General features: G+C 59.6%; 53 protein-coding genes, 2 tRNA genes and 2 pseudogenes (1 of these 57 only partly in view). 27 read left to right on the forward strand and 30 right to left on the reverse strand.

Features of this window, described 5'->3' with window-relative positions:
• Positions 1-77 precede the first annotated feature (77 nt).
• From KW841_RS10155 to rfbC, 4 genes are all read right to left on the reverse strand, one after another.
• Positions 78-533 carry a thioesterase domain-containing protein gene (locus tag KW841_RS10155; RefSeq protein WP_007972829.1) on the reverse strand — a complete coding sequence of 152 codons (456 nt, stop codon included), beginning with the start codon at positions 531-533 and terminating at the stop codon, positions 78-80.
• A 41-nt stretch (positions 534-574) separates the two neighbouring features.
• On the reverse strand, positions 575-1,969 hold the full coding sequence (locus tag KW841_RS10160) for a sigma-54 dependent transcriptional regulator (RefSeq protein ID WP_218475699.1): 1,395 nt from the start codon (positions 1,967-1,969) through the stop codon (positions 575-577).
• The gene (locus KW841_RS10165; protein WP_218475702.1) at positions 1,966-3,774 is read right to left on the reverse strand and encodes an ATP-binding protein; all 1,809 of its coding nucleotides are present in this window, start codon (positions 3,772-3,774) and stop codon (positions 1,966-1,968) included. The genes KW841_RS10160 and KW841_RS10165 overlap by 4 nt, the downstream gene beginning before the upstream one ends.
• Positions 3,775-3,867: 93 nt before the next feature.
• The gene (rfbC, locus tag KW841_RS10170; protein ID WP_218475704.1) at positions 3,868-4,413 is read right to left on the reverse strand and encodes a dTDP-4-dehydrorhamnose 3,5-epimerase; all 546 of its coding nucleotides are present in this window, start codon (positions 4,411-4,413) and stop codon (positions 3,868-3,870) included.
• Between the two features lie 257 nt (positions 4,414-4,670).
• On the opposite strand from rfbC, the gene KW841_RS10175 reads away from it, so the two are divergent.
• The 3 genes from KW841_RS10175 to KW841_RS10185 all read left to right on the forward strand — a co-directional run bounded on the left by KW841_RS10175 (position 4,671) and on the right by KW841_RS10185 (position 9,412).
• A complete protein-coding gene (locus KW841_RS10175; protein ID WP_218475707.1) occupies positions 4,671-7,583 on the forward strand; it encodes an aminotransferase in 2,913 nt (970 codons plus the stop codon).
• Between the two features lie 275 nt (positions 7,584-7,858).
• On the forward strand, positions 7,859-8,965 hold the full coding sequence (gene aguA, locus KW841_RS10180; RefSeq protein ID WP_116580862.1) for an agmatine deiminase: 1,107 nt from the start codon (positions 7,859-7,861) through the stop codon (positions 8,963-8,965).
• Between the two features lie 234 nt (positions 8,966-9,199).
• On the forward strand, positions 9,200-9,412 hold the full coding sequence (locus KW841_RS10185; protein ID WP_007972820.1) for a hypothetical protein: 213 nt from the start codon (positions 9,200-9,202) through the stop codon (positions 9,410-9,412).
• A 177-nt stretch (positions 9,413-9,589) separates the two neighbouring features.
• On the opposite strand, the gene KW841_RS10190 is transcribed toward KW841_RS10185, so the two are convergent.
• A complete protein-coding gene (locus tag KW841_RS10190) occupies positions 9,590-11,683 on the reverse strand; it encodes a TonB-dependent siderophore receptor (protein ID WP_218475709.1) in 2,094 nt (697 codons plus the stop codon).
• Between the two features lie 262 nt (positions 11,684-11,945).
• On the opposite strand from KW841_RS10190, the gene KW841_RS10195 reads away from it, so the two are divergent.
• The 15 genes from KW841_RS10195 (at position 11,946) to rffA (ending at position 24,184) form a co-directional block, all read left to right on the forward strand.
• Positions 11,946-12,617: a DsbA family protein gene (locus KW841_RS10195; protein ID WP_218475712.1), complete on the forward strand. Its 672-nt coding sequence runs from the start codon at positions 11,946-11,948 to the stop codon at positions 12,615-12,617.
• A gap of 259 nt (positions 12,618-12,876) precedes the next feature.
• Positions 12,877-14,163 (forward strand): OprD family porin, encoded by a 1,287-nt coding sequence (locus tag KW841_RS10200; RefSeq protein WP_095964535.1) that lies wholly within the window; start codon positions 12,877-12,879, stop codon positions 14,161-14,163.
• Positions 14,164-14,329: 166 nt separating this feature from the next.
• Positions 14,330-14,644 (forward strand): type II toxin-antitoxin system RelE/ParE family toxin, encoded by a 315-nt coding sequence (locus KW841_RS10205; protein ID WP_218475716.1) that lies wholly within the window; start codon positions 14,330-14,332, stop codon positions 14,642-14,644.
• Positions 14,644-14,934, forward strand: a complete 291-nt coding sequence (locus KW841_RS10210; protein ID WP_218475718.1) for a DNA-binding transcriptional regulator — start codon at positions 14,644-14,646, stop codon at positions 14,932-14,934. Before KW841_RS10205 ends, KW841_RS10210 begins: the two co-directional genes overlap by 1 nt.
• A 264-nt stretch (positions 14,935-15,198) precedes the next feature.
• Positions 15,199-15,420, forward strand: a complete 222-nt coding sequence (locus tag KW841_RS10215; protein ID WP_007972813.1) for a 4-oxalocrotonate tautomerase family protein — start codon at positions 15,199-15,201, stop codon at positions 15,418-15,420.
• Positions 15,417-16,073: a DsbA family oxidoreductase gene (locus tag KW841_RS10220; protein ID WP_218475721.1), complete on the forward strand. Its 657-nt coding sequence runs from the start codon at positions 15,417-15,419 to the stop codon at positions 16,071-16,073. Before KW841_RS10215 ends, KW841_RS10220 begins: the two co-directional genes overlap by 4 nt.
• A gap of 44 nt (positions 16,074-16,117) precedes the next feature.
• Positions 16,118-16,828 (forward strand): SDR family NAD(P)-dependent oxidoreductase, encoded by a 711-nt coding sequence (locus KW841_RS10225; protein ID WP_218475723.1) that lies wholly within the window; start codon positions 16,118-16,120, stop codon positions 16,826-16,828.
• Between the two features lie 396 nt (positions 16,829-17,224).
• On the forward strand, positions 17,225-18,448 hold the full coding sequence (locus tag KW841_RS10230; protein WP_218475725.1) for a hypothetical protein: 1,224 nt from the start codon (positions 17,225-17,227) through the stop codon (positions 18,446-18,448).
• Positions 18,445-19,137 (forward strand): WbqC family protein, encoded by a 693-nt coding sequence (locus KW841_RS10235; RefSeq protein WP_104451184.1) that lies wholly within the window; start codon positions 18,445-18,447, stop codon positions 19,135-19,137. The genes KW841_RS10230 and KW841_RS10235 overlap by 4 nt, the downstream gene beginning before the upstream one ends.
• Positions 19,134-20,075, forward strand: a complete 942-nt coding sequence (locus KW841_RS10240; protein ID WP_218475727.1) for a glycosyltransferase family 2 protein — start codon at positions 19,134-19,136, stop codon at positions 20,073-20,075. Before KW841_RS10235 ends, KW841_RS10240 begins: the two co-directional genes overlap by 4 nt.
• Entirely contained in the window at positions 20,072-20,734 is a 663-nt protein-coding gene (locus KW841_RS10245; protein ID WP_104451182.1) for an acetyltransferase, read from the forward strand. The genes KW841_RS10240 and KW841_RS10245 overlap by 4 nt, the downstream gene beginning before the upstream one ends.
• A 30-nt stretch (positions 20,735-20,764) precedes the next feature.
• Entirely contained in the window at positions 20,765-21,685 is a 921-nt protein-coding gene (locus tag KW841_RS10250; protein WP_218475729.1) for a hypothetical protein, read from the forward strand.
• Positions 21,686-21,708: 23 nt separating this feature from the next.
• Positions 21,709-22,101, forward strand: a complete 393-nt coding sequence (locus KW841_RS10255; protein WP_240629032.1) for a GtrA family protein — start codon at positions 21,709-21,711, stop codon at positions 22,099-22,101.
• A gap of 68 nt (positions 22,102-22,169) precedes the next feature.
• Positions 22,170-22,988: a trans-aconitate 2-methyltransferase gene (locus KW841_RS10260; protein ID WP_371319503.1), complete on the forward strand. Its 819-nt coding sequence runs from the start codon at positions 22,170-22,172 to the stop codon at positions 22,986-22,988.
• A 50-nt stretch (positions 22,989-23,038) separates the two neighbouring features.
• Entirely contained in the window at positions 23,039-24,184 is a 1,146-nt protein-coding gene (gene rffA, locus KW841_RS10265) for a dTDP-4-amino-4,6-dideoxygalactose transaminase (protein WP_256357771.1), read from the forward strand.
• 321 nt (positions 24,185-24,505) lie between these two features.
• On the opposite strand, the gene KW841_RS10270 is transcribed toward rffA, so the two are convergent.
• The 8 genes from KW841_RS10270 to KW841_RS10305 all read right to left on the reverse strand — a co-directional run bounded on the left by KW841_RS10270 (position 24,506) and on the right by KW841_RS10305 (position 31,338).
• Positions 24,506-25,495 carry an Abi family protein gene (locus KW841_RS10270; RefSeq protein ID WP_218475731.1) on the reverse strand — a complete coding sequence of 330 codons (990 nt, stop codon included), beginning with the start codon at positions 25,493-25,495 and terminating at the stop codon, positions 24,506-24,508.
• A gap of 320 nt (positions 25,496-25,815) precedes the next feature.
• Positions 25,816-25,891 (reverse strand) — tRNA-Thr (locus KW841_RS10275).
• Between the two features lie 78 nt (positions 25,892-25,969).
• Positions 25,970-26,794: an FkbM family methyltransferase gene (locus tag KW841_RS10280; RefSeq protein ID WP_218475733.1), complete on the reverse strand. Its 825-nt coding sequence runs from the start codon at positions 26,792-26,794 to the stop codon at positions 25,970-25,972.
• A gap of 343 nt (positions 26,795-27,137) precedes the next feature.
• Positions 27,138-28,367 (reverse strand): methyltransferase, encoded by a 1,230-nt coding sequence (locus KW841_RS10285; protein ID WP_218475735.1) that lies wholly within the window; start codon positions 28,365-28,367, stop codon positions 27,138-27,140.
• Complete coding sequence (locus KW841_RS10290; RefSeq protein ID WP_104451168.1) at positions 28,348-29,037, reverse strand: ABC transporter permease; 690 nt, start codon at positions 29,035-29,037, stop codon at positions 28,348-28,350. Before KW841_RS10290 ends, KW841_RS10285 begins: the two co-directional genes overlap by 20 nt.
• Positions 29,034-29,729, reverse strand: coding sequence for an ABC transporter permease (locus KW841_RS10295; RefSeq protein WP_218475737.1), 696 nt, complete (start codon positions 29,727-29,729; stop codon positions 29,034-29,036). Before KW841_RS10295 ends, KW841_RS10290 begins: the two co-directional genes overlap by 4 nt.
• Positions 29,730-29,801: 72 nt before the next feature.
• Positions 29,802-30,551 (reverse strand): ABC transporter substrate-binding protein, encoded by a 750-nt coding sequence (locus KW841_RS10300; protein WP_007972785.1) that lies wholly within the window; start codon positions 30,549-30,551, stop codon positions 29,802-29,804.
• 13 nt (positions 30,552-30,564) lie between these two features.
• Positions 30,565-31,338, reverse strand: a complete 774-nt coding sequence (locus tag KW841_RS10305; RefSeq protein WP_007972784.1) for an ABC transporter ATP-binding protein — start codon at positions 31,336-31,338, stop codon at positions 30,565-30,567.
• Between the two features lie 564 nt (positions 31,339-31,902).
• On the opposite strand from KW841_RS10305, the gene gabP reads away from it, so the two are divergent.
• Positions 31,903-33,294, forward strand: a complete 1,392-nt coding sequence (gene gabP, locus KW841_RS10310; protein ID WP_102673925.1) for a GABA permease — start codon at positions 31,903-31,905, stop codon at positions 33,292-33,294.
• An 82-nt stretch (positions 33,295-33,376) separates the two neighbouring features.
• Here the strand turns inward: gabP and KW841_RS10315 are convergent, their stop codons facing one another.
• The 5 genes from KW841_RS10315 to KW841_RS10335 form a co-directional block, all read right to left on the reverse strand.
• Positions 33,377-33,583 (reverse strand): hypothetical protein, encoded by a 207-nt coding sequence (locus KW841_RS10315; RefSeq protein WP_007972782.1) that lies wholly within the window; start codon positions 33,581-33,583, stop codon positions 33,377-33,379.
• The gene (locus KW841_RS10320; RefSeq protein WP_007972781.1) at positions 33,580-34,080 is read right to left on the reverse strand and encodes a hypothetical protein; all 501 of its coding nucleotides are present in this window, start codon (positions 34,078-34,080) and stop codon (positions 33,580-33,582) included. The genes KW841_RS10315 and KW841_RS10320 overlap by 4 nt, the downstream gene beginning before the upstream one ends.
• Positions 34,081-34,086: 6 nt before the next feature.
• Positions 34,087-34,503, reverse strand: a complete 417-nt coding sequence (locus tag KW841_RS10325) for a hypothetical protein (RefSeq protein ID WP_008018998.1) — start codon at positions 34,501-34,503, stop codon at positions 34,087-34,089.
• 36 nt (positions 34,504-34,539) lie between these two features.
• Complete coding sequence (locus KW841_RS10330) at positions 34,540-35,514, reverse strand: alpha/beta fold hydrolase (protein ID WP_218475740.1); 975 nt, start codon at positions 35,512-35,514, stop codon at positions 34,540-34,542.
• A gap of 68 nt (positions 35,515-35,582) precedes the next feature.
• Positions 35,583-36,641 carry a YhcG family protein gene (locus KW841_RS10335; RefSeq protein ID WP_218476198.1) on the reverse strand — a complete coding sequence of 353 codons (1,059 nt, stop codon included), beginning with the start codon at positions 36,639-36,641 and terminating at the stop codon, positions 35,583-35,585.
• A 255-nt stretch (positions 36,642-36,896) separates the two neighbouring features.
• Here KW841_RS10335 and KW841_RS10340 point away from each other — a divergent pair, with 255 nt between their 5' ends.
• Positions 36,897-37,346 carry a carboxypeptidase regulatory-like domain-containing protein gene (locus KW841_RS10340; protein ID WP_218475742.1) on the forward strand — a complete coding sequence of 150 codons (450 nt, stop codon included), beginning with the start codon at positions 36,897-36,899 and terminating at the stop codon, positions 37,344-37,346.
• Positions 37,347-37,376: 30 nt separating this feature from the next.
• Here KW841_RS10340 and KW841_RS10345 read toward each other — a convergent pair whose 3' ends face one another.
• The 8 genes and pseudogenes from KW841_RS10345 to panM form a co-directional block, all read right to left on the reverse strand.
• Complete coding sequence (locus KW841_RS10345; protein WP_218475744.1) at positions 37,377-38,183, reverse strand: TSUP family transporter; 807 nt, start codon at positions 38,181-38,183, stop codon at positions 37,377-37,379.
• 529 nt (positions 38,184-38,712) lie between these two features.
• Positions 38,713-39,615 (reverse strand): annotated as a pseudogene (locus KW841_RS30015) (type I secretion C-terminal target domain-containing protein); the annotation flags it as partial.
• A 378-nt stretch (positions 39,616-39,993) separates the two neighbouring features.
• Positions 39,994-41,346 (reverse strand): annotated as a pseudogene (locus KW841_RS30020) (hypothetical protein); the annotation flags it as partial.
• Between the two features lie 213 nt (positions 41,347-41,559).
• Positions 41,560-41,635 (reverse strand) — tRNA-Phe (locus KW841_RS10355).
• Between the two features lie 103 nt (positions 41,636-41,738).
• Positions 41,739-42,011: an oxidative damage protection protein gene (locus KW841_RS10360; protein ID WP_007972770.1), complete on the reverse strand. Its 273-nt coding sequence runs from the start codon at positions 42,009-42,011 to the stop codon at positions 41,739-41,741.
• Positions 42,008-43,075, reverse strand: coding sequence for an A/G-specific adenine glycosylase (mutY, locus tag KW841_RS10365; protein ID WP_218475746.1), 1,068 nt, complete (start codon positions 43,073-43,075; stop codon positions 42,008-42,010). Before mutY ends, KW841_RS10360 begins: the two co-directional genes overlap by 4 nt.
• The gene (locus KW841_RS10370) at positions 43,072-45,303 is read right to left on the reverse strand and encodes an AsmA family protein (RefSeq protein WP_218475748.1); all 2,232 of its coding nucleotides are present in this window, start codon (positions 45,301-45,303) and stop codon (positions 43,072-43,074) included. The genes mutY and KW841_RS10370 overlap by 4 nt, the downstream gene beginning before the upstream one ends.
• Before the next feature lie 78 nt (positions 45,304-45,381).
• Positions 45,382-45,786 carry an aspartate 1-decarboxylase autocleavage activator PanM gene (gene panM, locus KW841_RS10375; protein ID WP_218475750.1) on the reverse strand — a complete coding sequence of 135 codons (405 nt, stop codon included), beginning with the start codon at positions 45,784-45,786 and terminating at the stop codon, positions 45,382-45,384.
• 225 nt (positions 45,787-46,011) lie between these two features.
• Between panM and KW841_RS10380 the strand changes: the two genes are divergently transcribed.
• From KW841_RS10380 to KW841_RS10410, 7 genes are all read left to right on the forward strand, one after another.
• A complete protein-coding gene (locus KW841_RS10380) occupies positions 46,012-47,676 on the forward strand; it encodes an OFA family MFS transporter (protein WP_218475752.1) in 1,665 nt (554 codons plus the stop codon).
• A gap of 269 nt (positions 47,677-47,945) precedes the next feature.
• Positions 47,946-48,539 (forward strand): imidazoleglycerol-phosphate dehydratase HisB, encoded by a 594-nt coding sequence (hisB, locus tag KW841_RS10385; RefSeq protein ID WP_003186751.1) that lies wholly within the window; start codon positions 47,946-47,948, stop codon positions 48,537-48,539.
• Complete coding sequence (gene hisH, locus KW841_RS10390) at positions 48,539-49,177, forward strand: imidazole glycerol phosphate synthase subunit HisH (protein ID WP_116580824.1); 639 nt, start codon at positions 48,539-48,541, stop codon at positions 49,175-49,177. Before hisB ends, hisH begins: the two co-directional genes overlap by 1 nt.
• The gene (locus KW841_RS10395; protein WP_007989200.1) at positions 49,178-49,435 is read left to right on the forward strand and encodes a DUF2164 domain-containing protein; all 258 of its coding nucleotides are present in this window, start codon (positions 49,178-49,180) and stop codon (positions 49,433-49,435) included.
• 42 nt (positions 49,436-49,477) lie between these two features.
• Entirely contained in the window at positions 49,478-50,215 is a 738-nt protein-coding gene (gene hisA, locus KW841_RS10400; protein ID WP_007972753.1) for a 1-(5-phosphoribosyl)-5-[(5-phosphoribosylamino)methylideneamino]imidazole-4-carboxamide isomerase, read from the forward strand.
• 9 nt (positions 50,216-50,224) lie between these two features.
• Complete coding sequence (gene hisF / locus KW841_RS10405) at positions 50,225-50,995, forward strand: imidazole glycerol phosphate synthase subunit HisF (protein ID WP_007972752.1); 771 nt, start codon at positions 50,225-50,227, stop codon at positions 50,993-50,995.
• A 78-nt stretch (positions 50,996-51,073) separates the two neighbouring features.
• Positions 51,074-51,829 (forward strand): ABC transporter substrate-binding protein, encoded by a 756-nt coding sequence (locus KW841_RS10410; protein WP_218475754.1) that lies wholly within the window; start codon positions 51,074-51,076, stop codon positions 51,827-51,829.
• 143 nt (positions 51,830-51,972) lie between these two features.
• Here the strand turns inward: KW841_RS10410 and KW841_RS10415 are convergent, their stop codons facing one another.
• The 4 genes from KW841_RS10415 to gpmI all read right to left on the reverse strand — a co-directional run.
• Positions 51,973-52,749, reverse strand: a complete 777-nt coding sequence (locus tag KW841_RS10415) for a divergent polysaccharide deacetylase family protein (RefSeq protein ID WP_218475756.1) — start codon at positions 52,747-52,749, stop codon at positions 51,973-51,975.
• A 2-nt stretch (positions 52,750-52,751) separates the two neighbouring features.
• Positions 52,752-54,068 carry a S41 family peptidase gene (locus KW841_RS10420; RefSeq protein ID WP_007972748.1) on the reverse strand — a complete coding sequence of 439 codons (1,317 nt, stop codon included), beginning with the start codon at positions 54,066-54,068 and terminating at the stop codon, positions 52,752-52,754.
• 34 nt (positions 54,069-54,102) lie between these two features.
• The gene (locus KW841_RS10425) at positions 54,103-55,398 is read right to left on the reverse strand and encodes a murein hydrolase activator EnvC (RefSeq protein ID WP_104451155.1); all 1,296 of its coding nucleotides are present in this window, start codon (positions 55,396-55,398) and stop codon (positions 54,103-54,105) included.
• A gap of 252 nt (positions 55,399-55,650) precedes the next feature.
• Positions 55,651-56,980, reverse strand: the 3' portion of a protein-coding gene (gene gpmI / locus KW841_RS10430) for a 2,3-bisphosphoglycerate-independent phosphoglycerate mutase (protein WP_218475758.1). Its footprint extends 200 nt past the window's final position; 1,330 of the gene's 1,530 nt are visible here — the last part of the coding sequence; its start codon lies off the right edge, out of view; the stop codon is at positions 55,651-55,653.

Consider the following 56,980-nt stretch of genomic DNA (forward strand, 5'->3'; position numbering starts at 1 on the left):
TCAGGCAACTACAATGTGGGCCTGGACCACCCCATCGCGAGCAAGCTCGCTCCCACAGGTTTTGTGGTGGTCCCGATTTAGCGGTGCAACACGTACTGCCCGACAAACCTCACCGCATCCTCATCACGGCCTTCATTGACGACCCGCGTATGCAGCGTCAACCGCGCTCGGCTGTATCGCTGGAACGTGGTCAAAAATTTCTTCCAGATCACCGGATCCGGCGCCTGGCAAATGGCGTGGGCATCGCCCGTCACCGGCAGCGGATAGCTGATCTGCCCTTCCTGAATCACGATGTGCCCGTCCGTGATGCCTTCTTCCTTGAGGCGCAGATGCAACCAGCCCCAACCGGCCAGGACCGCGCCGCAATACAGGCTGCCGCCGAACATGGTGCTCTTGTGGTTGACGTTGGCGTCCAGCGGCAAGTGCAGGCGCAGTTGCTGGTCATGCCAGTCGAGCACTTTGAGGCCCATGTCCCGGGTGAGGGGAATGTCGTGATGGAGGACTGATTCCAGTTGTCGACTGTCGCGGCTCATTCAGGGGGCCTCTTGTTTGAAGTGGATGATTGGACAGTAGCTCAGTCGAGGTCGTCAGGGTGGGCCGAAGCGCCACTGTCCGAGAAGCTCAAACCGTGCTTGCGCAGTTTGTCGTGCAGGGTCTTGCGCGGAATGCCGAGGGCTTCGGCGACGCTGCGCACGGAGCTGTGCGAGCGTGCCAGTTCGGCGGCGATGAGGGTTTTTTCGAAGTTCTCCACTTGCTCGCTCAAACCGCCGCTGACCACTTCGACCGTATTGCCAGCGCCGCCTTCCGGCGTGCTGTTGTCGAGGGCCAGTTCCAGCCCGAGGGCAAAACGCTCGGCCGCATTTTGCAATTCGCGCACGTTGCCGGGCCAGGTGTGGCGCAGCAGCAAGGCACGTTGTCCCGGTTGCAGTTCATGGGGCGGCAAGCCGTGGCGGGCGCTGGCTTCATCGGCAAAATGCTGGAACAGCATCAGGGCGTCTTCGCCCCGTTCGCGCAGGGGTGGAATCCGCAGCGGCGCGACGTTCAGGCGGTAATACAAGTCGGCACGGAAGCGCCCTTGATCGGCTGCCTGGCGCAGGTCTTCCTTGGTCGCGGCGATGATGCGGATGTCCAGCGGGATCAGTTGATTGCCGCCCAGGCGTTCGACCACACGCTCCTGCAGCAAGCGCAGCAATTTGACCTGCACATCCAGGCTCATGCTTTCGATTTCATCGAGGAACAAGGTGCCGCCATTGGCGAATTCGAACTTGCCGATGCGGCGTTTCTGCGCGCCAGTGAAGGCACCGGGTTCGTGGCCGAACAGCTCGCTTTCGACCACTGATTCGGCCAGGGCACCGGCATTGATCGCCACGAACGGACCGTTGCGACGGCCCGATAGATCGTGCAGCGCCCGGGCCACGACTTCTTTGCCGGCGCCGGTTTCGCCGAGGATCAGCACGTCGGCCCTGGTCGCCGCCAGGGCGCCGATCTGCTCGCGCAGGCGCAGCATCGAAGGTGAGTGGCCCACCAAGCGGGCGCTCAGCTCGTTGCGGTCGCTCAAGGCCAACCGCAGGCTGCGGTTGTCCAGCACCAAGCGGCGCAGGGCCAACGCACGGCGCACACTGTCGAGCAGGGCGTCGCTGGCGAACGGCTTCTCAAGAAAGTCATAGGCCCCGGCGCGCATGGCCTGCACCGCCAGTGGCACATCGCCGTGGCCGGTGATCAGCAGCACCGGCAACTCAGGGTCCTGGGCGTGCAGTTCGGTCAGCAGTTCCAGACCGTCCATGCCGGGCATGCGGATGTCGCTGACCACCACACCCGGCCAGTCGCGCTCCAGTTGCCCGGCCAGGCCCTTGGCTTCGGCCAGCGGCAGGATCTTCAGGCCGGCCAGGTCCAGCGTCTGGCTCAAGGCCTGGCGCAAGTGGGGATCGTCGTCGATCAACACGACCTGAATGCGGTTGTCGATGGTCATGCACTTCGGTCCTCGGACGGTTGCAGGCTCACGCCTGGTGCGCCTGCGCGCAGCTTCAGGGTAATCAGGGCGCCGCCTTCCTTGTGGTTGGCGAACGACAGTTCACCACCGAAGGCGCGCATCAGCGTTTCGCAAATCGCCAGCCCCAAGCCCAGGCCCTGGGTTCGGGTCTTGGTGGTGTAGAACGGCTCGCTGGCGCGTCCAAGAGCCTCCATGCAAAAGCCCGGGCCGTTGTCGCGAATGTACAGGTTGACGCCTTCGGCCGTGGATTGGGCACTCAGCCAGAGTTTACGTGGCGGGCCTTTTTCCGTCAGGGCGTCCAGGGCGTTGGCCAGAAGATTGCCGAGTACCTGGCGCAAGCGGGTTTCCCCAGCCTCGACCCACAGGGTGGCGGCGGGCAGATCACGGATCAGCTCGACGTCCATGCTGCGTCGGCGCTTGGCCAGCAAAGCCAGGGCATCATCCAACGCCGGTTGCAGGGCCACGCTTTCCGGGGCATGCCGGTCGCGCCGGGCAAAGGCGCGCAGGTGGGCGATGATCGAGGCCATGCGACCGGTCAGTTCGCTGATCAGCTTGAGATTGCCGCGGGCATCGTCGGTGCGCTGGTGGTCGAGCAATATCTCGGCGTTTTCCGCATAACTGCGAATGGCTGCCAGCGGCTGATTGAGTTCATGACTGATACTCGCCGACATGGTGCCCAGTGCCGACAGTTTGCCGGCCTGCACCAGATCGTCCTGGGCGCGTACCAGCTCCTGCTGGGCCTGCTCGCGTTCCAGTACTTCCTGTTTCAGGCGCCGGTTCAGGCCTTCGAGATCGCTGGTGCGCTCGGCAACCCGGCCCTCCAGTTCGCGGCGGGCCTTGGCTTCGAAAGCAATGCGTTCGAGGTAATGGCGGCGGCGCTGCATCATCAGGCCCAGCAACAGCATCAACACCAGCAGCGTTGCACCGCCGATGGCCACCACCGTGCGCACCGGGCGGTCGATCAAGGTGCGCGGGGCGAGGATGCTGACATTCCAGCCAGTTTCGGCGATCTGCTGGGTCTGGGTCAGCCAGGCATTGGGGTTGAGCTCCAGTGGTTTTGGCTCGCGGGTTGGATAGGGTTGGATCGCGGTGATGGCCTTGCTTTCGGCCTCGCTCAGCGGGCGGGTCGAGCGGAATCGCCACTCCGGTCGCGAGGTGAGAATGACCACGCCGTTGTGGTCGGTCAGCAGCAGTTGTTCCGGGGTTTTGCCCCAGAGACTTTCGGTGTGGTCGAGGTCGACCTTGACCACCAGCACACCGACGATTTTTTCGCCGTCGCGCACGCCGGCGGCGAAAAAGTAGCCGCGTTTGGCGGAGGTGGTACCCAAACCAAAGAAGCGCCCGAGCCGCCCGGCCATGGCTTCGCTGAAATACGGCCGGAAGGAAAAATTACGCCCGACGAAACTGTCGTGTTTGTCCCAGTTGGAGGCGGCCAGCGTCTTGCCCGTGGCGTCCATCAGGTACATGACTTCGGCGCCGGTCTGGGTGGCGATATTTTTCAGCAGGCGGTTGGCATTGCCTTGGGTGACGCCATCGTCCGGCGCGCCGACAACAGCGCGCAAGGCCGGTAGGTCGCCGAGGATTTGCGGCAACACTTCATAGCGGTGCAGGGTGCCCAACAGGTTGGCGACATAGAGGTCGAGGGTCTGACGATTCTGGCTGGCCAGTTCGCTGCGGTAATAGCGCTCGGCCAGGTGCTCCAGCGGCCACAGCAACGGCGCCAGGCACAGTGCCAGCAGGGCCAGGCTGCGCCAACGGGGTCTGGGGGGGAGAGTCGGTTTCATGAGCAGCATGCGCCTGTGGGTACAGGCGCATTATGCCTAGGCTTGCCCGCCTTGGGTCAGCGGCATCTTGATAGTCGAGCTTGCGCCGGCCTTTCAGGCAAAGACGTCGGCGTCCTTGAAAAACACGCCGGCCTGATCTTTGGCCGACAGTTGCGGCGTGCCTTCGAGTTGCCAGTCGATGGCCAGGTCCGGGTCGTCCCAGCGAATGCTGCGTTCGGCCGATGGCGTGTAGTAGTCCGTGGTTTTGTACAGGAACTCGGCAAAGTCGCTCAGTACGACGAACCCGTGGGCAAAACCTTCCGGGACCCAGAGCTGCCGATGATTGGCGGAGGACAGCCGCACGGCGACCCATTTGCCGAAGTGCGGCGAGCTGCGACGGATGTCCACAGCGACGTCCAGCACTTCACCGACTGTGACGCGGACCAGTTTGCCCTGGGTATTTTCCAGCTGGTAATGCAGGCCGCGCAGCACACCCTTCTGCGAACGGGAGTGATTGTCTTGAACGAATTCGGTGTCCAGCCCGGTGGCCTCTTTGAAGGCCCTGGCGTTGAAACTCTCGTAGAAGAAACCACGCTCGTCACCAAAGACCTTGGGTTCGAGGATCAGAACACCGGGCAGGTCGGTGGTCACTACGTTCATGGAGGCTCTCCAGTTGCATGCGTTTAATGGCCGCCATTCTTGCGCAAAGTGCGATTCGAGGCGAGTGCCAGAACCAAAACCTGTGGGAGCGGGCTTGCTCGCGAAGAGGGCGTGTCAGTCACATTCAGGCTGCCTGTCACCCCGCCTTCGCGAGCAAGCCCGCTCCCACAATTGCCCTCATACCGGCTTGCGGGGGGTTGCGTATCGCCCGAAGCAGTGGCGATATAGGCGCCTAATAAAATTTCAGGGGTTGTTGTATGCCGCTCGCCACGTTGATTCATCGCGCCAGTTTGCCCAGCCCGCAGGTGTCTGCGGAGCAAGCGCTAGAGCTGCTGGAAGAACATTACGGGTTCAGCGGCAGACTGCAGCCCCTCGGCAGCCAGCAAGACCTGAACTACCGCGTCGACAGCGAGCGGGGACGTTTCGTCCTGAAAATCTGCCGTGGCGACTACTCGGTCGTTGAGCTTCAGGCACAGCATGCCGGGCTCAAGCACTTGGGCGAGCACCCCGATGTCCATGTGCCGCGTGTTATCGCAGCAAAAAACGGTGCAGACCTGCTGTCTCTGGACGTGGGTGGCCAGGCGGTGCACGTTCGCCTGCTCGACTATATCGAAGGTCAGCCGCTGACGAGCCTTGGCCATTTCAACCCGACAGTGGTGTCCGGCTTTGGTCGCCTGTGCGGTGAAATGGACCTGGCCCTGGCGGATTTCGACCATCCGGGCCTGGTGCGAACCCTGCAATGGGACGCCCGCCACGCTCACGCCCTGATCGCGCACTTGCTGCCGGTGATCAAGGATGAAGCCCAGCGCAAACTGATCGTCGACGCGTGCGCACAAGCGGAGCGGCATTTGCAGCCGCTGGAAGCCAAACTGCCGGTGCAGGCCATTCATATGGACATCACCGACGACAACGTGGTGTGGCAGCGCGATGCGCAACGCCATTGGCAACTGCAAGGCGTGATCGACTTCGGTGACCTGGTGCGTACCTGGCGTATTACCGATCTGTCGGTGACCTGCGCCGCGCTGCTGCATCATGGCGAGGGCGATCCGTTCTGCATTTTGCCGGCAATCCAGGCGTACCACGCGGTCAACCCCTTGCAACACGAAGAGCTGCTGGCGCTGTGGCCGCTGATCGTCGCCCGTGCGGCGGTGCTGGTGCTCAGTGGCGAACAGCAGGTCAGCATCGATCCGGGCAATGCCTACAGTCGCGATAACCTGGTCCATGAATGGGAAATCTTCCGGGTGGCCACGTCGGTGCCGTTGGCCTTGATGGAAGCGGCGATCCTCACTGCCGTCGGTCAGAACCTGCCCACCATCGGCAGTGAAAGCTTTGCACCGCTGTTGCCAAGCCTGGTGGGGCGAGAGTTCGCCTTGATCGACCTGGGGGTGCTCAGCCCGCATTTCGAGGCCGGGAACTGGGAGCAGGAGGGAGTCGATCAGCGCCTGCTGGATGAGGCGGCTGCGGCTCATGGCCTGGCGGCCAGTCGCTATGGACAGTACCGTCTGTCCCACACCCGCCCGGACAGCGCCACTGAACCGGACACTTGCCCTTTGCACGTTGAACTGCGTGTCCCTCAGGGCACGACGGTCGAAGCACCGTTTGCCGGTGTGGTGCACCACCCGTCGGCGGGCGTGCTGCAACTGGACGGCCCGCAATTGAGTGTGCGGCTTTGGGGCGTCACGCCGTCGCTGCACAGTGGAGCGGCGCTGGTCAAAGGCCAGGTGCTGGGGTCGGTCAGCGGGCCGTTGATCGTGCAGTTGAGCCGTGGCGCGTCGATCGATGCCCCCTTGTTCTGCACGCCATCGCGCGCCGCTGCCTGGCAGGCACTGTGCCCATCACCCGCGGCACTGCTGGGGCTGGCCTGTGATGCCGAAGCAGAACTCGACGGCGCGACCTTGCTGGCCCGGCGTGACGCCAGTTTCGCCCGTACGCAAAAACACTATTACGTTGACCCGCCGCGCATCGAGCGTGGCTGGCGCAACCATTTGATCGACATGCAGGGGCGCTCCTACCTCGACATGCTCAACAACGTCGCGGTATTGGGCCACGGTCATCCGCGCATGGCGGCGGTCGCCAGCCGCCAGTGGTCGTTGCTCAACACCAACTCGCGTTTCAACTACGCGGCCGTGGCCGAGTTCTCCGAACGCTTGCTGAAACTGTCCCCTGAGGGCATGGACCGCGTGTTCCTGGTCAACAGCGGGAGCGAGGCAAACGATCTGGCGATTCGCCTGGCGTGGGCCTATAGCGGCGGCCGCGACATGCTTAGCGTGCTGGAGGCCTATCACGGCTGGACGGTCGGCGCAGACTCGGTGTCGACCTCGATTGCCGACAACCCCAAGGCCTTGAGCAGCCGCCCGGACTGGGTACACCCGGTGACCGCGCCAAACACCTATCGCGGTGAATTCCGTGGCCCCGCCAGTGCACCGGATTATGTGCGCAGCGTCGAGCACAACCTGGCGAAAATCGCCGAGCAGAAACGCCAACTGGCCGGCTTCATCTGCGAACCGGTGTACGGCAATGCCGGCGGTATCTCGCTGCCACCGGGCTATTTGAAGCAAGTCTATGGCATGGTCCGGGCCCAGGGCGGCGTGTGCATTGCCGACGAAGTGCAGGTCGGCTACGGACGCATGGGCGATTTCTTCTGGGGCTTCGAAGAGCAAGGCGTGGTGCCGGATATCATCACCATGGCCAAAGGCATGGGCAACGGCCAGCCACTGGGCGCGGTCATCACCCGTCGGGAAATCGCCGAGGCACTGGAGGCCGAGGGTTACTTCTTCTCCTCCGCCGGTGGCAGCCCGGTCAGTTGCCAGGTCGGCATGGCCGTGCTGGACGTGATGGAAGAGGAAAAACTCTGGGAGAACGCCCAGGTCGTTGGCGGCCACTTCAAGCGGCGCCTCGAAGCGTTGATCGATATTCATCCGTTAGTGGGCGCGGTGCACGGTTCCGGTTTCTACCTGGGCGTCGAGTTGATCCGCAACCGCGACACACTGGAGCCGGCCACTGAAGAAACCACCGCACTGTGTGATCGTTTGCGCGAGCTGGGGATCTTCATGCAGCCGACCGGCGATTACCTGAACATCCTCAAGATCAAGCCGCCGATGGTTACTTCGCGCCAGAGCGTGGATTTCTTCGTGGACATGCTGTCGAAGGTGCTGGCAGAAGGGTTGTAGACACAATCCCCCTGTGGGAGCGAGCTTGCTCGCGATAGCGGTCTTTCAGTCGAAAAATCTGTGACTGGAATGGCCTCATCGCGAGCAAGCTCGCTCCCACAGAGGTGGTGGTGTTAATTCGATTGATATCGGCTTTTTGTCGGTTATTTTTGTAACTGCGGATTGATCGTGCTTTAAAAGCCGATATTTATCGGATATAAAGTGGCCAGTCCACGGCGTGTACCCATGCGCTTTCTTTTCTGTCAGGCATCAACGCCACTCCGGAGTCCTGAGTCATGACCACGTTGAACAGCACCCCTCGCGCCGACGGCTTCTACATGCCAGCCGAATGGGCACCCCAAACCCAAACCTGGATGATCTGGCCCGAGCGCCCGGACAACTGGCGCCTGGGTGGCAAACCGGCACAGGCCGCACACGTGGCGGTGGCCAAGGCCATCGCCCGTTTCGAACCGGTCACCGTGGCGGTATCCGCGGGCCAGTACGAAAACGCCCGTGCCCGTCTGGATGTGCCGAATATTCGCGTAGTGGAAATGTCCAGTGACGACGCCTGGGTCCGCGACTCCGGTCCGACTTTCGTCATCAATAACAGTGGCGAAGTCCGTGGCGTGAACTGGGACTTCAATGCCTGGGGCGGTTTTGACGGGGGCCTGTATTCGCCGTGGAATCGTGACTCGCAGGTCGGCGGCAAGATCCTCGAGATCGAGCGCAGCCCGCGTTACCGCACCGAAGGCTTCGTACTTGAAGGCGGTTCGATTCACGTCGACGGCGAAGGCACGCTGATCACCACCGAAGAGTGCCTGCTCAACCGCAATCGCAACCCGCACCTGAACCGCGAAGAAATCGAAGCGGTCCTGAGTGCGAACCTGGCTGTGGATAAAATCATCTGGCTGCCGGATGGCTTGTTCAACGACGAAACCGACGGCCATGTGGATAACTTCTGCTGCTACGTGCGTCCGGGTGAAGTGTTGCTGGCCTGGACCGATGATCCGCAGGACCCGAACTACCCGCGCTGCCAGGCGGCGATGAACGTGCTGCAAAGCAGCACCGATGCCAAGGGTCGCCCGTTCACGGTGCACAAAATGCCGATCCCGGGCCCGCTGTTTGCGACCGAGGAAGAGTGCGCCGGCGTCGATCCGGTGGATGGTACTCAGGAACGTAACCCGACTGTGCGTCTGGCCGGTTCCTACGTGAACTTCCTGATCGTCAACGGCGGCATCATTGCGCCGTGCTTTGACGACCCGCAGGATGGCCCGGCAAAGGAAATCCTGCAGAACCTGTTCCCACAGCATGAAGTGGTGATGGTGCCTGGTCGCGAACTGTTACTGGGGGGCGGCAATATTCACTGCCTTACCCAGCAGCAACCCGCGCCGCACAAGGAGTGAGTGAGGTTGTAACATCTTGAGTTGATTGCGAAATTTCTCAAGCGGCTCCCGCCATGCACAGAGCCCGCAGCCCTTCAGGGTTGCGGGCTTTTTTGTATCTGCAAGGCCACACTTCAGACACCTTGGCACAGCTCTTGTATCTCTGTTGTGGTAACTCGGGGAGGGGAGGACTTCGATGTTCTGTCATAAACCTTGGATAAGTTAGCCGCTCACAAACCGGGAGAGAGCGCTGAAATGAACGCCGAAGTGAACGTAGTGAGCGACAAGGCGTTGCATCCCCTGGCCGTAAACAGCGAATCGCTCCAGATTCTGGCGCACTGGTTCAAGTCCAATGGAATGCGTCAGATCAGTGAAACTGATCCGCGCCGGACAATGATCGAGCGTTACCCTGCTGGTTTATTCAGCGAAGCGGAACTGGATGCGTTGTGGGATGTAATGGAAGGATAAGAAGAACAACAACGGATTGATCAAGAAAAAGCGCTGCCGGGATGGCAGCGCTTTTTTTTTCAGCACACTGAACCCTGTGGGAGCGGGCTTGCTCGCGAAAGCGGTGTGTCAGCAACGTTGCCATTGGCTGACACGACGCCTTCGCGAGCAAGCCCGCTCCCACAGTTTTTGTGGTGTCTAGAAGCTGTAGGTGCCCGTCACCACCAGGCTACGCGGTGCCCCCGGCTGGATCTGGAATGCACTGGTCGCCGACGAGTAATACGTCTTGTCGCTGATATTGTTCAGCGCTGCGCGCAAATCCCAATCCTTCTGACGGAAGCCCGCCAAGGCGTCCCAACGGCCATAACCCGGCAACACGACGGTGTTGAGGTTGTCGGCATAGCGGTCGCCAACCAGGGTCAGGCCGGTTTCGGCGTACCAGCCCATTTCCGGTTTCCAGGTCAGGAACAGGCTGCCGTTGTGCTTGGCCACGTTGTTGATGCGCTTGCCTTCCAGGCCGTTGTTGTCCTTTTCGATGGTTGCGTCCTGCAGACCTACGCCACCGCGCACGTACCAGTTGCCGGTAATCCTGCCGGCGGCAGTCAGCTCGATGCCGCGAGAACGTTGTAGTCCGGAGAGCAGGGTAATGGTCGGGTTGTTAGGATCGCTGGTGCGGCGGTTGTAGAGTTCCAGCTCGTAGATGGCCAGCGTTGTGCTCAGGCGGTCATCGAGCCAGTCACTCTTGACCCCGATTTCCTTCTGTTTGGTCAGCTCGGGGCTCAGGTCATTGCTGTTGCCCGCCGCGCCCGGGGTGATGCCGATCAAGCCTCCGCCGACCGGTGAGAACGTCTTGCTCCAGGACGCGTAGAAGGAGTGATTTTGCAGCGGCGTCCAGACCACGCCAACGCGAGGGCTGGTGCTATGGCTGTCACGGTCTTCGGAAAGGTTGCGCACCTTGTTGGTCGACTCGATATCGAACGTGTCGTAACGCAGGCCGGCGAGCAATTGCCATTGATCGTTCAGGCGCAGTTGATCCTGTACATACACCGCGCGGCTCTCGACCTCGGTATGGGTGTTGCTCGACACCACCATGCGCCCGGTATGACGCAAATTGCGGTCGGGGGCGTACAGGTCCAGCGCCGGCACCGGGGAGCTGCCCGGCCCGGAAGTGGCGGCGGTGTACAGCAGCGGGTCGCGGCGCTGGCTGCCGATCTCGATGCCGGTGAGCAAGCGGTGCTCCAGGCCGAAAGTATCGAAGCCACCTTCCAGCTCGACGTTGTTGTAGACATTGCGGGTGTTCAGGTCCTGCTGCCAGTGCTGGCGCGTGACCTTGTTGGTGGCCGGGACATAGCCGCTCAAGTAAGTATTGTCGAAATCGCTGTCGAGCTTGAACACGCCCAGGGTCTGGCGCAGCTGCCAGTTGTCGCTCAGTTCATAGGTGAGTTTCGAACGCAGGGATTGCGCCTTGTCGTCGATGAAATCGTTTTCACTGCCGTAGGTGGTATCGCGTCCTACGTCGGCCGGGCGACCATCTACACCGGGGATGCCACGATCCGGCGTGCGGTTGTAACGGCTGTATTCGTACTGCACCAACCAGTTCAGGTCGGGTGTCAGCTGCCAGCTCATCGAGGGTGCGAACAGCTGGCGATTGCCACTCACGCCATCGCGGAAGCTGTTCTCGTCCATGTTGCCCATGTTCAGGCGCAGGCTGATGTTCTCGGAAGGATCGGCACTGAGGTCGGCATACAGGCTGCGCAAGTCCTCGCTACCGCCCTGGGCTTCAAGGGTCGAGCGGCGACCGAACTCGGGCAGTTTGCTCACCCGGTTGACGATGCCGCCCTGGCTGCCACGGCCATACAGCACGGCGGCAGGGCCTTTCAGGACGTCGATGCGTTCGATGTTGTGCAAGTCGCGCACGTACTGACTGTCGTCGCGGATGCCATCGAGATAGAAATCGTTGCTGGCGTCGAAACCGCGGATGCGCAGGCTGTCGAAGCGTGTGTCGGCGCCGCTGCTGACGTTGGGGATGCCACTGAGCGCCGTGCCCAGATCGTTGGTGCCGTAATCCATCACGTTCGAGGTTTTGATCGAGTCGATGGCTTGTGGCACGTAGCGCACCGGGGTGGCGGTCCGGGTCGCCGTGTTGGTTTGTGTCACGCGCGGGTCGTCGGCTTCAGCTTCTGCGCTGATCGATGTGGCAGGCAGGGTGGTCGGTGCAGCGTAGGAAAAACCGGCAGACAACAAGGCAGAGAGCCCAAGGCTGCAGGGCGCAAGGCGAAAAGGGGCAGGCATTGAAGAGCGCATCCGTAGGATTTTGAGGTTGAAGCATCTGGAGGGTGCGAATAGTAATGCTTGTCATTTACTGCTGTTAGTTGTTATTGAGAACTTATCTCATTTGATTGTTTCGAATTATTTCTTAGTCGATACAAAGGGTTTACGCATTATTCGACCGATTCAAGCAACAGACTGAAAGCAGATCTGGCGTTTTTCCGGGGCTGCGGCGGTACTAATCTGCCGATATCGAATTTTCCTGAATTTCTGTCGGAGCTTTCCCATGATCCTGCATTACATCTACGACCCGTTGTGCGGTTGGTGCTACGGCGCCAAACCACTGGTGCAAGCCGCCCAGGCTGTGCTGCCCGTGCTTGCCCACGGCGGGGGCATGATGACGGGGGCCAATCGGCAAAAGGTTTCGCCACAACTGCGCAGTTACGTCATGCCCCATGACCGGCGTATTGCCGAATACAGCGGGCAGCCGTTCGGTGAAGCTTATTTCGAAGGTTTGCTGCGTGATCACAGCGCCGTGTTCGACTCGGCTCCTCCCATCGCTGCAGTGCTGGCTGCCGAGCAAATGGCAGGTCGCGGGCTGGAGTTGCTGGGGCGTTTGCAAAGTGCTCACTACGTGGAAGGGCGCCGCATCGCCGACGAATCTGTGCTGTTTGAACTGGCCCACGGTATGGGGTTGGACCCTCAAGCCTTCGAAAGAGCCTTCAAGGCAGCCGACACCGAAGGCCATATCAAGGACAGCCGGGCTTTGCTGGCCAAGGTGGGCGGGCAGGGGTTTCCGACCCTGGTACTTGAAAACAATGGCCAATTCACCCTGATCGATATCGGGCCTTGGCTGGGCAAACCCCAGGCATTTGCGCAGTGGCTGGGACAGTCGCTGCCGGAGCAGCCCTCATCGCATTCCGTAGCAGCTTGTGGCCTGGAAGGCTGTATCGATTGAATATTCCTGCCGCGTAAAGCAGTTTCTTAGACGTTTTTCGCCTATTTCTAGAAGATTCATGAAATTGACACGTCGTTAAGGGCGCCGCTACGATTCGGCCCAACGCCTGTGGCCGACCGCCACGACTCAAAAACAATAAAAGGCCCGCCGCGAGAAATCGTGGGCGGGCCTTTTTGTTTTCGCCTCGAAATAAGAGCGCATTAGCGCCGTTTCGGCCGTTCGACACAGCGCGTATCAACCGCATCAAGGAAAAAACAAAATGTTGAACAAGCGAATCAGCCTGATTGCTCTGGGGATGTTGAGCGCTACACAGGCCATGGCGAACGACCAGGCCGAATCCAAGGGTTTCGTTGAAGACAGCAGCCTCAAAGTGCTGCTGCGCAACGCCTACATCAACCGTGACTACAAAGACGGCAACCCGGATAAATCCGAGTGGGGCCAGGCGGCCATCGGCACGTTCTCGTCCGGCTTCACCCAAGGCACCGTGGGTGTGGGCGTCGACGCTTTTGGCCTGTACGCATTGAACCTGGAGCGCAGCGAAGACCGTAGCGGCGCACAAGGCATCGATTTCTTCAAAAAGGGCGACAGCGGCCAGCCGGCGGACGACCTGTCCAAGGGCGGCGCAGCGATCAAGTTCCGCCTGTCCAGCACCACCCTGACCTACGGCGACCAGATGCCGGCCTTGCCGGTGCTGAGCTACGACAACTCGCGTCTGCTGCCGGAAAGCTACACCGGTACCCTGATCACCTCCAGGGAGATCAAAGGCCTGCAACTGGACGCCGGGCGCTTCACCGCCGAATCGCGTAAAAGCGCTGAAGGCCGTGACAGCGGTGGCTTGAAGTCGATCAACGTATTGGGCGGTAGCTACCAATTCACCGAACAGTTCAAGGCCGCGCTGTACGCCTCCGACGTCGAAGACGTGCTGAAGAAGCAATACGTGAACGCCAACTACGTGTTCCCGATCGACAAGGATCAGTCCCTGACCCTGGACTTCAACGGCTATCGCACAAAGTTGGACGATTCCTACGTCCGCGAAAACGCTATCACCGGCGATGACAACAAAATCTGGAGCCTGGCGGCCACCTTCATCACCGGCCCGCACTCGTTCACTCTCGCGCACCAGCGCAGCACTGGCGACAGCAACCTGGGCTACGCCTACGGCGGCTACCAGAAAGACCAGGGTCGCATCGGCGACGGTGGCAACACCATCTACCTGGCGAACTCCTACTGGTCCGACTTCAACGCGGAAGACGAACGAAGCTGGCAACTGGGCTACGGCCTGGACTTCAGTACCTTCGGTGTACCGGGCCTGAGCTACAACTTCGCCTACGTACGCGGTGACAACATCACCACCTCCACCAGCGAAGGCGGCACCGAACGCGAGATCTTCAACCAGATCAAATACGTCGTCCAGAGCGGCCCGGCCAAAGACCTCAGCGTGAAACTGCGCAGCTCGGTCCTGCGCGTGTCGCAGAAGTCCAGCGAGTACAACGTCAGCGGCAATGAAGTGCGTGTGTTTGTGGATTACCCGATCAACATCTTCTGATGATGGGGGGTGGTAGCGAGGCCTGATCAGAGGCTGAGAAAGAAAAAGCCCCGACTGGTTCGGGGCTTTTTTTGAATAAAAACGCTGAAATGAAAGACCAATTGCCCTTAACTATCCTGACACCTAGAATTCATGCTATACGCCATTGACGCATAGCAGGGACTGCATGATCTTCATCGAGACGCCGATTTTTACCGCTGACCTTCCAGGTCATCTGAGCGATCACGAATATGGAGAATTTCAGCAGTATCTCGCCGAACATCCCAGCGCTGGCGCTTTGATCGAGGGCACTGGCGGGCTTAGAAAAATTCGCTGGGCCGCGCATGGCAGGGGCAAGAGTGGTGGCGTAAGGGTGATCTACTATCACGTAACCTCTGCTTTTCAGATACGTTTGCTACTGATTTACCGGAAAGGGATTCAAGACACCCTTTCGGATAGAGAAAAAGCAGTTCTTTGTGCCATCAATAAAGGATGGAAATAATGGAAAAAAATCTCTTCGATCGTCTTGTTGAAAGCATGACGCAGATGGATGAGATCGACCGAGGTGAGCGAGAGCCATCGCGCGAATTCCATGTCGATGCTGCACAGGTCAAAAAAATTCGCCTCGCCACGGGACTTTCCCAAGCCGCGTTTGCCAAGCGAATTGATGTTCCCGTGGGAACGTTACGCAATTGGGAGCAAGGGCGGCGTGATCCTGAGGGGCCTGCCCGTGCGTTGTTGCGAGCGATTCATAACGACCCGGAACATGTACTTGCAGCGTTGGGTCACTGATCAGTCAATCTCAGTTTAATGATTGCGGCGTTTCCAGCCTCCGTCACAAAAAACGCAGCCTACCAAGGCTGCGTTTTTTGTTGGGCGCGGGTCGCCTTGACCCGGATGAGTCTTGCAGTCATGCATTTTCGGTATGCCATACTCATTACACCACGTAACGAATGAAGTTCCCGCCCCCACCTTTATCCCCTCCCGCCAACCCCATACATTCATCTCCAACGCCTCTCCCATCATCCCGACGGGAAGGACACTGGAGTTGCCCTCATGCCTTTCGTAACCGTACGCATCACTCGCGATGGCGTTACCACTGAGCAGAAAGCTCAGGTGATCGCCGAAATCACTGAAACACTGGAACGCGTCCTCAACAAGCGCCCTGACCTGACCCACATCGTGATCGAGGAAGTCGACACCGATAACTGGGGTTACGCCGGTATCACCACCACCCAGTACCGCAAGCAACTGGCCGAGGCGGAGGGCAAGTCATGACGTCCTCCGTCACCATCGATTTCATCTCCGATGTGGTGTGCCCCTGGTGCGCGCTGGGGGCGACGGCGCTGGAGCAGGCGATCGAGAACGTGGCCGGGGAAGTCTCGGTCGAGCTGACCTACAAGCCGTTCGAATTGAACCCGACCATGCCGGCCGAAGGTGAACCAGCGGTCGAGCACTTGATGCGCAAATACGGGCGCACTGCTGAGGACGTCGCCGCCGGCAAGGCCATGCAGATCGCTCGCGGCGAGGCCATCGGCTTCAAATTCGATCTGGAGAAGCGCACGCACTTCTACAACACCTTTGATGCGCACCGTTTGTTGCTGTGGGCGTTGCAGGAAGGGCGGCAAGTCGAGCTGAAGAAGGTGCTGCTGCAGGGCTATTTCAGTGAAGGCCAGAACCCGAGCGATCACCAGGCGCTGGTGAGTCTGGCGACTGAAGCGGGGCTGGACAGGGCCACTGCACAAGAGGTGCTGGCGTCCGGTGCGTTCGCCGCTGAGGTGCGGGAGCTTGAAGCGTACTACCAGCAGCGCGGCATCAACTCGGTCCCGGCCATGGTGCTGAACGGTCGCCACCTGGTGTCCGGCTCGCAATCGGTCGAGTACTACGAACAGATGTTGAGAGAAATGGCCAAGGCACCGGCCGACGCCTGATCACAGATTTTTACCCCCACGTTTAATTGTCAGAGGTCTTCATCATGAGCATTTCGAAAAAAGTCATCGTAATCACCGGCGCATCCCAAGGTCTCGGCGACGGTATGGTCAAAGCCTTCCGTGAACTCGGTTACCGGATCGTCGCCACTTCGCGCTCGATCAAGCCATCCACCGATCCGGACATTCTCACCGTGGCCGGTGACATTGGCGAGCCGGAAACCGCCCGGCGCGTCATCCGCGAAGCGATGTCCCGTTTCGGTCGCATCGATACCTTGGTCAACAACGCCGGGATCTTCATCGCCAAGCCGTTCACCGCATACACGGCAGAAGACTACGCCAATGTGTTGTCGGTGAACGTCAATGGCTTCTTCTACATCACCCAACTCGCCATCGCCGAGATGGAAAAGCAAGGCAGCGGTCACGTCGTCAACATCACCACCAGCCTGGTGGACCACGCCATCGACGGTGTGCCATCGGTCTTGGCTTCGCTGACCAAGGGCGGCCTCAACGCGGCAACCAAATCCCTGGCCATCGAATACGCCAAGCGCGGGATTCGGGTGAACGCGGTCAGCCCGGGCATCATCAAGACCCCGATGCACGGCGCAGAAACCCATGAAGCACTGGGCAATCTGCACCCGGTCGGGCACATGGGCGAGATAGACGATATTGCGCAGGCGGTCGTGTATCTGGACAGCGCCAAGTTTGTTACTGGCGAAATTCTGCACGTGGATGGTGGGCAGAGTGCAGGTCACTGAGACCTGATTTCCTGGACGACAGAAACAACAAAGCCCTCGTATTTCTACGAGGGCTTTGTTTTGTAGGGTGCCGGCATCAGGAATCGAACCTGGAACTACTGATTACAAGTGGCTTGTCCCGGCGTTTTTCCATGATTCACAACACGATGAATCAATTCGCCATTCTCCAGGAGGAGCGCTTCACCAGACCGTACATCTAGATTATGATCGCGCTGCCGCCTGACCGTAATCCTCTATAACTACGGGCCATTCCCCCGATCGCTACCCGATTCTACCTCGTTTGGCAGCAAATGCCGCGTTGGGCCTCCCGCACTGGCACCAATTATCCCAAGCGTATTGCGAATATTAGAAAAGATGATCTTTATAAAAAATAATAAGCTTTTCTCCTGTTTATACTTGTTGGCAATCGTCATAACCATCGGCGTGGTGTACTCACTGGGCTTCCGGGAAGCGGCAAGCCAGATTGCGATGGCGCCCGAGCGCCTGAGAAACTTCACGTTCCCCATCTGGGAGCAACACGCTTTTTCGCAGCACGGTTTCCTCGTCTTCTATTCGATGGAGGACTACGCAAAAAAGATCGCGTATTCCAACCACTCCACGGCTTATCTGTTCTACATGTACGCCCTTTATAAAGTGGAAATGTATGTGTCGGCATTACCGATGAGAGTGACAGGGGCTTTCCTGAACATTATTTCGCTGGCAGGCGTTACGTTCTTTTTTCTGTCCCGTCTGGTGGAAAAGCGCCTGACATTCGGTCAGGGGCTGCTGATTCTGTTATCGGTCGTATTCATGGTGTCGATGCCGGGATTCTGGATTTCTTCGGCCAGATTCAACGTCGACAATACGTTCCCGTTGATATTTGCGTTTCAGGCGCTGGCTGCGTTCTTGATCTGGAAAAACCCGGAACGGTCCGCAGCGGTCATGACAGTGATCGTATTGTTTGCAGTGTTTTCTCCGATCTCGGCAGCGTTGCTGGGCCTCGCCCTGATGGTTTGGGCATGCCGCAGCGACGGTCTCGACAGACGGATGTGTCGCCTGGCATTGGTGGCCCTCGTTGCGGCCGTTGCCTTCTATCTGCCGTCCCCACTGATATCGAAGGCACTGGGTTTCACCTCGTCCAACAGCGGCTGGCTGTTTCGCGCTGGCCTGGATGGCGACACCACTTATTTCACCAATATCCTGAAGTCGGTACTTGTTCCGCAGTTCCCGCGGCCATTTGCGACCATTGCCGTGCCGATCTTGTTCCTGGTAGCACAGTTGGCCTGTTTGCGCATGATCAAACGGCGTGAACCTGCCGGCGTTGCGGCACCGACGGGGACCTCCCCGTTGGCCGGCATCGGCATGTTCTACTTCCTGCTTTTTTCGCAATACGTGATGACCAGCCTGCTGTGGCCGCAGGCCGTTGCCATTCATCCGTACCTGTATGACTACCTGCTGATGGCACCGGTTTTCGTCGCGATTGTTCTGAATTTTGCGTTCAAACCTTCACCGGCTGCGTTGCGTTTCTGGGCACTGGCGCTGTTGTTCTGCATTTCCTTCAATCTCCAGCAGGTCGCGCAGGCAAAATGCCAAGGGTGTTACTTCCCGGGCGCCTGGGACGCGAGCGTCAAGCAGCCATGAAGACCGTCGCCATTCTTCAGTCGAACTACATACCCTGGAAGGGCTATTTCGACATGATCGCTGCGGTCGATGAGTTCATCCTCTACGACGACATGCAGTTCACCAAGAACGACTGGCGCAATCGCAATCAGATCAAGACGCCGCAAGGCGTCCAGTGGCTCAGCGTGCCTGTCGGGCAAGGCATCAGCCGCCGCATTCGCGATGTCGAGCTGGCCCCTGCCTGGCAGGTCAAGCACTGGAAAACGCTGCAGAGCAACTATCGGCGCGCGCCTTTCTTCGATGAGGTCGCCCAGTGGCTCGAGCCGCTCTATCTGGCGGAGACCCACACGGGCCTGTCGTCGATGAACCGCAAGTTCATGGAAGCGATTTGCCGATACATCGGTATTGAAACCCGCATTACCAATTGCTGGGACTATATGTCTGCCGGCGACAAAACCCGGACCGCCCGCCTGGTGGACCTTTGTCAGCAGGCCGGTGCGACGCAGTACCTGTCGGGGCCGGCGGCAAAGGACTACATCGAGGCGCCACTGTTCGACGACGCGGGCATTGCGCTGCAATGGTTCGATTACGCCGGCTTCCCCGAGTATCCGCAACTCTGGGGGGAATTCACCCATGGCGTCACCGTCCTGGATCTGCTGTTCAATTGCGGCAAGGACGCGCGCCGTTACATGAGGCATGTCAAAGCATGAAGCTTTCCATCGTCGCCACGCTTTACCGCTCGGCCAAGTTCATCGAGGAGTTCCATCTCCGTGCAAGCCAGGCGGCACAACAACTGGTCGGAGACGATTACGAGATCGTACTGGTCAACGACGGCTCGCCCGATTCAAGCCTGGAACTGGCCGTCCAGTTGAGCGAAGCCGATCACCACGTGGTGGTCGTCGATCTCTCGCGCAACTTCGGCCATCACAAGGCCATGATGACGGGCTTGCGACATGCCCGCGGTGAACGTGTCTTCCTGCTCGATAGCGACCTGGAGGAAGATCCGGCATGGTTGCTCTCGTTCAGCGAGCAGATGGAGCGCGAAAAGGTCGATGTGGTCTACGGTGTCCAGCAGCAGCGAAAAGGCAGGCACTTCGAGCGCTGGACCGGGCAGGTGTTCTACAAACTCTTCCGTTTCCTCAGCGGGCTGGATATGCCCGACAATATCGTCGTCGCCAGGCTGATGTCGCGCCGCTATGTGGACGCGCTGATTCAGCACGACGAACGCGAGTTGTTCATGGCGGGTCTGTGGGTCATCACCGGCTTCGATCAGCGTGCGCAGACCATCGACAAGCGCAGTCGTGACGAGACGACCTACACGCTGGGCAAGAAAGTGGCGCAACTGGTCAATTCGATTACTGCCTTCAGCAGTGCACCGCTGGTGGGAATCTTCGTGGTGGGCTGCGCGATCTTCCTGCTGTCGGCCACCTACACGAGCTTTCTCGTCGTCAATTGGCTGCTCCTGGCGAACCCACCCAGCGGCTATACGTCGCTGATGGCTTCGATCTGGCTGCTCGGCGGCCTGATCATCGCATTCGTCGGCGTGGTCGGGATATATCTCGCCAAGATCTATTCCGAAGTCAAACAGAGACCCTACACTATCGTCCGGAACGTCTACCGTCAGGCTGAGACGCGGAGCATCGAATGAAAAAACTCATTATTTTTGGTCTCACCGACGCCGCCGAGCTCGCACTCTATTATTTTTCCAACGACTCCGACTATCAGGTCGAGGCGTTTGCCGTCGATCCCGCCTACATGCCAGCCGACAAGAGCTTCATGGGATTTCCGGTGGTGGCATTCGATGAAGTCACCCAGATCTACCCGCCAGACCGGTATGTCTTTTTCGTCGCGCTCGGCTATTCCAAGCTCAACCAGATCCGCAAGGAAAAATATCTGGCAGTCAAGGCGCTGGGCTACGAAATGGTCAGCTACATCAGTTCGCGAGCCTCGGTGCTGACACAGGACATCGGCGAGAACTGCTTCATCCTGGAAGACAATACCGTTCAGCCCTTCGTGCGCATCGGCAACAACGTAACCCTGTGGAGCGGTAATCACGTCGGACATCATTCGCGTATCGAGGACCACTGTTTCCTGGCCTCGCACATCGTCGTATCCGGCCGTGTGACGATCGGGGAAAGCTGTTTTCTCGGCGTCAACGCAACCCTTCGCGATCACGTCACCATCGGCGAGAAATGCATCATCGGCGCCGGCGCCCTGATTCTTGGAGATGCCGCTGCCGAAGGCGTGTACGTTGGACAAGCCACCGAACGGTCGCGCGTGCCGAGTACCCGCGTCAGGAATATCTGAAGACCCTCATCATTGGCGTGAAGACATCCCATGTGGAAAAAATTAGGCAAGATATTCTGCGCAGAAGGGCAGAGCGATTGGTTGCATTCTCACGCGATGATTCCCATTGCTGAGCAAGTGGACGGCGACCTGTATCGCATCTATTTCTCATCGCGTGACAAGCATAATCGCGGACACGGCGGCTTCCTCGAGATCGACATGCAGGACCCGACCAAGGTCTTGCGCGTCCATTCGGATCCGGTCCTCGAACCGGGCGACCTCGGATGTTTCGACGACAGTGGCGCCTTGCCCAATTCGATCGTCAACGTCGGTGGCCGCAAGCTGCTGTACTACACCGGGATCAACCTGGGCGTAACGGTGAAGATCCGCAACTCCATCGGCCTGGCCGAATGGAACGAGGCCACCCAGCGCTTCGAGAGGCTGTTCCGCGGCCCCGTCATCGACCGCACCCGCGATCTTCCTCACTTCGTCGCCACCCCCGAGGTGCAGTTCGAGGCCGGACGATTCAGGGCCTGGTTCACCTCCTGTGTGCGATGGGAGCAAGGCCCTTCGGAAGCGAAGCACTTCTATCATCTCGAGTATGCCGAGTCCGCCGACGGGATTGAGTGGGAGCGCGACGGTACGGTTGCCATCGAGTTCCGTGACGAACACGAGTACGCCCTGGGTGTGCCGCGCGTGCTCAAGGATGCGGACATGTATCGGATGTGGTTCTGCTCCCGAGCCACGCAGGACTGCTCCACCTACCGGATCCGCTACGCGACCTCGTCCGATGGCGTGCAATGGACGCGACACGATGAGCAGGTGGGAATCGACGTATCGGAATCGGGTTGGGATTCGGAGATGATCTGTTACCCGTTCGTCTTCGATCATGGCGGTCGACGCTACATGCTTTATAACGGCAACGGCTATGGCAAGACGGGTTTCGGGATTGCCGTCTGGGGAGATGAGTGATTCTCATGCAGCGCTGGCGGCCCATGATCAGGCCCATTCTGCGTTACGCTGTTGTCGGCGTCGCCTGCAATGCCATCGGTTATGCGGCCTACCTGGCATTGACGTGGCTGGGCATCCCCTTCAAGCTGGCCATGAGCTTCCTGTACGTTCTTGGCATCTGCATCAGCTTCCTGGGCAACCGCAACTGGGCGTTCGAGCATCGCGGCAACGTCGTGGGGACGGCCTGGCGCTTCGGCCTGGCGCACGCAGCCGGCTATGTGCTCAACCTGGCCTTGCTGACGGTGTTCGTCGACAAGCTGGGATATCCTCATCAGTGGGTCCAGGCCGCTGCCATTTTCGTTGTAGGAGGTTTCTTGTTCGTCCTCTTCAAGCTATTCGTCTTTCGTCATAACCAACCGGATGGGAACCAGGCGTGAAGATCTGTTCTGAATGCGAGACGCCGTACGCCTCGGAGCAATGGACATGCGTCCAGTGTGGACATCAGGTGGCTCGAAAGAACGGTTTTGCCGCGTTTGCGCCAGAACTCGAGGACAAGCAGGAGGGCTTCAAGGCCGACTTCTACGAGACCTACGCGCATCTTGAAAGCGACCATTTCTGGTTCCGGGCGCGTGGCAGGTTGATTACATGGGCGCTGACGAAATATGCGCCGCGCATGCGTTCATTTCTGGAAATCGGGTGCGGTACCGGCTTCATTCTGAGTCGGGTCGCCGTGGCGTTTCCGAAGGCCAGGTTGCTTGGCAGCGAGATGTTCTCGACCGGGCTGAAGTTTGCCTCCTCTCGCTTGCCTGGTGCCGAGTTCGTGCAGATGGATGCGCGCGATATCCCTTATATCGACGAGTTCGAAGCGATTGGCGCGTTCGATGTCATCGAGCACATCGAGGCGGATACCGTGGTGCTCCAGCAGATGTACCGTGCCCTGAAGCCCGGGGGAATCATGCTGTTGACCGTGCCCCAGCATCAGTGGCTGTGGAGCCAGGTGGATGAATATTCCTGCCATGTGCGGCGCTACGATGCCGCCGACCTGCATCGCAAGGTGGAGGAGGCGGGATTTTCTGTCGTGCGCAGCACATCGTTCGTCTCGTTACTGCTGCCGGCAATGATGATTTCACGCGGTGCCAAGAAGCAACAGCGGGGCGATACGAGCGAGACCGCCGAATTAGCGGTACCCAAGGCGCTTAATGTGCTGTTTGGTTTCGTGATGTGGCTGGAGTGTTTGCTCATCAAGGTGGGAGTGAGTTTTCCGGTCGGTGCTTCCAGGCTGCTTGTCGCCCGGAAAAAGAGTGGATCTCCCCACTTGGCATAACGACGTGATGTCTAGTTCGACCCGACTAAAATCTGCGTGCGAAGGCCCAAATGGTGGAAGACAAAAAGATCCAGTTCAATCGCCCCTACATGACGGGGAAAGAACTTTATTACATCGCTGAAGCCAAGTTCGGCAACATCCTCGCCGGCGATGGCCCGTTCACCAAACGGTGCCATGAGTGGTTGACCGAACGTACCGGTTCGAGCAAGGCCTTGCTGACCCACTCGTGCACGGCAGCGCTGGAAATGTCCGCGTTGTTGTTGGACATCCAGCCGGGTGACGAGGTCATCATGCCCTCGTTCACGTTCGTCTCCACGGCCAATGCCTTCGTGTTGCGCGGCGGCGTTCCCGTGTTCGTCGATATCCGTCCGGATACCTTGAACCTGGATGAGACGCTGATCGAGACGGCCATCACGCCGCGAACCAAGGCAATCGTGCCGGTTCATTATGCGGGCGTGAGTTGCGAGATGGATACGATCATGGAGATCGCCCGGCGTTACAACCTGAAGGTGGTCGAGGATGCGGCGCAGGGGGTCATGGCCGCTTACAAGGGCCGGGCTCTGGGCAGTATCGGTGACTTCGGTGCCTTCAGCTTCCATGAGACCAAGAACGTCATTTCGGGCGAGGGCGGCGCATTGCTGGTCAATGATCCTGCCTATGTGTTGCGCGCAGAAATCATCCGCGAAAAAGGCACTGACCGTAGTCGTTTCTTCCGCGGCGAGGTCGACAAATACACTTGGCAGGAAGTCGGGTCGTCATTCCTTCCAGGGGACGTGACTGCCGCGTTTCTCTGGGCGCAGTTGGAAGAGGCCGAACACATCACGCAGTCGCGGCTTGCCATCTGGCAGCGGTATCACGAATTGCTGGCACCGCTGGAGACCAGCGGGGCACTGCGCCGCCCTATCGTGCCTGCCGACTGCCAGCACAACGCGCACATGTACTACGTGCTGCTGCCCGCAGACGTACCGCGACAGCCGGTGCTCGATGGCCTCAAGCGAGAGGGCATCAATTCGGTCTTCCATTACGTGCCCCTGCACTCCTCGCCGGCTGGCCAGCGTTACGGCCGTGTCCATGGCGCCATGGACAACACGGTGAACCTCTCGGAACGCTTGCTGCGACTGCCGCTGTGGGTAGGTATGTCGGAGGAACAGCAGGAACGCGTGGTGGACGTCTTGCGGGACCAACTGTGCCGCTGATTCGACAAGCACGCTTGCCGGAGCTTGGCACGATCCCGAGTCCGAGTTTTATCGCAGCAGCTTTCGGCTCGGCGCGTTCTCTATAGCCCAGGAAGGCCAAGCACTCAGCCAGTGTGCGTGGTCTGAAGCGAGTTTCTGCTTCGTTGCACTATCTGGGGAGTCCTTTCGGCGTAAAACCAGCGCGGGAGCCCACCGAGCAGTGCAGCGAGGTTGTTGATCTATATGGTGCCGGCACCAGACGAACGGTATGTTTCGGGGGGCGCGGACTTCGAAGGAGTGGCCGGGAGATAGTGCAGACGATGCTTGAAGTTTCTGGCTTCCTTATTCCAAACACCATTGCTGCTGATGTTTCCAGTCATTTGGAAATCCCATAAGTCTCAAATAACCCAGTTCCTGCTGATCCATGATTTCGGCCAGGCGAAGTTTCCACTGGCTGTCTGGACTGATCAGGTCGGTTAGATAGGCCAGTATCGTCAATACGATGTATAGCCGCTGCTTAGGCTGAGGCCGGTCGGCAGGTGCATTTTGGATGACCCACTCTTTGGGTAAGGCCGGTCGTATCGAGAGCTCTCGGTTCCATAGCCGTGAGTGATGGGCGCAGCAGTTTCGAATGAAAGTCAGGGTGTGTAGCCAGGACGCCAATACATCGAAAGGCAGATTGAATCTGGCGGCGATAGCTTTCTTATCGGCACTTCTGCCTATGGCATTGAAGAGGGTAGATACCGTCCCAAGGCTGAGTTCTTCAAGAACCGCCCAAGCGGGCGGCAGCTCAGGGTGGGCATAGGTGGCTCCGTAGTATCGGAAGTAGTTATCGCGCATGCGGTTTTCGATCCGCTGCTGCTGGAGCCCTTCGGCCTGTCGACCATTTTTTATGCGCTCAATATCACGTCTGAGTTTGTTGCGCTCTTTATTCAATTGCTCCCGCAGTGGGCGCAATAACTCGAGATGCGCGTACGACGAGGAGAAGACTGACGCGTCAGCTATCCAGTCAGGCCCATATTTAGGGCACATGTGATTGCTGATAGTCGCTCGTATGGCGACTTCGACACGTTCGATGGCATCCATGGTTATGCGTCGCAACGAACCATCGAAGCGGTAGATGTCGACAACTGCTTTCAGGGTGCTACCGGGCTTGAAGGTGTGTTCAGGGTCTGGCTGCTGGAAGGGGCGCATATAGGGGCTCAGGCGAAACAGCGTGACCACTTCGAGAAAGCGCATGGCCCGATCGTCGTTGGCGACGTGCAGGCCTCGTTGCTTTAGCAGTTCCAATTGCTGTTCTACGCTGAGGGCCGGCTTGTCGAAGGGCCTCATGTAGTTTTCTCCAGGCAAAAAAACCCGCACGATTTGAGCTTGCTGACTGGGTCAACCTAGGCTTGGCGGGTGTGTTGGGGTGCATTATAGGTAGCTGGAGGGGGTGGTCAACTTCATGCTGAAGTGAAATTGTAACGGGTAGGTGTGCAGGCAGATTTGGGTGGGCAACCGGATCCGCGTTGGGGTCGAAATCTGAAGATCAAAAGATCGCAGCCTTCGGCAACTCCTACAGGGGGGCGGCGGGGTGCTATTTAGGCGTTGGATTTCTGGATGCCAGAAACAACAAAGCCCTCGCATTTCTGCGAGGGCTTCGTTTTGTATGGTGCCGGCACCAGGAATCGAACCCGGGACCTACTGATTACAAGTCAGTTGCTCTACCATCTGAGCTATACCGGCGTGTCAGGGCGACGATTATAGCGATTGGATAGGTTCTGTAAACCCCTGAATTCTGACTATTTTTGCGCGGGCTTCGGGTCAGGCGCGCAGCAGGGTTTTCTTGAGTTTCTGAATGGCTTTCCAGGTTCGACTGTTTTGCATCGCGCGCAGCTGTGCTTCGGCCTGTTCGGCGCGTTGCAGGGCGGCGGCGAGCTGGTGTTCGGCATCGCCGACGGGGTAGCTGAAGTTGTGGCCTTTGCAGAACTGGAATTCGTCCAGGTTGCACGGCGGGATGTCGAAGGCGGGTTTGAGGTTCAGGTGTTCTTCGGCGAGGTAGTAGGTGTTGATGCCGTCGAACAGGATGGACTGGTAGCCGGCGCCAGTGACGAGGGTTTCCCAGGTCTGGTCGCGCTCCCACGGGGTTTCGATGAGGATGACCCACGGCCGCCACCGGGTGAAATCCATGCCGCGAAGGACGGTCTCTTCGTGGCCTTCGACGTCGATCTTCAGGAAGTGGATAGCGCGGTCCTGGGCATGTTCTTCGCAAATGGATGTCAGGGTGCGGGATTGGACGGTTTGGCTGCGCACGTCCATACCGGCGTCTTTGTGCATCTGCGCCATGGCCGGGTCGACAGTCGAGAGGCCGGTGTCGGCGATGCCGTAGAAGGTCAGGCTGTCGGCGCTTTCGCCGGCCACGCATTGCAGGTTGGTGTCCTTGGGGCGTTGCTGGCACAAGGCTTCGTAGTAGTTGGGCATCGGTTCGACGTTGATGCCGGTCCAGCCGTTGTCGTAGAACGCCTTGGTGACCGAGTCATGGGTGGGGTCGTTTGCCCCGACGTCGATGTAGAAGCCGTTCTCGACGGTCTTGAGGGCGCGCCACAGGCGTATGTCTTCGAAATTCTGTGCGTAGGAAATGAACGTCACTGGCGCATCCTGTTGGAGGAATGTTCTTGTTCGTGGCCGCGCTGCCGGCGCCCTTGCATGTGTGTATATCAAGAGTAGTGAAAGGGTGCAATTTCCCCTGTCTGCGGTCCGGGATTAGGCGTTTATGTCGTTTTGGTTAAATGCTTATGCACAATGGCATTGGCGACGCACTGGGTTTAGGCCGATTTTGTGGATCCGTTCTCATTTGTCCGCAAATGCCTGTTTTTTCGATTTTTTATGCGGGTGTACAAAAAATGAACAGTGCTGATTTAGCCCTGAAACAGGCGTAGATATTGGATCCATGATTATTTCATCAACAGAGTTATCCACAGGTCGGGCGTGCTTAAGCGCGTTCGGCCAGGAGCAGGAAATTACGCGGCGTGAGCGGTGTTTCGCAGAACGTACCGACACGGACGCAGTAGCCCTGTTCGGCGAGGAAAAGTGCTCGGTCAAGAACCAGCCAAAGCTCCAGCGGACGTCGGAAAAGTCCGCGTAGCAGCTCGAGGTTGCGCACTTCGGCCAGGCGCTGCCAACCGGCGGCTTCGAGGGCTGGCCAATCTTGCGGGCCGACTGTGGATAACTCTTTGAGTGCGGCCAGGTGATGGCAGTAATCGGAGAAGGGTTTGTCCAGCCAGGCGCTGGGCAGCGAAGGGGTTGGCAGATACTCGTCAATGCCGCGCAGTTGCCGTTGCAGCAAGTCGAAACCCAGGCGCCGGGCCATGGAGGTGTCGCGCTGACGGCGCACGCGGGCGCCAGCGGTGACGGTTTCGCTCATGGGCAACGCGAGGTCGTCGAGGGAAAGCTGTAGGCCGGAGCCTTGGGCGGCCGAGGAAATCGGCGAGTATTGGGCAAGACTGATCCGGTTGTAGCAGCACGGCGCGATGGCGAGCTGTTTGCAGCCTGTGGCGCTGGCGAGTTGAATCAGCCGCACATGCAAATCACCGCAGGCGTGAAGCGCGACGGGCGTGTGGTGCGCACTCAGGAAAGTAGCGGCGTCTGTCGCGAGCACATCCTGTTCAATATGCAACGCATGAAGGTGATGACGCTGGCTGAGTGCCTGGCCGCTCGTTACCAGTGCCGGGTCGTATTCCAGGCAAGTCAGTTGTTGCCCTGGTTGCAGCAGGCGGCGCCCCAAGTGTCCCTTGCCCGAGCACCAGTCCAGCCAATGCTTCGGTGCTTCGGAAAACTGCAATCGACTGGCGAAGGCTTCGATCTGCTGCCATTTGCGCCCCGGAACATCGACGTTCAGTCGATGGCCGGCCGCTTCGAGTGTGTGCGCAGGCAATTCATCCACGGCACTCAAGGCAATGGACATCGATGCCAAGGAAGCAAAGGGTTCCGGCGCATTCAGGAGGGCAGGTTGATTGTGGGCGTTTTCCGCGTCTTTCAACGACCGCTCGCGTAGCCATTCGGCCAGAGCTGGGTAGGACGCTTCCCAGGGAAGCTGCAGATGAGTGAATGGCCGAAGTTTCCACAGTGCCTGATGCTCTGTCAGAAAAGCATCTAGCGCGGTGAAGCGGGCGAGCAAGGCCTCGCCCGTCAACACGCAGCTATCAACGCCCTTGGCAGGCATCGACGCGCAACCAGCGCTCCAGCAGCTTGAAGCCGCGCACCAGCACGTAAGCCATCACCAGGTAGAACATGCCCGCGGCGAAGAAGATCTCCACCGGCAGGTAGGTCCGGGCAATGATGGTGCGGGCCATGCCGGTCAGTTCCAGCAAGGTCACGGTGCTGGCCAGTGCGCTGGCCTTGAGCATCAGGATCACTTCGTTGCTGTAGGCCGGCAGGCCGATGCGCGCGGCGCGTGGCAGCATGATGAAGAACAGCGCTTTTGGCCTGGACATGCCCAGTGCCCGTGCCGCTTCGATCTCGCCCGGTGGAATCGCCTGAATGGCGCCGCGCAGGATTTCCGCAATGTAGGCTGCCGTGTGCAGGGTCATGGTCGCCGTGGCGCACCAGAACGGATCGCGCAGGTACGGCCACATCGAACTGTTACGGATCGCGTCGAACTGCGCCAGGCCGTAGTAGACCAGGAACAGCTGAACCAGCAGCGGCGTGCCCCGGAAAAAGAAGATGTAGCCGTAGGGAAAGGCCCGCACCCACCACAGGCGCGACGAGCGGGCGATGCCCAGCGGAATGGCCAGCAGCAATCCGGCGATCACGGCAATAGCCACCAGTTCCAGGGTCAGGGTCGCGCCCTGGGCCAGTTTCGGCAGCCACTTGATGATGACTTCCCAGTTCATTGGGTGCTCCTCGCGAAGCCGCGGGCGGCGCGTTTTTCCAGGAAGTGCATGCCGGTCATCGCCAGCACCGTCAGGCTCAGGTACATGAGCGCGGCGACCATATAGAAGGTGAACGGCTGTTTGGACACGGTCACGCCGATTTGCGCGTGACGCATGATTTCTTCCAGGCCGATCACCGACACCAGCGCGGTGTCTTTCATCAGGATCATGAACAGGTTGCCCAGGCCGGGCAGGGCGATGCGCCACATCTGCGGCATGATCAGTTTGGTGAAGATGCGCCACTTCGACAGGCCCAGGGCCACGCCGGCTTCACGATGGCCTTTGGGGATGGCGAGGATCGCGCCGCGAAACACTTCCGTGGCGTAGGCGCCGAAGCACAGGCCCAGCGCAATCACGCCAGCGGCGAAGGCGTTGAGTTCGAGGTCGGGGTTGCCGAAGAACTCGCCCAGGGCACGCATCAGGTTGACCGTGCCGAAGTAGATCAACAGTACCCAGAGCAATTCCGGGATGCCGCGAACCAGGGTCGAATAAGTACCGCCAAGCCATTGCAGTGGCTTGTACGGGGAAGTCTTGGCCAAGGCGCCGAGCAGACCGAGCACCAGCCCCAGGCACAGGGCCGAGAGTGCCAGTTTCACAGTCATCAGCGCGCCAGCGGCGAGCGCCGGGCCGAATCCGTAGAGGTCGATAATCATGGATTTCTTTTCAAATCGCGGCAGGCAAGGCCGAGAACCGGCGCCATCAGGCGCCGGTCAGGCAGGTCAGAATCAATAGATGCTGAACGGGAAGTACTTGTCGTTGATCTTCTTGTAGGTGCCGTCAGCGACGATTTCTTTCAGCGCGGTGTTCAGCTTCGCGCGGATCGGATCGTTTTTACGCACGGCAATACCGATCTTGTCGCTTTCTTCCACTGGGTCGCCCTTGAACTCGTAGGCGCGGCCAGCGTCGCTTTTCAGCCACTCGTAGTTGACGTACTTGTCGGCCAGGATGCCGTCCAGGCGGCCGGAAGTCAGGTCGAGGTAGGCGTTTTCCTGGGTGTCGTAGAGCTTGATGGTGATGTCGTCACCATAGTTGTCTTCCAGGAAGGTGCCGGCCAGGGTCGCGCGCTGGGCGCCGATGATCTTGCCTTTGACCGAGGCCTTGTCGGTCTTGAAGTCGACGTCTTTCTTGGCGATGAACTGCAGCTTGTTGGAGTAGTACGGGTCGGTGAAGTCCACCGCTTGCTTGCGCTCGTCGGTGATCGACATCGAGGAGATCAGGAAGTCGAACTTCTTGGCGTTCAGGGCCGGGATGATGCCGTCCCAGTCGGAGGTCACGACGGTGCACTCGACTTTCATCTTGGCGCACAGGGCGTCGCCGATCTCTTTGTCGAAGCCGACGACATTGCCACTGGCATCTTTATTGTTGAACGGCGGGTAAGCCGCTTCGATGCCCATCTTCAGGGTTTCGGCCATGGCACCGGCGCTGAACGCCAGGGTGACGGCGGCAGCCAGGAAGACCTTTTTGTAGTTCTGCATGTGGGTAGCTCCGTTAGCGGTTGCTGGACATGAATTGTTTGCAGCGCGCCGAAAGCGGGTTTTCAAACACCTGCTGTGGCGATCCTTGCTCTTCTACCAGGCCCTGGTGGAGGAACACCACTTCGCTGGAGACCTGACGGGCGAAGCCCATTTCGTGGGTCACGAGCAGCATGGTGCGGCCTTCTTCGGCCAGCGCGCGGATGACATTAAGTACTTCCTGGACCATTTCCGGGTCAAGCGCGGAGGTGGGCTCGTCGAACAGGATGACCTTGGGCTGCATGGCCAGGGTGCGGGCGATGGCCGCGCGTTGTTGCTGGCCGCCGGACAGTTGCGCCGGGTAGGCGTGGCGCTTGTCGGCGATGCCGACCTTGGCCAGCAGGGCTTCGGCGACTTCGATGGCTTCGGCCTTGCTCTGGCCGAGCACGCGGCGCGGGGCTTCGATGATGTTGTCGAGCACGCTCATGTGCGGCCACAGGTTAAAGTTTTGAAATACAAAACCGATTTCGCTGCGCAGGCGATTGATCTGCTTGCCGTCGGCGGCCACCAGTTCGCCGTTCTTCGCAGCCTTGAGCTTGAGTTCTTCGCCGGCCACCAGGATCTGGCCCTGGTGCGGGTTTTCCAACAGGTTGATGCAGCGCAGGAACGTGGACTTGCCGGAGCCGGAGGAACCCAGGATCGAGATCACATCGCCGTCGCGGGCGGTCAGCGAGATGCCTTTGAGCACCTCCAGCGAACCGTAGCGTTTGTGCAAGTTGCGGATTTCAAGCGCGGGCGTGGCCTCAGCCATGTGCGTTCCTCATATATGTTGCGCTCCTGCTCTTGGCGGCCTTCCTGGCGAGGCGGCCAACCTAGCATAGCGTTTCAATGGCAGCCAACAGCGCTACGGACGGTAAACGGCTGGTACGTGGCAGGTTGTCGCATCGGCGCAGCAGACTGTCGCCCCATCAACAACCGAACAGCCGTTTGAACCTTGCCTGTCGATAAAAAGCGCGGTGGCTGCCGCAAAAAAAGGCGCGATGTTGCCAGCTTTGACAGGGTGTTGGAAGCGCTATCCGGCCAAATGCACCGCTTGTGCACTTTTAATGTGCGCGCAGCCATTTTCAGGTGTGTTTCCGGTGCACTGATTCACCACACAAAGTGGGTCGCAGGGTAACGCTCTGGCAAAGTGCCATTAAATTCAATGGGTTGCGATGACTGTCCGGTCGAGGCGAGATCGCCGGGTTAGAGGGTTTTGAAATATTTTGGCGCAATTATTGCGTGCAGAATCCAGAACGCCCTGTTGGCTTCTTTTTACGAGAAGGTCCGCCGAACGGGATGCACGCATTCGCTTTTCCTTACAAAGGTAGTTTCAATGAGCAGTACCCAAAGCTCTAACGGCCTCGAACAGGGGCTCAAACCGCGTCATGTGACCATGCTGTCGATTGCCGGGGTTATCGGCGCCGGCTTGTTCGTCGGCTCGGGTCACGCCATCGCCGCTGCAGGTCCGGCTGTTCTGTTGGCTTACGCCGCCGCCGGCATGTTGGTGGTGCTGGTGATGCGCATGCTCGGCGAAATGGCCGTTGCCTCGCCGGACACCGGTTCGTTTTCGACTTACGCCGACCGCGCGATCGGTCACTGGGCTGGCTTCACCATCGGCTGGTTGTACTGGTGGTTCTGGGTTCTGGTGATCCCGTTGGAAGCCAACGCTGCCGCGACCATCCTGCACGCCTGGTTCCCTGGTGTGGACATCTGGGCCTTCGCCCTGGTCATCACGATGCTGCTGACCGTGACCAATCTGTTCAGCGTGAAGAACTACGGTGAATTCGAGTTCTGGTTCGCCCTGATCAAAGTGTTGGCCATCATCGGTTTCATCATTCTCGGCGTAGCGGCGATCTTCGGCTTCCTGCCGAACAGCCAGGTCAGCGGCGTTTCGCATCTGTTCGACACGCAGGGCTTCCTGCCAAACGGCATGGGCGCGGTACTGGGCGCGATCCTGACCACCATGTTCTCCTTCATGGGCACCGAGATCGTGACCATCGCGGCCGCGGAATCGAAGAACCCTGGCAAGCAAATCTCCAAGGCCACCAACTCGGTGATCTGGCGGATCGGCTTGTTCTACCTCGTGTCGATCTTCATCGTTGTGGCCCTGGTGCCTTGGAACGACCCGGTACTGGCAAGCCTGGGCTCCTACCAGACCGTGCTTGAGCGCATGGGCATTCCGAACGCCAAGATGATTGTCGACATCGTGGTACTGGTTGCTGTGACCAGCTGCCTGAACTCGGCGCTCTACACCTCGTCGCGGATGCTGTTCTCCCTGGGCAAGCGCGGTGATGCACCGGCCATGTCCACGCGCACCAACAAAAGTGGTACGCCTTACTGGGCGGTGATGTTGTCCACTGGTGCTGCCTTCCTGGCCACATTCGCCAACTACGTGGCCCCGGCTGCCGTGTTCGAATTCCTGCTGGCCAGCTCCGGCGCCATCGCGCTGCTGGTGTACCTGGTGATCGCGATTTCGCAACTGCGCATGCGCAAGCAGCGTATGGCCCGTGGTGAGAAAATCGTCTTCAGCATGTGGCTGTTCCCGGGCCTGACCTACGCGGTGATCGTCTTCATCGTTGCGGCCCTGACCATCATGCTGTTCCAGGATGCCCATCGTGTGGAAATCCTCGCGACCGGCTTGCTCAGCGCCCTGGTAGTGGCGGCCGGCTTGCTGGTGGCTCGCCGTCGTCGCAACGAGAGTGGGGTTGCGGCAGTCGCCCGCTGAGTCTTCTGGCTTAAAGCTAACGTTGTTGAAGAAACAAAGAACGGCCTCTGGTAACAGCGGCCGTTCTTTGTATTTTTTAACGTCAGAATGCCTCGCGTTCCTGATCGGCGGGTTGCTCGCGGCCATTCATGCAATCCGAATCGGCCTGATTAGTGTCGTACCAACTGTCCCATATGTCTCCGGTTACGGCGATGTTGTGAGCTTTGCCGGCATTCAGACCGGGCTGTTTAAAGCTGCGTGGCATGACGACCGCCTCAGGCAGCAAGACCGGTTCTTTGTCATCACTCATTCAGCGGATTTCGGTGGTTCCAACATGATTTCAATGGCCTGCCGATAACTGTCCAGAGCAGTACCGAAATCTTTGATGACTTCGGGGTCTTCCAGCCAGCGTTGTGCGGTTTCACGATCAATGCCATCAGCCCACATGCGGTAGTCGATGAGCATGTCGGCAGCCAAATGTGTGGCAGCCATGGACTCGTCCTCGGCATTCTCCAAGTCGAGCAGATCTGGCTCGTCGCTGATTATTGTGCTGAGAGATACCAGCATGCTCACCAGCATGTTGACGCGACCTCTTTCTGCTTCTTCCTCTTGCATATTGCTGAACATGGTCAGGATATTTTCAGCAATCCCGTCTTCTCCTTCGGGCAGTTCATCTGCATCGAAGAGTCTGTCTACTTCAGTCGGATCGTTGATGCCAGCCAAAGGCGGTCGGCCGCTGATTCGGATCTGCTTGGCTTTGGCTTTTGCACGCTTGGCGCGTTTCTGTTGCTTGTTCAGGGAGGCCATGGGAACTCAGTTCGGTTTCTGTTGGGTTTGCGCGGCAATGGCGTCGGACGCCGCCACATAGTCGGCCTGGAAGGCCGGAGATTCGATCCACGCCAGGGCGCCGGCTTCGTCTGTTTCGGTCGACCATTGGCGATATTCGATCAGCGCGGCGAGGATGAAGTCCATCGCGCCTTCTTCGCCTTCCTGCTCGTACACCAGTTCCAGCAACGGGTCTTCGAGGAAGGCCGTGCACATGGCTTGCTGGCTGATCTTTTCGGCGTCGATCATTTTCTTGAACAGTTCGGTCAGGTCTACCGATTCGAAGTCGATGCGATCGTCGTTCGGGTCCAGTTCGACCGGCGCGGCGGCCCGCTGGGTGCGGTTCTGCTTGGCCTTGGCCTTGGCGCGAGAGGCGCGTTTGTGCTGCTTGTTGGCGGAGGCCATGGGCGTCGTTCCGTATTCGTTGAAAGGGCAATTGACTTAGCCGCGTGGCACTCGCCGCCCGGGGGTATCGGGGGCCAGTTCGCCGTTTTGCAGCCAGGCCAATGCAATGGGCCATAGTGTGGCTTGGTATGGGCTGCGAAAAAAGGCGAAATGTCCGACTTCTTCTTCGCCGATGTCTTCAGGGTGGATACGCAGGTGAGCGTTTGTACTGCCGGTGAAGTAGCTGAGCAGGCGTTCGATGGCCGGGACCGTGCCGTAAGGATCATCGCTGATGCTGATGGCCAGGGTTTGTGCGGTGACATCGGCAAAGGGCAGTTGCCCGCTTGTTGTGCTGATCGCGCGGCCGCTGGAGCGTTTTTCGTAACGGGCAGTAGAGAGGCTCCAGTCACGGACCACGCCGGCGGGTGTGTCCTCCAGCCATCCGAGGCGTTTGCCCGGAAAGTAGCCGTAGATCATCGTCACCAGTGGCATCAGCACATGCCACTTGCCAAACATCCGCCAGCGATGGGCGGGCGCATAGTCGCGCCAGTAGGCGAATTGCGCTCCGACCGTCACCAGACGCCGGATCAGGTGCCCGGAGGCCCCCAGGCCCGCTGCACAGCCGCCAAAGCTGTGGCCGACCACATCGATAGGCTGTCCGGGGAACTCACGCTGTGCGCGCTTGAGCATCGCCTCGAAATCCAGCGCTCCCCAATCGGTCCATGAAGCCTTCAGACCCTTGAGCGATGCCGGCCGCGACTCGCCGATGCCACGGTAGTCATAGGTGATGACATCGAAGCCATGGTCGGACAGATAGTCGGCGAAGCGCGAGTAATGACGACAACGAACCGAGGTGGCGGCGTTGATGATCACGACCGGACGAGCGGCATCGTGAGCAGGGTGTCGCCAGGTGAAGCCACCGAGGACAAAACCGTCTGCAGCGGATTCCTTGAATGGTTCGCCGGACGCGACGCACTGCAATGGCAACTCGATTTGAGTCGGGACGAGTGAAAGCGTTTCCTGCAAATTCATCGGCGTCGGACCTTTGCGGGTAGCTGCCAACGATAGTCTTGATGGCGTTGATGAACAATCCATTGGCCTCAACGCAGTGATTGATCGAGCAGTCGTTCTTCAAGAGCCGCCCATTCCCGATCCAGTTCGTTACGGAGCTCCTCTTCACTCGGCAGGACGAGCTTGTACTTGCTGGCGAGCAGTTGTTCGCTTCCTTCCTGCATTGAGTAGCGCACCACGGATTCATCTTTTTGCGCCCGGAGAATGATGCCGACAGTGGGGCCGTCTTCCACGCCGCGTTTGAGGTCGTCGTACATGCGCACGTACATGTCCATCTGCCCCACATCCTGATGGGTCAGTTCACCGCGCTTGATATCGAAGATGACGAAGCACTGGAGCAAGTAGTTGTAGAACACCAGGTCGATGTAGAAGTCTTTGCTGTCGGTACTGATGCGTTGCTGGCGGGCAATGAACGCGAAGCCCTTGTCCAGTTCCAGCAAGAAGCCTTGCAGTTGTTCGATCAACGCTTGATCGATCTCGCTTTCCTGAAGCTTGCCGGCATTGGGTAAACCCAGAAACGCCAGGACCACCGGATCACGGATGAAGTCCCGAGGGCTGGCCTTCATGTTTTGAATGTTGGTGGCGGCCTCCTGCTTGACACTGCCGCGATCGCGGCTCGCCAGCAGGCGTTCGTAGTACAGCGTATTGATCTGGCGTTCCAAGGCGCGGCTTGACCAGTTTTGGGTGGCTGATTCGTTCATGTACCAGAGACGAGCGCTGTCGTTGTCGACTCGAAGCAGGTGGCGATAGTGGGTCCAGCTCAATTCGAGACGCAGTGCGTCGCGAATTGGAAACGCCTGATAAAACTGGCGCATTTTTCGCAGATTGGTTTCGTCAAAGCCTTTCCCGAATTCTGCAGTAAGCCTGTTTGCCAGGGTCGACAATAACTCTTTGCCATATCTCACCCGCCGAGCGCCTTCCTGCTCGAACTCGACGATATGTCGCCCGATCTGCCAACAGGTTTGCACCTGAACGGTATCGACCGCCCGAAGCACCTTCTGGCGTGCCTGGTGGATCGATTTGCCAAGGTTTCCAAGCAGTGAAGCCAGATAGGGATCGTGAGTGTCGTTGGGTGTGAGGGCCGTCATATGAGGTCTTCGCAGCAGATTGGATAGCGAAAGAGCATGACCAGTGAGCCCCCTTCGAAGCTGCCGGGAGTGACTGAAAAACAGGCAGGAATTACCGGGTTCGCTGGCAGGACGTGTCGGACGGTAGGCGAGGGCTGAGGAGTAAATGGTGTAGTACGTTTCGTACTCAGGCCAAATCAATCTAAAACCCCTCCCTGCGACTGGAAATCCAAAGAGTGTAACGATTGGGTTCTGCAGAACCCGGGAGTCGTCATCATGAAGTACCTCCATTCACTCCTGTTGCCACTCACCGCCGTCGGCGTGCTGATGTTTCCATCGATGTCACCCGCCGCCAGCCTTGATCCAGTCGATAGCACTGGCGTGCAGGTGCAGCGCCAGGAGCAAAACGGCATCGCCTACCTGTCCGGCGGTATCGGCGAGGATGAGTCCAGGGCCATCCAGCAGACCACCGGCTATAACCTGCACATGACGTTCTCTGTCGGGACGGAAAATGAATACATTCCTGACGTGAGCGTGGTCATCCAGAAAGCCCCGGGGCAAACCGTGCTGACGCTCAATAACGCCGGCCCGCTGGTTTACGTGAAGCTGCCTGCCGGTAAATACACGGTCATTGCGACGCGCAACGGCGAAACCCGGCAGGACGTTGCCGATGTTGGCAGTGGTGCAGCCCGTAACCTGGTTTTTCACTGGAATGATGCGAGTTAACGAGACGCTCTAAGCCCTGAGTCCTGCGACTCAGGGTTTTTCGTTATTGATGCCCGCGTACGCTTGGATGAGTGCAACGCGTAAAGGGTTGGTTTCTACGCTCAGCAGCTTGATCGCCAACGCGCAGCAGACCACGATCAACATGGGTTTGATCAGCCGTGGTCCGACCCGGACAGCGGCCCGTGCACCCAATTGAGCGCCGATGAAGGCCGCCAAAGCCATGGCTATGGCTACCGGCCAGATAATCACACCTTTGGTGATAAAGACCGACAGAGAGCCGAGATTGCAAGAGGCGTTGGCAAGCTTGGTAAAACTCATGGCCCGCATCATGCCCAGGCCGCAGAGCAGTACAAATCCGACAATGAAGAAAGAGCCCACGCCGGGGCCAAATATACCGTCGTAAAAGCCCAGGATCGGCGCCACGGTAAAGGAAAAGAGCAGCACGCTAATCCTCTTGCGTCGATCTTCGTTGGCCAGCTTTGGAGAAAACGCAAAGTAGATGGCTACCAGAATCAGCATGATAGGCACGCAAACTTCCAGGTAGTGCTTATCAATAGAGCTGACCAGCAAGGCACCACTGGCGCCACCAATAAATCCGCAGATAATCAGGAAACGGCCTTCGCGCCACTCGATCATTCCTTTGCGAGCAAAGGTCACCGTTGCCGAAACAGTGGCCGAAGCGGCCTGGAACTTGTTAGTTGCAATTGCACTGATCGGATCGACACCTGCCAGAAACAATGCAGGCAGGGTGATCAAGCCGCCTCCACCAGCAATCGCATCAAAAAAGCCAGCGCAAAAAGCGACGAGCGCCAACATGCCAATTACATCCAAGGACATTGCATTCTCTCTTTATGGTTATTGGCCAGTCATCACATGACTGGTCGTTCAACAGCCTGATCACATAAGGAATCAGCCCTGCAGCACTAACGGGTCCTCTGAAACAACGATGGGGGTAGAAAATTTTGAAAGTCCGAAAATACGAACCAAGACCCGTCTGTTGTCTTTGATGACATCGCGACAGTGCAGAGCCCGGATGTTATTGATGACTATGGCCGATTCCAGAGTCAGCGTATGTCATCCGTTTCCGTTACAGCATACGGAGCGTTCTGACAGACCCGAGAGACTGTCAGGAATGGGCGAACATAAATACCTGACGCATCTGGGCCTCAACCCCGGCAGGCGTTAAAGGCGCTTGCTGGCATGGCGAAAGGGCGAAAAGGGGGAGGGGGAATTGAAGCTTCGCCTGGCGTTTCGATGGTATCTGGAGCGGTGCCGCATCAAATCCCGGGCCTAAAAAACCCTGAATCCTGCGACTCAGGGTTTTCGATATTGGGTGCCGGTGTTATGCCGGCACAATCACCCTCTATCAGGCAATCAGATCGGCAGTTTGCAGGTTGCTCACCCCCAGCAACTGGATTTCGAACTCAGCGGCAGTGTCGGCGTCGGTGCTGCCGTAGAGAATGCCGCCGGCGAACCGTACCTGCCCCGTGGCATTGCTGCTGAACGCGCTGGAGCCGATGAAGCTGAACGCATCGTTGGCCGCCGTCGCCAGGTTGGCGTCCAGGGTCGACAGGTCGATCTTGTCGCCTTCGCTGGTCTTGAAGTCGCCAATGACATCGCGCAGGGCGGCGCCCAGGCCCATTTCACTCAGGGCATTGAAGTCGAACGTGTCGGCCCCTGCACCGCCATAAAGCTTGTCCAGGCCCGCGCCGCCGATCAACAGGTCGTTGCCGGCTCCACCGGTGAGCGTGTCGTTGCCGGCACCGCCGGTGAGGGTATTGGCAAGCGCATTGCCGGTCAGCGTGTCGTGATAGGCGCTGCCCGTGAGATTTTCGAAGTTCAGCAGTGTGTCTGTACCAGAACCGCCGGTAGCTTGTGCAGTGGTCAGCCCCAGGTTGGCCGTGACCGCCGCCGTGGCGTAGGCATAGGACACGGTATCGATGCCGGCGCCACCATTGAGGACGTTGTTGCCGACCCCGGCGTCGATGATGTTGTTCAGGCTGTTGCCGGTGCCGCTGGCATTGCCGGTCGCCAGCAGGCGCAGGTTCTCGATATTGTCGGTCAGGGTGTAGGCGCCGAGGAAACTGTAGACGCTATCGGTGCCGCCGGTGCTGGCCGTGGCGTTGGTCTCGCTGACGATATCGCCGGCATTGTCGACGTAGTAGCGGTCCGAGCCATCGCCACCGACCATGCGGTCGGCACCGGCAACGCCATTGAGAATGTCGTTGCCGGCACCACCCGTGAGGGTGTTGGCAAGCGCATTACCGGTCAGGGTGTCGTGATAGGCGCTGCCCGTGAGGTTTTCGAAGTTCAACAGGGTGTCTGTGCCGGATCCACCGGTGGCTTGCGCGGTGGTCAGGCTCAGGCTGGCAGTTACCGCCGCCGTGGCATAGGCATAGGACGCGGTATCGATACCGGCGCCGCCATTGAGGATGTTGTTGCCGGCCCCGGCGTCGATGATGTTGTTGAGGCTGTTGCCGGTGCCGTTGGCGGCGCCGGCCGCCAGCAGGCGCAGGTTCTCGACGTTGTCGCCCAGGGTGTAGGCGCCGAGGAAGCTATAGACGCTATCGGTGCCGCCGGTGCTGGCCGTGGCATTGGTTTCGCTGACGATATCGCCGGCATTGTCGACGTAGTAGCGGTCCGAGCCGTCGCCGCCGATCAGGCGGTCGGCACCGGCGCCGCCATCGAGCGAGTCATTGCCTGCACTGCCGTTCAGATGGTCGTTGGCGCGGCCACCTGTAAGCGTGTCGTTGCCCGCGCCGCCGTCGATGATCACGCTGCCGGCGCCGGTCCAGGTCAGGGTGTTGGCCAAGGCATCGCCTGTCAGGCTGGAAACCTTGTTGCCGTTCGCGTCAAAGCGCTGGGTATAAACGTCAACTTGCCCGCTTGCCTTCGAGGACTCCCAGGCAACCACATAGCCGCCATCGGCCAATGCCGTCACCTGGGAGAACAATTGATTGTCGGCGGTCGTGGTATTGATGCGGGTTTCTGTGCCCACCTTGACGCCGCTGGCATTGAAGCGTTGGCAGAAGATGCCATTGACATCACCGGTGCCCTGGCCTGCCCAGGTCACCAGATAACCGCCATCCGTCATGGCGGTGACATTAGGCTCTTCCTGATTGCCTGCGGTGGTGGTGTTGACCCGGGTTTCCACGCCCACTTTTACGCCAGCGGCATTGAAAAGCTGGGAATAGACGTCGGCAGGGGCATCGGTCTCGTCGTCGCCATCACCATCGTCGGGAGCCGATTGCCAGGTGACGACGTAGTTACCGTTACTCAGGACCTTCACGACAGGGTCTGTCTGATCGTCGGCAACCCTGGTGCTGATGCGGACTTCTGCGCCCGACTTACTGCCGTCGGCCTTGAATCGTTGGCCGAAGATGCCGTATGCATCGTCTTTTCCGTTGCCCTCCCAAACCACCATGATGCCGCCATCGGCAAGGTCGGTGACAGTAGGGCCATCCTGGTCGGACAGAGTGGTGGTAGCGACGCGAGTCTCCACCCCGACCTTCGCCCCGCTGGCGTCATAGCGCTGCAGGTAACCGCCCCAACCGCTGCCGTCCTGGCCGAACGAAGCCCAGGTCACCACGAAACCGCCGTCTTTCAGCGAGGTGATCTCCGCGCTGTCCTGCGTGCCGATTCTGGTTGTGTTGACGATGAACTCGCTTCCAACCTTGACGCCATTGGCGTTGTAGACCTGGGCGGCGATGTCGGCCATGTCGTCGAAGGTGTCCGACTTCCAGGCGACCACGTAGCCGCCATTGGCCAATGCGGTAATGGAGGGATCTTCCTGTGCGCTGTTGGTAACGTTGTTGACGAGGGCCGGCCCGCCTACCTTCACACCACTGGCGTTATAGCGCTGGGTGTAGATGTAATCGGTAAAGCTTGTTCCCTGATCGCTCCACGCCACGATGTAACCACCGTCCTTCAGAGCCGTGAGGGAGGGCTCGGAGTTTTTGCCAGTGGTAGTGTTGACGCGGATTTCGCCCAGGGTTGGCATTGCAAATTCCTTTTATGCAAAGAATACGGAAGTGGCTGGCAGTTTACAGGGCAAAACGATGGCGTCAAATTGCCATCATTCGTCGGGCGTATTGGGTGAGGGGTTAAGGCGGGGGTGGAGAGTGACTTGGTCTGGAGGTGGTCCGGCGGCCATCAAATCGCAGGCAATAAAAAACCCCAAGGAATCATCTTCGCTTGGGGTTTTTCGGTATTTTGGTGCCCAGAGACGGAATCGAACCGCCGACACGGGGATTTTCAATCCCCTGCTCTACCGACTGAGCTATCTGGGCAACGGGGCGCATTAAACGGGTTTTTCAGGGGGTCGTCAAGCAAGTTTTCAAAAAAATTTTAATTATTACCGTCGCTTACGTTCCGACCCCCGATAAATCGGGGTTATTCCGACGGCGGTACGTAGCCTTCGGCCTTGGCGTAATCCTCGCCGGAGAAGTACTTGTCCATTTCGCCCTGAAGATATTTGCGATCTTCGGCGTTCATCATGTTCAGGCGTTTTTCGTTGATCAGCAGGGTCTGGTGTTTTTGCCAGTCGGCCCAGGCCTTGGCCGAGACGTGGTCAAAAATGTCCTGGCCTTTGGCGCCCGGGAACGGAGCACGTTCCAGGCCTGGCAATTCTTCTTTGTACTTGCGGCACATGATGGTGCGGGTCATGACGACTCTCCTGCGTTCAATACGGCGGCCGCGCGTTCGAGCAAGGTTTTGACCGGGGCGGCAAGGCCCAGGCGCGGCGGGGTGGCGAGGTTATACCAGAGCCAGTCGGCCTCGGCCACGTGATGGCCGGTCTCCTGGACCTGAACCAGCCAGGGTTCGATGGATAACTGAAAATGGCTGAAGGTGTGCACCAGGCTCGGCAATGCCTGTTGGGTGCCCAGTTCCAGCGAGTGCTGCGTTGCCAGATGAGGCAGGTCGCCGAGGTCGTCGAGCTCCGGCAGGCTCCACAAGCCGCCCCAGAGGCCCGTAGAGGGGCGACGGTAAAGCAGGATGGCGCCTTCGGCGTTGGCCAGCATCGGCATCAGCGTGCGCTTCTGCGGGATGGCCTTGCGCGGCTTGGGGATCGGGTAACGGGTTTCCAGGCCGAGCATGTGCGCCTCGCAGCCTTTTTCCAGTGGGCACAGCAGGCAGCTCGGTTTGCTGCGGGTGCAGAGCGTGGCACCGAGGTCCATCATCGCCTGGGTGTAGGCGTTGACCCGGTCGTGCGGCGTAAAGCGCTCAGCGTTGGCCCAGAGCTGTTTGGCGACCTTCGGCTCGCCCGGGTAGCCCTCTTGCGCGGTAAAGCGCGCCAGGACGCGTTTGACGTTGCCGTCGAGGATCGGCGCGCGCAGGCCCATGCTGATGCTGGCAATGGCGCCAGCGGTGGACAGGCCGATCCCCGGCAGATCCGTGAGCTTTTCCACGTCCCGGGGAAATTCGCCGCCGTACTGCTCGACGACGATCTTCGCGGTCTTCTGCAAATTGCGCGCACGGGTGTAGTAACCCAGGCCGGTCCACAGGTGCAGCACTTCGTCTTCCGGTGCCGCCGCCAGAGCTTCGACCGTTGGCAACGAGGCCATGAAGCGGTCGAAGTAGTTCAGCACGGTGCTGACCTGGGTCTGCTGCAGCATGATTTCCGAGACCCATACCCGATACGGGTTGATGTCCTGCTGCCAAGGCAAATCGTGACGGCCGTGGCGGTCGAACCAGTCCAGCACCGCCGTTGAAAACTGCTCGGCTCTCATCGCTTGAACAGGTCCTTGAGCGCGTCTTTCAGTTTCGGGTCGACTTTGTCGCCCCATTTTTCGTCGATTTTTTCGCTGATCCTCTCGCCAGCCAACTTGGTCGCGACCTGGCTCATGCGGTCGTTATCCAAGCGGCAAGCCTTGGCGCCCAGCTCCAGCGGGCCACGACAGCGCAGCGGCCACTCGATGCCGACAAACTTTTCGCCGACCTGACAGGCCGGGTCCGGCATGGCGCTGGTATCGCCTTCGACGATGATGCCGACACGGTAGTCCATGCCCAGCACGCGCAGATCGATGTCACCGTCACCTTTGACGGTCATGCCCGGGATGCGCACTTTCAGGTCCGGGTTGCTGGCTACGCCGTTACGCAAGGTCAGGTTGCCCTTGAGCTCCTGGAACGGAGTGTCCTTGCCGCGTGGCTCGCCGCTGAGGGTTTTGCGGTTGAGCGTGGCGATGCCTTTGCACAGCTGTTGCTCAAGGTTGGCGTTGAGCAGCACGCCATTGTTGATGACGAAACTGGCGTTGCCGTTGAGGGTTTCGATCAGCGCCTTCTGGCTGTTGCCGTTGCCGGTCAGGTTGCTGTTGAGCGTGACCAGGCCCTTGACCGGGGGATTCTTGCCCTGGCTTTCGAGGATTTTTTCCGCTGGTACCCGGCTGATCTTCGTCTGCAGATTTAGCGCCGGCACTGGCTGGCGCACATCCAGCGTGCCGGTGGTTTCGAAGTTGCCCTCGTACAGGTCGCCGCGCAGGTTGGCCAGCGTCAGCAGGCCGCCCTGGCCGGTGGCCTTGAGCGCAGCGTTATGGATCGGCAGTTTTTGCAGGGTCAACTGACCGAAGGTCAGGTCGGCGTCCACATCGAGCTTGCTCAAGCGTTCCACTGGCAACAGGCGCTCGCTGCTCCACGCGTCCTTGGTCGGCGCGGGTGGCAACGGCGTGCTGCCGGCGCCGGCCATGGCATCGGCTTCGGTGCTGGCGACTTCGGCCTGGCGCACTTGCGTCGCGCTATTGGCCTCGGCGGATTTCGGCGGCAGGTAACGGTCGACGTTGAAGGTGTCGGCCTTGAGCACGGCACGCAGCGATTGCTTGGCGAAGTCTTCGACGGCAATGCGGCCGCTGAAGGTGCTGTCGTCGACTTTCAGGTTGAGGTCGTCGAGCGCCAGGCTGGTCGGTGTTGCGGCCAACCGGCTGACCAGCTCGACTTTGCTCAGGCTGCCTTCGGCCATGGCCGGGAGTTTCTGGCCGATGCTGTCGACGAATTTCGCCAGGTCGAACTGGGCAATCGAGATGCCGCCACTGACCTGTGGGGTCTTGTCCAGATCGTTGACCTTCAGTTCACCCAGTGCCCGCAACTGGTTGGCGGAGACCTTGATGCCGGTCCACTCGGCCACATTGGCGGCCTTGTCCAGCACCAACTGGCCCTGGGCGGAGAACGTCACGGCCTTGCCTTGCAAGGGGTCGCCGGTCACTTCACCCGACAGCCTCATGTCTTCGAACTGATAGCGCTGCAGCGCACGTGCGATGCGCAACTCACCGTTGAGTTCGGTGCGCACCCGCAGTGCCGGCTGGTTGGCTGACAGGAAAGCCGTGAGTTTGAGCGGGATGTTGACGGAGTCGTGGACCGCGCCGGTGCTCAACTGAATGCTTTCGGCACTGAAGCTCTTGCCGGTTCGTTCGTCGGTGTATTCGACCCGTGCGTTGTTCACGGTCAGGCTGTCGATGTCCAGGCGTATCGGCTGAGGCGGTTTTTCCGCCACGGTGCCGGTTTCGGGCGCGGGTTCGGTAGCGGCTGGCGGGGTGCCGGTCGCGTCGGTGCCGGCCGTTGCAGGCAGCTTGCCGATGTCCTCCCAGTTGCCATGGCCCTCCTTGTCGCGGTTCAGGCGCAGGTTCAGGCCTTCGACGCGTACGTCGCTCATCTGCACTTCACGGCGCAGCAGCGGCAGTACGCGCACCGACAGGCCGAGCATCTGCAAGTCGGCGTACGGCTCGGTCGGTTTGACCATGGTCGCGACACTGGCGTCGTGCAGCTCCAGGCCCAGCCACGGGAACAGGCTCCAGCCGATATCGCCATTGAGCGTCAGCTCGATGTGGGCTTTGTCGCGGGCAATCTGGCGAATCTCGTCTTTGTAGTCGTTGGGATCGAAGAGGTGGGTCAGGGCAAAGCCCAGCGCCACAATGATCAGCAACAGCCCGAGAAGTACCAGACCCAGGATTTTGCCGAACGCTTTCATGGGCGAGTCCTTGTAATTAGTCGAATTCAAAATTTAGCCGGGGAGTATAGCGCCCCGGAACGGACGACCGGTCAGCGATCACTCCGGCAGTACATCCAGCGGCAGTTTCAGCTTGGCGGCCAGCGCCTGCGCTTCCAGGTGCCCGGCAGGCGCCAGCAGGCGTAGCGTCATACCCGATTGCGCGGCCATTTTTTGCGCTTCGGCCACCAGTCGCTCGGCAACACCACGGCGACGGGTAATTTTTCGCACACATATTTGTGACAAATGCCAGGCGTCTTGGTGCCTTTGCAAGCGGGCCGCGCCCAGCAGGCGATCGTTGAAGCGTCCGGCGATCAGTGTGCCGTCGCGCAAGCAGTCCTCGATCAATTGCGCCTGGCCGGAAAACGGGGCGAACAACCAGTCTGGAGCGTCGTGGTAGATCTTCTGCAGATCCTGCCGATCCTGGGACGTGGCTTGGTTCAGCGGCTCGACGATGATCGGCATGGTGATTCCTGTGGGGTCATGAAGCGATGGAGATCAGACGACGTACAAAAGGTGATGTCAGTTTGGTTTTTCTGTCACTGGCAGATGGTAACCTTTGCCCGTTCGCCCGTCCTTCTGCGACCTGTTGTCGCACAACAAGGCGCTCCAGCAAAAAACGGTCATGTCTGCGTGCATAAAGGCCGGGAGTGTGGCTGGCGAACCCTACTAATAATTGGGGGAATTACAATGACCACGAGCATCACGGCGGACGGCCTCGGCGCCGACCAGCCCGCGTTCCTGTCCAAGGAGCGGATCATCGCCAAGCCCGGCTTCAACCGTTGGCTGGTGCCACCGGCCGCGCTGGCCATCCATTTGTGCATCGGCATGGCCTACGGTTTTTCGGTGTTCTGGTTGCCGCTGTCCAAGGCGATGGGCATCACGGCGCCAGTGGCCTGCGCAGCGGACATGGGTTTTATCGCACAGGTCTTTTCGTCCCAGTGTGACTGGCCTATCTCGATGCTCGGCTGGATCTACACCCTGTTCTTCATCTTCCTGGGTTGCTCGGCTGCCATCTGGGGGGGCTGGCTGGAACATGCCGGGCCACGCAAGGCAGGGGTTGTATCGGCGCTGTGCTGGTGCGGCGGTCTGCTGATTTCGGCGCTGGGCGTGTATACCCACCAGATCTGGCTGATGTGGATCGGCTCCGGGGTCATTGGTGGTATCGGCCTGGGCCTGGGCTACATTTCGCCGGTCTCGACCCTGATCAAGTGGTTCCCGGACAAGCGCGGCATGGCCACCGGCATGGCGATCATGGGCTTCGGCGGCGGCGCGATGGTCGGTGCTCCGCTGGCGGCAGCGCTGATGGGGCATTTCGCTTCGCCAACCAGCGTCGGCGTGTGGCAGAGCTTCCTGGTCATGGCGGCGATCTACTTCGTGTTCATGATCGGTGGCGCGCTGTCCTACCGCGTCCCGCCAACCGGCTGGAAGCCTGAAGGCTGGACCGCCCCGGCGAAAAAAGCCTCGAACGCGATGATTACTCATCGTCATGTTCACGTGAATGTGGCCTGGAAGACCCCGCAGTTCCGTCTGGTGTGGCTGGTGCTGTGCCTGAACGTATCGGCCGGTATCGGCATCCTCGGCATGGCGTCGCCGCTGTTGCAGGAAGTGTTCGGTGGCAAGTTGTTGGGCAATGACCTGGCGTTCGGCCAACTCGACGCTCCGCAGCTGGCTTCGATCGCCGCCATCGCGGCCGGTTTCACCGGTTTGCTGAGCCTGTTCAACATCGGCGGACGTTTCTTCTGGGCTTCGTTCTCGGATTACCTGGGTCGCAAAAACACCTACTTCGTGTTCTTCGCCTTGGGCTTTGCCCTGTACGGGCTGATTCCGAACCTCGGTCATCTGGGCAGCATCGCGCTGTTCGTGGCGGCGTTTTGCGTCATCCTGTCGATGTACGGCGGTGGTTTCGCGACTGTTCCGGCGTATCTGGCGGACCTGTTCGGCACGCAAATGGTCGGTGCGATTCACGGTCGTCTGCTGACGGCGTGGGCGGCCGCCGGCGTGCTCGGTCCAGTGCTGGTGAACTACCTGCGTGAATATCAGCTGAGCATCGGCGTCGAGCGTGCTGCAGCGTACGACATCACGCTGTACATCCTCGCCGGCCTGCTGGTGCTGGGTTTCCTGTGCAACCTGCTGGTGCGTCCGGTGGCGGACAAGTACTTCATGACCGACGCCGAACTGGCCGCCGAACAGGCGCTGGGCCATGACAAAGGCGCTGACAGCAGCACCGTGCTGGAGTGGAAAGCCGCGCCGGGCACCAAGCCGCTGGCGGTGGCGGCGTGGCTGGTGGTGGGCATTCCGTTGGCGTGGGGTGTGTGGGTGACCCTGCAAAAAACCGCGGTGTTGTTCCACTAACACCAAGGTAAGCCACAGCCCCTGTGGGAGCGGGCTTGCTCGCGAAGAGGGAGTATCAGTCGACATAATTGTGGGCTGATCCACCGCTTTCGCGAGCAAGCCCGCTCCCACATTTGTTCTGTGTTGCACCTGAATGGCTTGTACTGACATGTACATCGCTGGCACCCCCGGATTCACTCCGTCAGTGATATCACCTCGCGTGTTTCTGTTTGGCGCCCGCACGCCTATAATGGCTGCCTTTTTCGCCCAATGATTTTGCGGAGCTGGTGATGGCCGAACGTAAGGCGTCTGTCGAGCGCGACACTCTGGAAACCCAGATCAAAGCCTCGATCAACCTCGATGGCACCGGAAAGGCCCGATTCGATATCGGTGTACCTTTTCTTGAGCACATGCTGGACCAGATCGCCCGTCACGGGCTGATCGACCTGGATATTGTCAGCAAGGGCGACCTGCATATCGATGACCACCACACTGTGGAGGACGTCGGTATCACCCTCGGCCAGGCCTTCACCAAAGCCATCGGCGACAAGAAAGGCATTCGTCGCTACGGTCACGCCTACGTGCCGCTCGATGAAGCGCTGTCGCGCGTGGTGATCGATTTCTCCGGCCGCCCAGGCCTGCAGATGCATGTTCCCTACACCCGTGCCACCGTCGGTGGCTTCGACGTTGACCTGTTCCAGGAATTCTTCCAGGGCTTCGTCAACCACGCCAACGTCACCTTGCACATCGACAATCTGCGTGGGCACAACACCCACCACCAGATCGAAACCGTGTTCAAGGCTTTCGGTCGCGCCCTGCGCATGGCCGTCGAGCTCGATGACCGCATGGCCGGGCAAATGCCTTCGACCAAGGGCGTCCTGTAATGCAGACAGTCGCGGTTATCGATTACGGCATGGGCAACCTGCACTCGGTGGCCAAGGCCCTCGAGCACGTTGGTGCCGGCAAGGTGCTGATCACCAGCGATGCCAGCGTGATTCGCGAAGCCGACCGGGTGGTTTTCCCCGGCGTTGGCGCGATTCGCGATTGCATGGCGGAGATCCGTCGCCTCGGTTTCGATTCGCTGGTGCGTGAAGTCAGCCAGGACCGTCCGTTCCTCGGCATCTGTGTGGGCATGCAAGCCTTGCTCGACACCAGCGAAGAGAACGATGGCGTCGACTGCATCGGCCTGTTCCCGGGCGCGGTGAAGTTCTTCGGCAAGGATCTGGTCGAGGACGGCGAGCACCTGAAAGTCCCGCACATGGGCTGGAACGAAGTGAAGCAGAAGGTCAGTCACCCGCTGTGGCACGACATTCCGGACCTGGCGCGTTTCTATTTCGTGCACAGCTACTACATCGCCGCCGCCAATGCGCGTCAGGTAGTGGGTGGCGGTCACTACGGTGTCGATTTCGCCGCGGCGCTTGCCGAAGGCTCGCGTTTCGCCGTGCAGTTCCACCCGGAGAAAAGCCATACCCATGGCCTGCAGTTGCTGCAGAACTTCGCTGCGTGGGACGGTCGCTGGTAAATGGCCGTCAAGAAGAAACCGCCGATTCTGACCCTCACTCCCGAGCAGGAGAGCGAGGCCAATCGCAAGATCAAGCGTTTCATGGAAGACCGCTTTGAACTCGACCTCGGCTCTTTCGAGGCGGCGGAGATTCTTGAGCTGTTTACCCGTGAAATTGCTCCGCACTATTACAACAGGGCGATTTTCGATGTGCAGGCGCACCTCAAAGAGAGGTTCGAAAGCATCGAAAGCGACCTGTGGGCGCTCGAGAAAAACTGATTTCCGAGCCAAGCTGAACATTCAAATTTGAAGGTTTGCCAGATGCTGATTATTCCCGCTATCGATCTTAAAGACGGTGCCTGTGTTCGTCTGCGCCAGGGCCGCATGGAAGATTCCACAGTGTTCTCCGATGACCCGGTGAGCATGGCTGCCAAGTGGGTGGAGGGCGGTTGCCGCCGTCTGCATCTGGTCGACCTGAACGGCGCCTTCGAAGGCCAGCCGGTCAACGGCGAAGTGGTCACCGCCATCGCCAAGCGTTATCCGAACCTGCCGATCCAGATCGGCGGCGGTATCCGCTCCCTGGAAACCATCGAGCACTACGTGAAAGCGGGCGTCAGCTACGTGATCATCGGCACCAAGGCCGTGAAAGATCCGGCTTTCGTTGCCGAAGCCTGCCGTGCGTTCCCGGGCAAGGTGATCGTCGGCCTGGACGCCAAGGACGGCTTCGTCGCCACCGACGGCTGGGCTGAAATCAGCACCATCCAGGTGATCGACCTGGCCAAGCAGTTCGAAGCCGACGGCGTTTCCGCCATCGTTTATACCGACATCGCCAAAGACGGCATGATGCAGGGCTGCAACGTCCCGTTCACCGCGGCGCTGGCTGCAGCAACGAAGATCCCGGTGATCGCTTCCGGCGGTATCCACAACCTGGGCGACATCAAGACCCTGCTCGACGCCAAGGCGCCGGGCATCATCGGCGCAATCACCGGCCGTGCGATTTACGAAGGCACCCTCGATGTCGCCGAAGCGCAAGCTTTCTGCGATTCGTACAAAGGCTGAGGACTGATCATGGCGCTGGCCAAACGCATCATCCCTTGCCTGGACGTGGACAACGGCCGGGTGGTCAAGGGTGTGAAATTCGAAAACATCCGCGACGCCGGCGACCCGGTGGAAATCGCCCGTCGCTATGACGAGCAGGGCGCCGACGAGATTACCTTTCTCGACATCACTGCCAGCGTCGATGGCCGCGACACCACGCTGCATACCGTCGAGCGCATGGCCAGCCAGGTGTTCATCCCGCTGACCGTGGGCGGTGGTGTGCGTACCGTGCAGGACATTCGCAACCTGCTCAATGCCGGTGCGGACAAGGTTTCGATCAACACCGCAGCGGTGTTCAACCCTGAGTTCGTCGGCGAAGCCGCGCAGCATTTCGGTTCGCAATGCATCGTGGTCGCGATCGACGCGAAGAAGGTTTCGGGACCTGGCGAAACCCCGCGCTGGGAAATCTTCACCCACGGTGGACGCAAGCCAACCGGCCTCGACGCCGTTGAGTGGGCGAAAAAAATGGAAGGCCTGGGTGCCGGCGAGATCCTGCTGACCAGCATGGACCAGGACGGCATGAAAAACGGTTTCGACCTGGGCGTCACCCGCGCCATCAGCGATGCGCTGGGCATTCCGGTGATCGCTTCCGGTGGCGTCGGCAATCTGCAACACCTGGCCGACGGCATTATCGAAGGTCACGCCAGCGCGGTTCTGGCGGCGAGTATTTTCCACTTCGGCGAATACACCGTGCAGGAAGCCAAGGCTTATATGGCCCATCGCGGAATTGTGATGCGCTGAATAAACCAATGCAGGCCAGTGGACATCATGGCGTGCCCAAGGCACTCTTGGGTACGCCATGGATTTCGGTAGCCAGACATGCTTAAACGCCTTCTTCTCGTCCTTGCCAGCGCCTCTCTGTTGTTCATCAGCGGAGCCCACGCAAAAGACAGTCCCGATGCCGACATGGTGTTGCTGACTGAAAACTTCCCGCCCTACAACATGGCGAAGAATGGCAAGAACTTCGCTCAGGACGAGAACATCGATGGCATCGCCACCGATATCGTCCGCGAGATATTCAAGCGCGCCAACATTACCTACAGCCTGACGCTGCGTTTCCCTTGGGAGCGAATCTACAAACTCACCCTGGAAAAACCCGGGTATGGCGTGTTCGTCATGGCGCGGTTGCCGGATCGCGAGAAGCTGTTCAAATGGGTCGGCCCAATCGGTCCGGACGACTGGATCATGCTGGCCAAGGCTGACAGCAAGATCACCCTCGAAACCTTGAATGATGCGCGCAAGTACAAGATCGGCGCCTACAAGGGCGACGCGATTGCCGAGACGCTGGCCAAGCAGGGGCTCAATCCGATTGTTGTACTGCGCGATCAGGACAACGCGAAAAAACTGGTCAACGGGCAGATCGACCTGTGGGCCACCGGTGACCCGGCCGGGCGCTATCTGGCGCGTCAGGAAGGGGTCAACGGGTTGAAAACCGTACTGCGTTTCAACAGTGCGGAACTGTACCTGGCACTGAACAAGGACGTGCCGGACGAGACGGTGGCCAGGCTCCAGGCGGCGCTGGACCAGATGCGCAAGGAAGGCAAGGTCGACGAGATCATGGCTCGGTATCTATAGGTTTCAACACCAACCCTTCAGTCATGCCCGGACCACTGTGGGAGCGAGCTTGCTCGCGATGGCGTCGTGTCAGTCGACAACATTGGTGAAGGACAGATCGCTATCGCGAGCAAGCTCGCTCCCACAGAGGGCGCTGTGTAGCTCTAGCGGTACACCCCATCCTTCCCATGCGCCGCCGTGGCCCGATTACCGCGCACACTGATCATCTGCCGGATATCAATCCACTCAATTCCCTGAGCCTTCAGCTTCGGCAACTCCCGCTCCAGCACCGCGAGCGTCTGTGGATACGGATGCCCGATCATCACCGCCGAACCCTGCTTATGCGCGAGGCTGATCGCTGTCTGCAACTGGCTGAAGATCGCGGCTTCGGTCCGTTCATCGTCGAGAAACACATCCCGCGAAACGCTGGCCAGACCCGTTTTCTGCGCTTCGGCCGCGGCCACGGTCTGGGCGCTGGTGCGGCTGTCGACGAAGAATTTGTGCCGTTGTTGCAAGTCCGCCATCAACCAGGCCATGGCCGCGGGTTGTGCGGTCATGCGGCTGCCCATGTGATTGTTGATGCCGCTGGTGTAGGGAACCCTTTTGAACGCAGCGTTCAGGCGCTTTTCCAGCTCATCGACAGGCAATTCGGGATGCCAGGCGAACGGTCCGGTGGCCGGGTCCATGGGCATGTGCAGAATGACGATTTTTCCGGCGCGATGGGCTTCGCGGGCGAATTCGGTGGCGTGAGGTGTGTCGGGCATGATCGCCGTGGTCACCGGGCCGGGCAGGGCCAGCACGCGGCGATCCCGGGGCAGGTTCTGCCCCAGGTCATCGATGATCAGCGTCAGGTAGGCTTTTTGCGGGGTAGTCGAGGCGGGCGTTGCGTGAACAACACCCGCCAGACAGCAAAGCAGACCGAGAATGTACCGCAGGCGCATCCTCAACGGCCGGACGTGATGCTCAGCCCTTTGAGCAGGCTCAGGGCCTGGGCCAGCTGGTAATCATCGTCCTGTGGCATCGGCTTGGCCTTGCTGGAGCCGGTCGGTTTGTCCGCACCGCCGTTGCCGTTGCCCAGGTGACCCTGCAAGTCGGCTTCCTTGAAGTAGTCGTTGTCCTGCTCGCTGGTGATCTTGGCCTTGCGCACTTCGATGTCCGGGACGATGCCCTGGGCCTGGATGGAGCGGCCGTTCGGCGTGTAATACAGCGCCGTGGTGATCTTCAATGCACGATCATTGTTCAGCGGCAGCACGGTTTGCACCGAGCCCTTGCCGAAACTGGTGGTGCCCATCACCACGGCGCGCTTCTGGTCCTGCAGGGCGCCGGCGACAATTTCCGATGCCGAGGCGCTGCCGCCGTTGATCAGCACGACCATTGGCACGGCTTCGCTTTCGTCCTTGCCGGTGGCAGAGAAACGCAGCTCGGAGTTGGCGATGCGGCCCTTGGTGTAGACGATCAGGCCCTTGGTGATGAAGTGGTCGACCACCTCCACCGCCGCCTGCAACACACCGCCCGGGTTGTTGCGCAGATCGAGGATGATGCCCTTGAGCTTCTTGCCGTTCTCCTTGCGCAGCTTGGCCAGGGCCTTGGAAACCTCTTCACCGGTCTTGACCTGGAACTGGGTGATGCGGATGTAGCCGTAGCCCGATTCCAGCAGCTGGCTCTTCACGCTCTTGACCTGGATGACGGCGCGGGACAGGGTCACGTCGAACGGCGTGCCGCCGTCGCGCACCAGGGTCAGGGTGATTTTCTGGCCGATCTTGCCGCGCATCTTGTCGACGGCTTCGGTCATGCTCTGGCCGCGGGTGGGCTGACCGTTGATCTTGACGATGAAGTCGCCGGCCTGAATGCCGGCCTTGGAAGCAGGCGTGTCGTCAATCGGCGACACCACCTTGATGAAGCCGTCTTCGGCGCCGACTTCGATGCCCAGGCCGCCGAATTCGCCGCTGGTGCTTTCCTGCAACTCGGCGAAATCTTCAGGGCCGAGGTAAGCCGAATGCGGGTCGAGGTTGCTGAGCATGCCCTTGATGGCGTTTTCCAGCAGGGTCTTGTCGTCCACCGGTTCGACATAAGCGGCCTTGATCCGGTCCATCACCTCGGCAAAGGTGCGCAACTCATCCAGCGGCAGTGGCGCCTTGGTGGTCGCAGCAGTGCCCGCCGGCGCAACCGCCGGGGCCGGTTGAGCGGCAAACGCCAGAGGCGCGCCGATCACCAGGGCGATCGTCAGGGCCAGCGAGGTAAGGCGGGACAAATGCAGCATGTCGAACGAACTCCTAATGTTGGTGACTCAACGCCTATCCTTGCGCGTGGCACCATTGCGCAGGGTCACTCGGGTGACCCTGCTGTCGAATTGCGAAATACAACGCTGGTGTGTCCTGCCCGCCACTGTTACCGACAGTGGAAATAGGCTCACCGGCTTTTACAACGTCACCCGCAGACTTGAGCAGCGTCTGGTTGTGACCGTACAGACTCAAATAACCATTGCCGTGGTCGAGAATCACCAGCAGCCCGGCGCCGCGCAACCAGTCGGCGAACACAACGCGACCACCGTGTACGGCACGCACCGCACTGCCGGCAGAAGCGCCGATCATCACGCCATCCCACTTGGTCCGGGCATCGTCGCCACGGCTTTCACCGTAGCGCGCCAGCAGTCGACCATCGACAGGCCAGGGAAGTTTGCCGCGGGTTGACGCAAACGGACCACCAAAGGTCTCGCCGGAACTGGAAACCAGTGCGCCAGGTGTCGATCTGACCGGTTTGCGTGGGGCGTCGTCGCTGGCATCTGCCTGCGCCTGGGCCTCACGTAAACGCTTTTTTTCGGCTTCCTGCTGGGCAATCAGCGCTTTTTGTCGCGCTTCTTCTGCCTCACGGGCCTGGCGGGCCAGGGTTTCTTCAATGGTTTTAAGGACTTTAGACAGGTCTGCCTGATCCTGCTCGCGCGCCGCCAGTTTCTGATCGCGAGCCTTTACGTCGTCATTGAGCTTGGCCAGGACTTGCTGGCGCTCCTTGCGGACTTTCTCGAGCTCGTCACGCTGGGTGTCGAGGCTGCTTTGCTGCACCAGCAGTTGCGCCTGCTGCATGGCGATGTCTTTCTCGACATTGGACAGTTGGCGCAAGGTTTCGTTGAAATTCTTCAACTGCTCCAGGCGAGCCTGGCTCAGGTAGTCGTAATAGGTGAGGGTGCGGGCGAATCTTTCCGGATTCTGCTGGTTGAGCAGCAGCTTGAGGTATTCCTGACGACCGTTCTGGTAGGCCGCCCGGGCCTGAATGGCGATCAGTCGTTGCTGTTCAATGCGCGCGCTCTGGAGTTTTTTTTTCTCCGCATCGAGTCGCTGCAGCTCGGCTTCGCTTTTCTTCAGCTCTTTTTGCAGGGCGTCGACCTGCTTCTCGAGCTTGCCCATTTCGGTTTCGGTGCCCTTGAGCTCTTTCTGCACACCGGACTTTTCTTCCTGCAGCTTGCCCAGCAGCTTCTTCAGCTCGGCAATGTCCTGACGCGTGGCGTCCAACTGTTGTTGGGTGTCTGCACGCTCGTCAGCAAAGGCCGGTTGGAGCAGGCAAGTCAGAGCTAGGGCTATCAGGACGCGAAGCATAGGGGCGGGCGGCACCAGGGAAAGGGACGGCCTAGTATGCCCGCCATGGGCGGCAAAAAAAATGCCCAATTGGGACTGTGTGATAACTGGAGAGAGATGTGGGGGGATTTAGTCTTCAAAACCACCACAAACCATTGTGGGAGCTGGCTTGCCAGCGATTGCGGCCTGAGTTTCAACATGGAAGTTGGCTGTCAGATTGCTATCGCTGGCAAGCCAGCTCCCACAGGATTTTCAGTGTTTTGGAGAGTCGGATTAGACCAGAATCGAAGTCCCGGTCATTTCCGCCGGTTGCTCAAGGCCCAGCAACTTCAGCATGGTAGGCGCCACGTCCGCCAGCACGCCGCCTTCGCGGACCTTCAGGTCGCGCTTGCCGACATAGATGAATGGCACCGGCTCGGTGGTGTGCGCAGTGTGCGCCTGGCCGGTGGTTGCATCGGACATTTGCTCGACGTTGCCATGGTCAGCGGTGATCAAGGCTTCGCCGCCGACTTTTTCCAGGGCGTCGACGATGCGGCCCACGCACAGGTCAAGGCATTCAACAGCCTTGACCGCCGCTTCGAACACGCCGCTGTGACCGACCATGTCGCCGTTGGCGTAGTTGACCACGATCACGTCGTAACGCTGGTTTTCGATGGCGTCGACGATGCGGTCGGTGACTTCCGGTGCGCTCATTTCCGGCTGCAAGTCATAGGTGGCGACTTTCGGCGACGGAATCAGGATGCGTTCTTCGCCCGGGAACGGTTCTTCGCGACCGCCGGAGAAGAAGAAGGTCACGTGGGCGTATTTTTCGGTTTCGGCGATGCGCAGCTGGGTCTTGCCGTTTTTCGCCAGGTAGTCGCCCAGCACGTTTTCCAGGCTGCCGGCGGCGAAGGCCGACGGCGCAGGAATGCTCGCGGCGTATTGGGTCAGCATGACGAAACCGGCCAGTTTCGGCTGGCGGGCACGCTCGAACTCACTGAAGTTGTCTTCGACGAACACGCGAGTCAGTTCGCGGGCGCGGTCGGCTCGGAAGTTCATGAACACCACGGCATCGCCGTCTTCGACTTTTACCGGCTCACCGATGGAGGTGGCCTTGACGAACTCGTCACTCTCGCCGCGCTCGTAGGCTGCTTGCAGGCCTTCCTGGGCAGTGGCGGCGTTGAAATCGCCCTGGCCATCGACAATCAGGTTGTAGGCCTGGGAAACACGGTCCCAACGGTTGTCGCGGTCCATGGCGTAGTAACGGCCGATCAGGCTGGCGATCCGGCCTTTGCCCAGGGCCTGGAAAGTGGCGTCGAGCAGTTCGATCGAGGATTGCGCGCTTTTCGGCGGCGTGTCGCGGCCGTCGAGGAAGGCGTGCAGGTAGATGTCTTGAGCGCCGCGCTTGAAGGCCAGTTCGGCCATGGCGACCAGGTGATCCTGGTGGCTATGCACGCCACCATCGGACAGCAGGCCCATGAAATGCACGGCTTTGCCGGCGGCGACGGCTTTGTCCACGGCCGCGCAGATGGTCGGGTTCTCGAAGAACTCGCCGTCGCGGATCGATTTGGTGACGCGAGTGAAGTCCTGATACACCACGCGACCGGCGCCGAGGTTCATGTGA

The organism is Pseudomonas sp. PDM28, from assembly GCF_019219115.1.
GTDB classification, from domain to species: Bacteria; Pseudomonadota; Gammaproteobacteria; order Pseudomonadales; family Pseudomonadaceae; genus Aquipseudomonas; species Aquipseudomonas laurylsulfatiphila.

Coding starts and splice junctions, on each gene's coding strand:
- KW841_RS10155 (WP_007972829.1), bottom strand. CDS start 533: ATGAGCCGCGACAGTCGACAACTGGAATCAGTCCTCCATCACGACATT.
- KW841_RS10160 (WP_218475699.1), bottom strand. CDS start 1,969: ATGACCATCGACAACCGCATTCAGGTCGTGTTGATCGACGACGATCCC.
- KW841_RS10165 (WP_218475702.1), bottom strand. CDS start 3,774: ATGAAACCGACTCTCCCCCCCAGACCCCGTTGGCGCAGCCTGGCCCTG.
- rfbC (WP_218475704.1), bottom strand. CDS start 4,413: ATGAACGTAGTGACCACCGACCTGCCCGGTGTTCTGATCCTCGAACCC.
- KW841_RS10175 (WP_218475707.1), top strand. CDS start 4,671: ATGCCGCTCGCCACGTTGATTCATCGCGCCAGTTTGCCCAGCCCGCAG.
- aguA (WP_116580862.1), top strand. CDS start 7,859: ATGACCACGTTGAACAGCACCCCTCGCGCCGACGGCTTCTACATGCCA.
- KW841_RS10185 (WP_007972820.1), top strand. CDS start 9,200: ATGAACGCCGAAGTGAACGTAGTGAGCGACAAGGCGTTGCATCCCCTG.
- KW841_RS10190 (WP_218475709.1), bottom strand. CDS start 11,683: ATGCCTGCCCCTTTTCGCCTTGCGCCCTGCAGCCTTGGGCTCTCTGCC.
- KW841_RS10195 (WP_218475712.1), top strand. CDS start 11,946: ATGATCCTGCATTACATCTACGACCCGTTGTGCGGTTGGTGCTACGGC.
- KW841_RS10200 (WP_095964535.1), top strand. CDS start 12,877: ATGTTGAACAAGCGAATCAGCCTGATTGCTCTGGGGATGTTGAGCGCT.
- KW841_RS10205 (WP_218475716.1), top strand. CDS start 14,330: ATGATCTTCATCGAGACGCCGATTTTTACCGCTGACCTTCCAGGTCAT.
- KW841_RS10210 (WP_218475718.1), top strand. CDS start 14,644: ATGGAAAAAAATCTCTTCGATCGTCTTGTTGAAAGCATGACGCAGATG.
- KW841_RS10215 (WP_007972813.1), top strand. CDS start 15,199: ATGCCTTTCGTAACCGTACGCATCACTCGCGATGGCGTTACCACTGAG.
- KW841_RS10220 (WP_218475721.1), top strand. CDS start 15,417: ATGACGTCCTCCGTCACCATCGATTTCATCTCCGATGTGGTGTGCCCC.
- KW841_RS10225 (WP_218475723.1), top strand. CDS start 16,118: ATGAGCATTTCGAAAAAAGTCATCGTAATCACCGGCGCATCCCAAGGT.
- KW841_RS10235 (WP_104451184.1), top strand. CDS start 18,445: ATGAAGACCGTCGCCATTCTTCAGTCGAACTACATACCCTGGAAGGGC.
- KW841_RS10240 (WP_218475727.1), top strand. CDS start 19,134: ATGAAGCTTTCCATCGTCGCCACGCTTTACCGCTCGGCCAAGTTCATC.
- KW841_RS10245 (WP_104451182.1), top strand. CDS start 20,072: ATGAAAAAACTCATTATTTTTGGTCTCACCGACGCCGCCGAGCTCGCA.
- KW841_RS10250 (WP_218475729.1), top strand. CDS start 20,765: ATGTGGAAAAAATTAGGCAAGATATTCTGCGCAGAAGGGCAGAGCGAT.
- KW841_RS10255 (WP_240629032.1), top strand. CDS start 21,709: ATGATCAGGCCCATTCTGCGTTACGCTGTTGTCGGCGTCGCCTGCAAT.
- rffA (WP_256357771.1), top strand. CDS start 23,039: ATGGTGGAAGACAAAAAGATCCAGTTCAATCGCCCCTACATGACGGGG.
- KW841_RS10270 (WP_218475731.1), bottom strand. CDS start 25,495: ATGAGGCCCTTCGACAAGCCGGCCCTCAGCGTAGAACAGCAATTGGAA.
- KW841_RS10285 (WP_218475735.1), bottom strand. CDS start 28,367: ATGCCTGCCAAGGGCGTTGATAGCTGCGTGTTGACGGGCGAGGCCTTG.
- KW841_RS10290 (WP_104451168.1), bottom strand. CDS start 29,037: ATGAACTGGGAAGTCATCATCAAGTGGCTGCCGAAACTGGCCCAGGGC.
- KW841_RS10295 (WP_218475737.1), bottom strand. CDS start 29,729: ATGATTATCGACCTCTACGGATTCGGCCCGGCGCTCGCCGCTGGCGCG.
- KW841_RS10300 (WP_007972785.1), bottom strand. CDS start 30,551: ATGCAGAACTACAAAAAGGTCTTCCTGGCTGCCGCCGTCACCCTGGCG.
- KW841_RS10305 (WP_007972784.1), bottom strand. CDS start 31,338: ATGGCTGAGGCCACGCCCGCGCTTGAAATCCGCAACTTGCACAAACGC.
- gabP (WP_102673925.1), top strand. CDS start 31,903: ATGAGCAGTACCCAAAGCTCTAACGGCCTCGAACAGGGGCTCAAACCG.
- KW841_RS10315 (WP_007972782.1), bottom strand. CDS start 33,583: ATGAGTGATGACAAAGAACCGGTCTTGCTGCCTGAGGCGGTCGTCATG.
- KW841_RS10320 (WP_007972781.1), bottom strand. CDS start 34,080: ATGGCCTCCCTGAACAAGCAACAGAAACGCGCCAAGCGTGCAAAAGCC.
- KW841_RS10325 (WP_008018998.1), bottom strand. CDS start 34,503: ATGGCCTCCGCCAACAAGCAGCACAAACGCGCCTCTCGCGCCAAGGCC.
- KW841_RS10330 (WP_218475740.1), bottom strand. CDS start 35,514: ATGAATTTGCAGGAAACGCTTTCACTCGTCCCGACTCAAATCGAGTTG.
- KW841_RS10335 (WP_218476198.1), bottom strand. CDS start 36,641: ATGACGGCCCTCACACCCAACGACACTCACGATCCCTATCTGGCTTCA.
- KW841_RS10340 (WP_218475742.1), top strand. CDS start 36,897: ATGAAGTACCTCCATTCACTCCTGTTGCCACTCACCGCCGTCGGCGTG.
- KW841_RS10345 (WP_218475744.1), bottom strand. CDS start 38,183: ATGTCCTTGGATGTAATTGGCATGTTGGCGCTCGTCGCTTTTTGCGCT.
- KW841_RS10360 (WP_007972770.1), bottom strand. CDS start 42,011: ATGACCCGCACCATCATGTGCCGCAAGTACAAAGAAGAATTGCCAGGC.
- mutY (WP_218475746.1), bottom strand. CDS start 43,075: ATGAGAGCCGAGCAGTTTTCAACGGCGGTGCTGGACTGGTTCGACCGC.
- KW841_RS10370 (WP_218475748.1), bottom strand. CDS start 45,303: ATGAAAGCGTTCGGCAAAATCCTGGGTCTGGTACTTCTCGGGCTGTTG.
- panM (WP_218475750.1), bottom strand. CDS start 45,786: ATGCCGATCATCGTCGAGCCGCTGAACCAAGCCACGTCCCAGGATCGG.
- KW841_RS10380 (WP_218475752.1), top strand. CDS start 46,012: ATGACCACGAGCATCACGGCGGACGGCCTCGGCGCCGACCAGCCCGCG.
- hisB (WP_003186751.1), top strand. CDS start 47,946: ATGGCCGAACGTAAGGCGTCTGTCGAGCGCGACACTCTGGAAACCCAG.
- hisH (WP_116580824.1), top strand. CDS start 48,539: ATGCAGACAGTCGCGGTTATCGATTACGGCATGGGCAACCTGCACTCG.
- KW841_RS10395 (WP_007989200.1), top strand. CDS start 49,178: ATGGCCGTCAAGAAGAAACCGCCGATTCTGACCCTCACTCCCGAGCAG.
- hisA (WP_007972753.1), top strand. CDS start 49,478: ATGCTGATTATTCCCGCTATCGATCTTAAAGACGGTGCCTGTGTTCGT.
- hisF (WP_007972752.1), top strand. CDS start 50,225: ATGGCGCTGGCCAAACGCATCATCCCTTGCCTGGACGTGGACAACGGC.
- KW841_RS10410 (WP_218475754.1), top strand. CDS start 51,074: ATGCTTAAACGCCTTCTTCTCGTCCTTGCCAGCGCCTCTCTGTTGTTC.
- KW841_RS10415 (WP_218475756.1), bottom strand. CDS start 52,749: ATGCGCCTGCGGTACATTCTCGGTCTGCTTTGCTGTCTGGCGGGTGTT.
- KW841_RS10420 (WP_007972748.1), bottom strand. CDS start 54,068: ATGCTGCATTTGTCCCGCCTTACCTCGCTGGCCCTGACGATCGCCCTG.
- KW841_RS10425 (WP_104451155.1), bottom strand. CDS start 55,398: ATGCTTCGCGTCCTGATAGCCCTAGCTCTGACTTGCCTGCTCCAACCG.